Origin of the sequence: Lautropia dentalis (genome assembly GCF_003892345.1) — a bacterium.
Taxonomy (GTDB): Bacteria; Pseudomonadota; Gammaproteobacteria; order Burkholderiales; family Burkholderiaceae_E; genus Lautropia; species Lautropia dentalis.
In genome coordinates this window covers 1666647-1720554 of record NZ_RRUE01000002.1, presented here as the reverse complement: position 1 = coordinate 1720554, position 53908 = coordinate 1666647, and the positions used below count along the sequence as shown (strand labels likewise).

The following is a 53908-nucleotide window of genomic DNA, read 5'->3' as shown; positions in this document are numbered from 1 at the left end:
GAATGCCTTTCCGTATCTGGCCACGTTCCTTGTCCTGTTTCGCCCTCGGGTTGGAGATTACTATCGATCGGACAACTATTGTGAACTATAGGGCACCCGAGAATGGCTTGCTCGGCCCCTTGGCCTTGACCACCCAGTTGGCCAGTGATCCCTTCGGAACCCCCAGCCTGGCGGCGACCTCGGCTTGCGAAAGCCCTTGTTCAAGGACCATCCTGACGACCTCCGTCCTGAACTCGGCCGTGTAACTCTGATTCTGTTTCATCCGTTGACCCTCCATGGCCATTCTCCCTCATGTGGGTGTCTACAGAAGTCAGGCTACCTCAGGCGCGCAATCTCCAGCAATCGGGCATCCACCGGATACGCAATGGCCTTGGGCTGCACCGTGCTGTCGACGATCACCCGCTCGAATTCAGCCGGCCGGATGGCCTTCATCGCCACCGCTGCTTCGATGGTCGTCTTCAGCAGCTCTTCCACACCCGCTTCCCCCAGCGCCTTGCGAAAGCGCCCGATCTGCGTGGCATCGCACGGCCGCCGGTGCTCGTAGTACTCGCGCCCGCTGAAGTATTGCCACAGCACATTCTCGCTCCAGCGTTCCACCAGCGCCTCGTCACTGAGGTTGAACGCATGCTTGAGATACAGCAGCGACACCATCAACCGGATCGGCAACCGCGGCCGGCCCGCATTGCTCACGCCTGCGCCTGCCACTTCCAGGCTTGGGCCGAACAGCCCGGGCTGCTGTGTGACCCGGCCCTGGCGATCACGATGCGCAAAGACCGGCGCCAGCGTCTTCTCCAGTTCGCCCCACGGCATGCGCTGCGCGAGCACCGCCAGCGGGTGCGACAGGTCGATCATCTGCTCGATCCGAGCCCTGAAGAAGTCGTCCGTGGCCATCGGCTGCGCCTCCGTTTCTCCCAGTTTCTGATGACCCCCATTTTAGTTTCCGGGGGTTCCCGGGCACCGCCATGCCCCTTCGATCAAGCGTTCATGCGGGTTGGCGGGGTTTTGCAGAGCCGACTCATGAGGACAACTCAGCCACCAGCCCTTCTATCGAGATCACGCATACCAGAAAACAAAAACCCCGAAACCATAACGAGAAAAGCGCACAAACTCAAACCAACAAAAAGATTCTGAACACCCACCACATGACCAAGTGGCGTTGCCACAGCAAGCCCCACCGGCGCTGCGATACCCGTCATGGTCGTCATGAGCGATATGGCCCTGCCTTGAAAATCATTCGAAACCACAATCTGCAGCAACGCGATGAATGCTCCATTACCGATAGTGTTGGCCGATGCACTCAAGAACCATAGCCCAACAGAAACAAGGTACAGTTCTGCTGGCATGATCGAAGCAACTGCCAATCCCAGACAGCAGACCGCCAGCCCACCAAGAACCCATGGAACCCTTCTCTTTGGAGCAATTGCTGCATAAACTCCACCACCAACGATTGACCCAAAACCGAACATACTCTCAAACAACGCCAACCTGCTTGCATCACCGTGGTAATACACCTTCACCAGCAGAGGAATCATGGTTACCAATGGCATGATAAAAAATGCCGCACTAACGATCAATATATAAAGCCCACGAAGCCCCTTGTTCGACCATACCCGGAGAACCCCATCCCTCATCTGAGTCAAAATCTTCGCCTTTCTCCCCTCCTTGATGCCAAACTGGGGGACTGTCACAAACAGCAACGGAACAATACCAAATACCACTGTAAAAACGTCTATTCCCAACGCATACTTGAGTGGAAGGACACTGATAACCAGTGCGCCCAGAGGTGCCGCGCCAATCATCGTCAAGCCTTGGATGATCTGGTTTATTCCTGTGACCCGCGGAATGAATCCGGGAGGGACGAGCATGGCAACGCTGGCCATGGATGCTGGCATCTGAAACGCCTGCATCGCGCTACGTATCGCCATAATGGCGTAGACATGCGACAGCTGGACCTCGCCGTATTCAAACTGGATGATCAGCATCAGCACGCATGCAGCACTGATGAGATCCGACAGCATCATGATGAGCTGCCGGTTATGTCGATCAGCAAACACACCTCCGAATGGTCCCAACAGCGCCTGAGGCAACATGGCCGCCAGACCAGCCGTACCCAAGGCTGACGCGCTCTGGGTCGTATCGGTGATCCACCAAAGCAGCACGAATTGAGTGATGGAGGATCCAACCAGAGAGGCCCCCTGACCAACAAATATCGACCAGAAACGCAAACGCCAAGGTCCTTCAGTACCCACGTTTCTCTCACTGGAGCATTCAGTAGCGCTGCCATCAGGCGCAACGGCTTTCATGTGATCGTTCAACGTAACCCCTTCGGGATAAGCCAACTCCGCTTGTCAGCAGCCACATGCGTTGCCAGTCTCAGCGGATCCAAAGTCTGCGTCAGTATTGTTACATTCATTCAAAAAACCCGGTAGTCAGTATTTTCAGTACCAACACAAACTCTAATGCCAGAACTGCACGATGCCAGATTCATCAGGAATGCCACAACCATTGACCACCTCCCGTCAACTGACACACGTTCGCCATCCCATACGGTGCATCTTCCATGACCGGGTCGTTACAGTATGCCAGTCCGCAGAACCTCCTACCTAGGTTTTCTGATGCCACCCCGATTTTTCATAGCTCCATCAGCGTGTGAAACGCGAAATCATAATGCACAATATGAAAAACCAGTTCTATCTTTCAAGTAGGTGATTCTTGGACTCTGCCGCTTATCCATATCCCGCATTTGCCACATGTCGGGCTTATCTCTTCTTCCAGACGCCACTTTCGCGGACGGTTCCACGTGCTCTCGTCGAGACCGCCCGCCCTCACCAAGCCAGCACGCGTATCGCTTCTTCTCCCACTACCCACATCTATCAACGGGTATCAGCTTCCCTCTGCGCCCCACCTTGCCAACCTATACCACATAACGGAATGCGCGGTCGTGCTGCATTGCTGCATGAAAGGCAGCGCCATCTTCACGTTCAGGGCTCAATGGGACAACACGCCTTACTCCCAGTTATTTTTATTAGTTTCACGAACTGGAAGTCACGTACAAGAGTCTTTCATGACAATGAATGACTGTGAATTTTGGGTACAACTTTTTACTGTTCAACAATGTTCGCGAATCATTGAATTCCATCATTTGGACGATATACTGTCGAAGTGCGTTCAGACTTTTGGGAAGGCCCTTGGTCTGGTCGTCCCACAAGCGCCTGAACAGGCGAACATGGAACAAGAAATTTTCAGTCCCAGACCTGTGGCGAGGCTTGCTCTGATCACCCTCCACCGGTTGGGCCGGCATTGACGGCCAATTTTCTGGCCAAAGGACGTAAACACAAGCGGGGATCCAACTGTGCAGGATAAATCATCCTTTCTGAACGGGCTCCTGAGCCCCACCAATGAGCGTCATCTTCATCCTGCAGCCGCATCTGCTTCCGTGATAGAACCTGCTTATGCGGGTGCAGAGTCGGGGGACGCGTATTGTTTCTCGTCCGGCAAACGCGGTTCGCACGCGGCGTCCGATCCTTACCCTTCCACGTTCGGAAGCGGCCACAATACTACTGTTTTCCGCCCCGATGCGGTGACGAGTACCTTTTCCGGCAACGTGCAGGGGGCATCACGCACCCGCCGAGCAGTCCAGCCCGGAGCCAGCATCAGCTACACAGCAAACCAGCGCCACGAAGTCAACCCCGGAACCAGAACAGGCCACCCACATCACACCCCGCCCCTGCCCCCCCACTGGCGCCCCGACCCTGCCATGGATCGCTGGCAGGATGACCTGATCGGTGCGGTATCCGAACCCAGCGAGCAGGAGGTATTCGGCTACATCCAGTCTGCCTCCCGGGCGCTGGGCTTTGATCATGTCTCCTATGGCTTTCAGGCACCGCTTCCCCTGAGCCGCCCCCGACTGATCTGGCACAACGATTACCCACCCGCCTGGCAGAAGCATTACATGGACATGGGCTATCCTGCGGTGGACCCCCGCATCATCCGGGCACGACAGTCTCCGGAACCGTTTCTGTGGAGTGCGGAGCTGTTCAGGGACGTTCCTGAACTCTGGGCTGACATGCAGACCGCGGGTCTGGCCTATGGCTGGACCCAGTCCGTACTGAATGAACCGGGCGGCATCAGCATGCTGTCGCTCACCAGGCGGGAGCCCTTCACCCCCGATGAGCTGGATGCCCGCCTGCCCCGCATGCAGTGGCTGGCGCTGGTGACCCACAAGGCCTTCTCCCGCGTGATCCGGGCCCGGCTGGCCAGTGATTCCCCCGCGCTGACCGCCCGCGAACTGGAAGTGCTGCGCTGGACGGCCGATGGCAAGTCGGCGCAGGACATCGCCGAGATCCTGCTGCTGTCGAAGAACACGGTCGACTTCCACATCCGCAACTCGATCATGAAACTTGACGCGCCGAACAAGACGGCGGCCGTGGTACGGGCCGTCCTGCTGGGGCTATTCCAGTAACGCGTTCAATTCTCATTTGCAATCAATTAAAACCGGGTGTAAAGTGTGGGCTTTCCGTACCACATGGGGCGCTTCTGCCCCACACCAACAATGAAACGAGACACAGTTTTCGCGGGCATGGTCCCTGCACAACAACGCCGCCAGGTTCTTGCGGCTGCGCTGTCGCTGGGAGCCAGTCTGGCGCTGGCCACGCTGCCCGGGCAAACGGCCCGCGGGGCAGAGGCTGCGGGTTCCACTGCCGCTGGCAGCCCGGCGGCAACCAGCGGCGCCATGACAGCCGGGAATGCGACGGGTTCCGCACCCAAACTGAAGGTGGTGACCACCTTCACGATCATCGCCGACATGGCGCGCAATGTGGCTGGCGACGCAGCGGTGGTGGAGTCGATCACCAAGCCGGGCGCCGAGATTCACGACTACCAGCCTACCCCAGGGGATCTGGTGCGTGCCCAGGGCGCCCAGCTGGTGCTCTGGAACGGGCTGAATCTCGAGCGCTGGTTCGAGAAGTTCTTCCACCGGCTGCGCAAGGTGCCGGGCGTGGTAGTGACGGAGGGCGTGGTGCCCATGTCGATCTCGGAGGGCCCGTACAGCGGCAAGCCCAATCCGCATGCGTGGATGTCGCCGGAGAACGGCATCATCTACGTGAACAACATCCGTGATGCGCTGGTGAAGTATGATCCGGCGCACGCCGATACCTACCGGGCCAATGCCGAGGCCTACAAGAAGAAGATCGCCGACACGGTCGGGCCGATCCGCGCCACGCTGGACCGCCTGCCCGAACAGCAGCGCTGGCTGGTGACCAGCGAGGGGGCCTTCAGCTATCTGGCACGCGACTTCGGGCTGAAGGAGCTGTACCTGTGGCCGATCAACGCCGACCAGCAGGGGACGCCGCAACAGGTGCGCCGCGTGATCGATGCGGTGAAGAAGCATCACATTCCGGCCGTTTTCAGCGAAAGTACGGTGCCGGATGCACCCGCCAAGCAGGTGGCGCGCGAAACGGGTGCACACTATGGGGGTGTACTCTATGTGGATTCGCTCAGCGAGCCGGACGGGCCGGTGCCGACCTATCTGGATCTGCTGCGCGTGACCTCCGAAACGATTGCGAAGGGCCTCTCCCATTGAACCAGGACGTTTCTGCCCGTTTCTCCTGCAGGCGCACCGCGGACAGGGCGGTTGACTGTCCGCTGGCCGCAGGCATGCGCGCCCAGTCTGTTCCCATGTTCTGCCCAGCCGGACGGGAGGTGTGATGGCTGCGTCAGCAACACCTGCCACACCTGCAACACCATCAGGCACACCGTCAGCGTTCCCCTTGGCCGAGCCTTCCCGCACGGCCGACGCGGACGACCCGAACTGCCGTGGCGGGCTGGATGTGCAGGGGGTGACCATCACCTACAACAACGGGCACACGGCGCTGCGCGACGCTACCTTCTGCACACCGCCGGGCAGCATCACGGCGCTGGTGGGGGTGAACGGCAGCGGCAAGTCCACGCTCTTCAAGGCGATCATGGGCTTTCTGAAGCCGGCGGCCGGGCACATCGAGGTGCTGGGGCGCTCGGTGGCCGAGGCCATCCGTCGCAACCAGGTGGCCTATGTGCCGCAGAACGAGGAGGTGGACTGGGATTTCCCGGTGCTGGTGAAGGACGTGGTGATGATGGGCCGCTACGGGCACATGGGCTTTTTCCGGCGTCCGAAGGCGGCCGATCATGCCGCGGTGGACGATGCGCTGCAGCGGGTGGAGATGCAGGACTACCGGCTGCGACAGATCGGTGAGCTGTCAGGTGGCCAGAAGAAACGCGTGTTTCTGGCACGGGCGCTGGCCCAGCAGGCGCAGGTGATCCTGCTGGATGAGCCGTTCACGGGGGTGGATGTGACCACCGAGGACGCCATCATTGCATTGCTCCGGACGCTGCGTGACGAGGGGCGGGTGATGCTGGTGTCAACCCACAATCTGGGCAGTGTGCCGGAATTCTGCGACCGGACGGTGCTGGTGAAGAACACGGTGCTGGCCCATGGCGAAACGGAGCAGGTGTTCACCCGGGCCAATCTGGAAGCGGCCTTCGGCGGGGTGCTGCGGCACTTCGATCTGCCGCAGGCGCCGGGCAGTTCGCACACGCTGTCGGTGGGCATCATGACCGACGACGAACGTCCGCTGGTGATGGTGGGTGGACGCTCTGCCCGGCGCAGTGGGCCGGACAGTGTGACGATGATGCCTGATGGAGGAGATCCCGGTACGCCTGGCCCTGTTTCCGGTGCACCCACCGGCGCAGACAGCCGTGAGGATGCCGGCTGGCATGTTCAGGCAGGTCGTCATGGCGCCAGTGCATCAGGTGTATCAGGTGCATGGGATGCGCCAGGCAGACCGGGCAAGTCTGTCGGGCAGCCCGCTGGCAGTCGCAGCCCGGACGGCCAGGATGGCACGCGATGAGCTGGGAACTGCTGCTGGAACCCTTCGGCTACGAGTACATGACCAACGCGATGTGGGTGGGCGCGCTGGTGGGTGGGGTATGTGCGTTCCTGTCGTGCTTTCTGATGCTCAAGGGCTGGTCGCTGATCGGGGATGCTTTGTCGCACTCGATCGTGCCCGGGGTGGCGGGGGCCTACATGCTGGGGCTGCCGTTCTCGGCGGGGGCCTTCTTTGCAGGGCTGCTGGCCGCGGGGGCCATCAGCTTCCTGAACCGGCGCACGCGGCTCAAGCCCGATGTGATCATCGGGCTGATATTCAGTACCTTCTTCGGGCTGGGGCTGTTCATGGTGTCGGTATCCCCCACCAGTGTGAACATCCAGACCATCGTGCTGGGCAATGTACTGGCCGTTTCGCCCGGGGACATGGCGCAGCTGGTGATCATCAGTGCGGTGACGCTGGGGGTGCTGCTGCTGAAGTGGAAGGATTTTCTGGCGATCTTCTTCGACGAAACGCATGCGCGCGGCGTGGGCCTGCATCCGGGGCCGATGAAGGTGCTGTTCTTCGGGCTGCTGGCGGCCTGTACGGTGGCAGCCATGCAGACGGTGGGCGCGTTTCTGGTGATTGCGCTGATCGTGACGCCGGGGGCGACGGCCTATCTGCTGTCGGACCGCTTCGGGCGGGTGATCGGCATGGCCACGGCCATTGGGGCAGTGAGCAGTTTCATCGGGGTGTATGCCAGCTACTTTCTGGATGGGGCGACTGGTGCGGTGGTGGTGCTGGTGCAGGCGCTGCTGTTTGCGCTGGCCTTCGTGTTTGCGCCGGTGCATGGGGTGCTGGCGGCGCGGCGGCGGCGGATGGCGGTGCTGCGTGACCGCAGCCAGATTCATCATCATGATTCCGGGCCACGGGGAGGAGACTGATGATGAACCTCGAAGCCCTGCTGTTGCCGCTGCAGTTCGATTTCATGCAGGACGCGCTGCTGATGGCGGCCATCGTGGCGGTGCCGTGTGCGCTGCTGTCGTGCTTTCTGGTGCTCAAGGGCTGGGCGCTGCTGGGCGATGCCATTTCCCATGCCGTGTTTCCGGGGGTGGTGATTGCGTATCTGGTGGGCGCACCGCTGGCACTGGGTGCTTTCGTGGCGGGGATGGCCTGTGCGCTGCTGACGGGCTATGTGCACGAGCACAGCCGCATCAAGCAGGATACGGTGATGGGGGTGGTGTTTTCCAGCATGTTTGCGCTGGGGCTGCTGCTCTATGTGTGGGCACGCAGCGAGGTCCATCTGGAGCATATCCTGTTCGGGGACGTGCTGGGCACGACGCCGGCCGATCTGCTGCAGAGCGGGCTGATTGCGCTGGTGGTGTCGGGCTGGATCGGCATGAAGTGGCGCGATCTGCTGCTGCAGAGTTTCGATCCGGTGCAGGCCCGCACCGCCGGGCTGGCCGTGAGCCTGCTGCACTACGGGCTGCTGGCGGCGGTGTCGCTGGCGGTGGTGGGGGCGCTGCAGTCGGTGGGCATCGTGCTGACCATTTCGCTGCTGATTGCGCCGGGAGCCATTGCCCGGCTGCTGACGCGCACCTTCGGGCGGATGCTGTGGACGGCGGTGGGGCTGACCGTGACCACCTCGGTGCTGGGCGTCTATGTGGCGTTCTTTCTGGACAGTGCGCCGGCGCCTACCGTCGTGCTGCTGCTGGCCATCGAATTCATCGTAGCGCTGGCAATGAGCACGCGGCAGGAGCGACGGGCGCAGATGAAGGAAGCGCAGGCGGGTTGAGCAGCTGCCCGGTCTGGGCGCTGATGGCCCGCATGCGGAGCCTGTCCGCCATCCCGCCCGCCGGGGGCTTCCACGCGGGGCGCAGCCCGCTCGGCCTCGTTGCGTTCGTGATAGGCTTGCAGTACGGCCACGATGGCACCATCGGCCGGAAAACCTGCCGCCATGGCAGCATCCATCAGTACAGCATTGGTCATTTTCGTATTCGTATGTTCGTCGTTTCGCTCAGCTATACCCAGCCCATGGCCGAGGTGGAAAAGCATCTGGAGGCCCATCGCACCTGGCTCGACCATGCCTATGCAGCCGGTCACCTGCTGATGTCGGGTCGCAAGGAACCCCGTACCGGTGGCATCATCGTGATGCGGGCCAGCAATCTGGCTGCCGCACAGGCCATCCTCGCGGAAGACCCTTTCCACAAGGCCGGGGTGGCAGACTACCAGATCACCGAGTTCCAGCTCTCCAAGGCAGCGCCCGCATTGCAGGATTGGCTGGAAGCATGAGTGCTGCCAGACCTGCAGGGTTGGCCCGTGGCGCGCATGGCGTCAGGTCTACGGGGCTGACCGGAAGTGCCCGCATCGTCAGGTCTGAAGGAATGTCCGCAGCACGGGCAGCAACCAGCCGGGACGCTCCTCGTGGGCGCTGTGACCGGTCAGTGGCAGGCACAGCAGACTGGCACCATCGATGCGGCCCAGCATGGCCTGAGTGTGGGTCAGCGGGATGAATTCGTCCTGCTCGCCATGGACCAGCAGCGTTCGGGCGCGGATGGCCCGGATGCTTTCGTTCGGATAGGCATCGGGGCCGTTACTGAGCCACAGGTTCAGCACGGCACGGGCGAAGCGCTCGAAGTCGGGCTCGGGGTTGAGGGCCTCGTAGGCAGCCACACCATGTGGTACGTCGTTGCCGGGAAAGTGCTCACGCCAGAATGCCGGAGTGATCCGGCCCAGTTCGGCACGTGCCGGGTCGCCAGCAGGCAGTTCCCACTGGGCGCCGATGGGGACGATGTGATCCACCGGGTTGGCCGGATCGGCTGCAAGTCGCAGGGCAACGATGCCGCCGTCACTGTGGCCCATGATGCTGTAGCGGGACAGGCCCAGATGCATCACGACAGCCTTCACGTCGTCTTCCAGCCGGCGGTAGGTGAGCGGCAGGCTGCCGAGCGTGGAGCGGCCATGACCGCGGCTGTCGATGCCGATCAGGCGGTAAGTGGAGGCAAGACCCGGGGCAAGCGCGTTCCAGGTCTCGATCTGGCCAAAACCACCAGGCAGGCACAGCAGGGCTGGCCCCTGTGGATTGCCGGTTTCCTCGACATAGATGCTGGCCCCCTCGATGTCGAGGTGCCGGCCACGCCAGTGGTTGAAGGTGTTCATGCAGGTTCTCCTGAAACGGCTCCGTCAGGCTGGTCAGGTGTCTGCAACAGGCGTAACAGGCGGCAGGCGTATCATGCGGGCAGATGCTGACCACCGATGACAGGAGGAATACCCATCATGACGGCAAACACGACATCTGCCAGTGTATCGCCCTCTTCCTCCGGCCCGCAGGTCGATACGGTAGTGTTCGACCTGGGAGGCGTGGTGGTGGACTGGAACCCCCGTTACCTGTACCGGAAGATATTCTCCACCGAGGCCGAAGTGGAAGATTTTCTGGACAAGGTCTGCACGATGGCCTGGAATGTGGAGCAGGACCGCGGGCGCCCATGGGCCGAGGCCATCCGGCAGCTGCAGGGACAGTTTCCACAATTTTCGCAGGAAATCGATGCCTACCGTTCGCGCTGGCCGGAGATGCTGGCTGGTGACCTGCCGGAATCCGTGGCCATCCTGTCCAGGCTGCGCACCGAGCCGGTCCGGCTGCTGGCGCTGACCAACTGGTCGGCAGAGACCTTTCCCATGGCACGCGAGCGCTTTCCGTTTCTGCAGTGGTTCGAGGGTATCGTGGTGTCGGGCGAGGAAGGGCTGATCAAGCCGGACCCAGCCATTTTCCGGCGGCTGTGCGAACGTTATGGGGTCACGCCTGCCCGTGCGGTGTTCATCGATGATTCGGCACGCAACGTGGAAGCCGCGCAGGCACTGGGCTTTCACGGCATTCACTTCACCGGAACGGCCTCGCTGCGCGACGGACTGCGGGCGCTGGGGCTATAAAAGCCGGCGCCCCGGCCGTGGATACGGTGGGGAAACCGGCTTTCAGCGTACTGACGTCGGCAGACTGACTGTGCGTTGGGGGGATCTGATGATCCATCAGCGCCCTGCACCCCCTTTTCCGTACCTTGCGTACAGAAAAGAAAAGGATCAGTCTGGCAGAAAATCAGGCCATGGCCTTGATGGCGGCCGACAGGCGGCTCTTGTGGCGGGCTGCGGCGTTCTTGTGAATGATTTTCTTGTCGGCGATGGAGTCGATGACGCTGGTCGAGGCACGGAACTGTGCCTCGGCGGCGGCCTTGTCACCAGCGGCAACGGCCTTGCGCACTTTCTTGATGGCGGTACGCAGGCGCGAGCGCAGGCTGCTGTTGTGTGCGTTCAGTTGGACTGCCTGGCGAGCACGTTTGCGCGCCGACGCGATGTTTGCCATGGAGCGGTTTCCTCAAAGAGCCCGGGGCTCTGGTAGACAACGGAACGACTGCGGGGCCGCCCGGTTGATGTGTTCACTGATCGGACAATTGCCCGAAAACTAAGCTTATCATTATAGCGTCCTGTGGTGACAGCCTTCAAGTAGGGCATGCAGACACCTCCCGTGAGGCTGTAGCCCCCTTCGAAACATCGGCACCTTCCCTGCCACGCGGCAGCCGGGTCTTCCCGACAGCCGGACGAAGGTGCTCCATTGCCAATCTCCTGCCCCCCCTTTCTGCCGTGAATCTGCTCCGTGCTGCGGCCACCATCAGTGGCCTGACCCTGGTTTCCCGTGTTCTTGGCCTGGTGCGGGAGACGCTGGTGGCCTCCGTGTATGGTGCGGGGCCGCTGACGGATGCCTTCTTCGTGGCGTTCCGGCTGCCCAACATGCTGCGGCGCCTGTTTGCGGAAGGGGCGTTCACCCAGGCGTTCATCCCGGTGCTGGCACAGAGCCAGCAGGAGTCCCCCCAGGAGACACGCCGGGTACTGGACGCGGTGGCCACGATGCTCTTCTGGGTGCTGACCGTGGTGGTGGCGGTGGGCGTGGTGGCCGCGCCGGGGCTGGTGTGGCTGGTGGCCAGCGGGCTGCGGCAGGATGCAGAGACCTTCGGCATTGCGGTGCTGATGACGCGCTGGATGTTTCCGTACATCCTGCTGATTTCGCTGGTGGCGCTGGCGGCCGCCATCCTGAACCTGTCGAAACGCTTTGCGGCACCGGCCTTTGCGCCGGTGCTGCTGAATGTGTCGATCATTCTGGCGGCGCTCTTTCTGGGCCGCTTCTTCGATCCGCCCGTGCTGGCGCTGTGCGCGGGGGTGATGATCGGCGGGGTGCTGCAGCTGCTGTGGCAGGTGCCGTCGCTGGTGAAGATCGGCCTGTTGCCCCGCATCCGTTTCACCCCCTGGAAGTCCCTGAAGGATCCGGCCGTGCAGCGGGTGCTGAAGAACATGGCGCCGACGCTGCTGGCGGTGTCGGTGTCGCAGTTCAGCCTGATCATCAACACGCAGATCGCCTCGTGGCTGGCGCCGGGCAGTGTGTCGTGGGTGAGCTATGGCGACCGGCTGATGGAGTTTCCAACCTCACTGCTGGGCATTGCCATGGGCACGCTGCTGCTGCCCAGCCTGTCGCAGGCCAATGCCGCAGGCAACACACAGCGCTACAGTGACCTGCTGGACTGGGGGCTGCGGCTGGCATTGCTGCTGGCCACGCCGGCCATGGTGGGGCTGGCGCTGATGGCCAAGCCGCTGACGGCGCTGCTCTTTCATTACGGGGCCTTCAGCACGCACGACCTGCTGATGACCTCGCATACGGTACGGGCCTACGGCGCCGGGCTGGTAGCGCTGACGGCAGTGCGGATTCTGGCGCCGGGCTTCTTTGCCAAACAGGATGTGCGCACGCCGGTGAAGATTGCCGTGACGGTGCTGGTGTGCACGCAGCTGATGAACCTGGTGCTGGTACCCTGGCTGGCCCATGCGGGGCTGGCGCTGTCGATTTCGCTGGGGGCATGGCTGAATGCCGGCTGGCTGCTGCGCGGGCTGAAAAAACGTGGCAGCTACATCCCGCGTGCGGGCTGGCGGCCGTTCATGCTGAAGGTGGCGGTGGCGCTGGCGGCCATGGGTGTGCTGCTGGGCTTTGTCAGTGAGTATTTCGACTGGGGCGCGATGCAGTCGCAGCCATGGCTGCGCATCGGGCTGGTGCTGGGCATGGTGGTGGGTGGTGCCCTGCTCTACTTCGGGCTGCTGATGGCCATGGGGCTGAACATCCGGCAGGTGATGCGGCCGCCGGCCGAAAAGACAGGCGGCGCCACGACGACGGCAAGTGACGCGACGAAGGCAAATCACACCTCATCGGCGAACCAGCCGGATTGACGATGACTCAGAAAGGCGCCGCGAACTCACAAAACGGAACACGATGTCACGCATGAGAAAACAAACCACCAAGTAATTAACTTGCATTCTCATTGCTGGTAGCATTCTTGCTGGCTGTATCCTGTACACCACAGATAACCTTCCTGCGATGAAGAATCATATCCCAACAGATTCACGATCTGCACACATTGTCTCCTCCCCCTTCTCCCTGAAACGCCTGCCGCAGGCGCTGCTGGCCACCGGCCTGCTGACGGTGCTGGTCCTGCCCGTGCAGGCACAGCAGGGGGCCCCCACAGTCTCCCGGTGCGTATTCCGATGATCGTGACCGACGATTCCGGCATCGTGACCGCGCAGTCCGGTCATCGTGACCGATGTCGAGTGGTCAGAGACATTGCCTGCCAGGCAAATTGTACGATTGCCTGATCCGGGGGGCCTTCCAGCCCCCCCCAGTACCTCCGGGAGAGCGTCAGCTCTGGTTGGCGGATGAAGGCGTTTTCTTCGTTCGTGCAGCGCGCAGTGACTCCCCCTTGAGCACGATCCGCTGCGCCTGTGGCAGCAGACGATCCAGCATCGCGTCGGCCACCGCCGGCTCATCGATCCAGGCATGCCAGTGATCGACGGGCAACTGGCTGGTGATCAGCGTGGCCCTGTTGCCGGCCCGGTCATCGATGATCTCCATCAGCGCTTCCCGGCAGGGGGCGTCCAGCGCCACCAGTCCCCAATCGTCCAGTATCAGGACCTGCGTCTTTGCCAGCTTGCCAAGCCACCTGGTGTAGGTGCCTGTGGCCCGTACAAGGCCCAGCTCCTCGCCCAGCCTGGGCAGACGCAGATACCGCGTACTGTGTCCCTGGCGGCAGGCATACTGTCCGAGAGCGCAGGCAAGCCATGTTTTGCCGCACCCCGTGGCCCCGCTCAGGATGATGGTGGCGCCGGACGTTGCCCAGTCACTCAGGGCAAGTGCCATCCAGCGGGCACGTTCCAGCCCCCGGCTGGCTCGTGCGTCGAAGTCTTCGATGTGGGCCTGGGCATACTTCAGGCTGGCCTGCTTCAACAGGCGGGCGCTGCGCCGGTCGTGGCGGCTGTCGATCTCGTGCTGAACCAGCAGGGCCAGACGCTGCTCGAACCCCAACTCTGTGCTTGCGGGCTGTTCGAGCTGTCGCTGCAGCGCCTGTGCCATGCCCTGAAGTCGGAGTTCCTGCAGCTGGGCAATGGTTTGATTGTGGGTCATGATTCACCTCCCTGGCGTCAGTGATAGGCCCGTGCACCGCGCAGGTGCTCATGGTCCGGGCTTTGCCATGTCCTGCCCGGTTGGGCCGGCAATGCTTTTTCCTTGCCGTTGAGCAGGATGTCGCGTACCGCGCGATAGGTGTGGATCTGCAGCGACAGGGCGCGCTCGCAGGCCGCTTCCAGACGGGCATGGCCGTGGCGTCTGGCCAGCGACAGCAGACCCAGCGCACTGCGGTAGCCATGCTCGGGGTGCCTGTATCGGGCCAGCATGCGCTCGATCAGCAGCGCCGTGCTTTCGCCGACACCACGACCCCACGCGACCAGACGTTCCGGTGTCCATTGCCGATGTGCACGGTGGCTGGCCGGCATGTGCTCCTCGATGGTGCTAAAGCCGCCTGCCTGATGACTTCTCAGGTGTGCGGCCACCCGTTTGCCCTCGTGCAGCAGCTCGATGCCATGCTGGGTGATGCGGGCATCGAGCCGCTGTCCAACCAGCACATGGGGCACGCTGTAGCGGTGCCGGTCGATCTCGACGTGGTAGTCCACGTGTACCCGCACGGTCTTGTAGCGAGCGTATTCGTAGCGAACCGATGGCAAAGGGCGCAAGGCCGGTGCATCGAGGCTGGCAAAGACACTGGCCCGGCTGCCCGGCAGTTTCTGGAAGGGGCGGTGGTTGAGCTGTTCCAGCAGCGGTTCGATGGCCCGGTTGGCGCTGCCCAGATCATTGGGCAGTACGTGGCGCAGCCTGGCCAGAATCCAGCGCTCAACCACCTGAACGGCCGACTCCACCACGGCCTTGTCCTGCGGACTGTGAGGCCGGGCCGGCAAGACGGCACAATCGTAGTGGCGGGCAAAGTCCTGAATGCTGTCGGTTGCCCTGGGTTCGTAGCGATCGGCACGGGCAATGACCGCCCGGGGATTGTCGGGCACGATCAGGGCGGGGACACCACCCATGTAGTGCAGTGCTCCCACCATGCCATTGATCCAGTCAGCAGTCTTCTGGCCGGGCGTGGCCTGTGCGTAGGTGTAATGGGAGGCGCCCAGCGCCGCGACGAACAGGTGTGCCCTGCTGCCGTCACGCAGCGCCAGCGTCGGTCCGGCAAAGTCCACGAACAGCTTCTCGCCGGCGACATGGATCTGGCGCATCGAGCGCTTGAGCGTCCTGACGTATTGCCGGTAGCGTTCGCAGAACTGACTGTACTGCAGCGTACGCTGGCCCACGTATTCGGCCTGGTACTCCTGCCACAGCAGCATCAGGGTCATGCCCTTGCGGCTGAGTTCCCGGTGCATCAGGGCAAAGTCCGGCAGCACGCAGGGGCAGCGTTCGTCCTGTCCGGCAAGCAGGCGGGAATGCAGCTCTGCGTCGCTCATCGAATCGATGAGCGACCAGTCCTCCAGTCCCTGCGCACGGGCCAGGGTCACGTACTTGGATACGACGCCCTTGGAAACGCCAAGGGCCTGGGCACAACGCGCCAGCGATTCACCTCTGACGAGGCGGTGTTCGAGAATGGCTTTGATCATCTGTGTGTCGAGTGATGGCGCTGGCATTGGCGGCTTCCAAAGCCGCCAACGGTAGCGCAGGTTGAGAACAGCAGGGCTGTCTCGACACACTCGAACACCATCGGTCACGATCACCGGAATCGGCGGTCACGATGCCGGAATCGCTGGTCACGATACCGGAATCATCAAATCCACGGCTCCGGAACCGCCCGGTCACGATCGCCGGAATCAGCGGTCACGATCATCGGAATACCCACCCGGGACACGGACAGCACCTCCGCCGTAACCACCTCTTCCACGGGAGTCTCTGCAGCATCGGCCGACCCGGCCGCTGCGACGGAAAACGCCGGGTCCTCGCGAGGCACTACCGGCGACACGAACCTGGACGCCCATCCGGGCGCCACCTCGCTGTCCACCATTCGCGTCACGGCCGACTTCGATCCTGACGACGTGCGGCCGGAAGGCGTGACCACCGCCACCAAAACCTACCTGCCGCCAAAGGACATCCCGCAGGCCATCGATACGGTGGAAGTAAGCAAGTCCAAGAGCTATGGCATCAATGACCTGTCGATCATGCTCGACGGGGTACCGGGGGTGAGCACGGCCTACGACATGCGGGGTGAAGGCATCACCATCCGGGGTTTCGAGGCCGACAACAACGACATCTTCCGCGACGGCATCCGCGAGAGCGGTCAGGTGCGCCGCAGCACGGCCAACGTGGAGCGCATCGAAATCCTGAAGGGGCCGGCCTCCGTGCTCTATGGTCGCGGCTCGGGCGGCGGCATCATCAACATGATCAGCAAGCAGGCGCGCTTCGATGCCGGCAGCAGCGTGTCGCTGCGGGGCGGCTCGTGGCAGAACGTGGGCGGCACGGTGGACGTGAACCACGTGCTGAACCGCCATGTGGCCATGCGCCTGACGGCCGACCGCGAGCAGGCACACAGCTTCCGCCATGGCATTCGCAACCGGAACACCATGGTGTCGCCCAGCATTCTGGTGGATACACGAACCGGGCTTCGCTGGCTGGGCCAGTACACCTGGGACAAGGTGTGGCGGGTGCCGGACCGTGGGCCGGCGTATTCGGACCTGCCGGCCGGGGTGTCCATCCGCACGGGTTTTGCCCGGCCGGGAGACTTCGTGGAAGACGAGCTGAAGGTGCTGCGCTCGGACCTGAGCTACGACTTCGACAAAAACTGGAAAATTCGCTGGGTGGCCAGCCGCCGTACGGCTAACCAGGACTTCGACCATGTGTACCTGGGTACCTACTGCAACGCAGCCGGTCAGACATCGACGGGCAGCACCTGCACCTGGGCCGGCAAGCTGAACCAGAACTACTCCTGGCAGACCACCCGTAACCGGACCACCGCCAACACCATCGACCTGACCGGCATGGTGGAAACCGGCCCCGTGAAGCATGACCTGCTGGTGGGCTTCGAATACAGTAACGAGGAGCGCAGTCCAACGCTGTTCTCGCGGCGCAACTACGTCCAGATCGATCCGTTCAACCCCAGCTGGCCAGCAGACCGGGGCGCACGTCCAGCTGCCACGATCAACAGAAAGCATGATGCGAAGTCACAGGGTCTGTATATACAGGACCTGATGAGCCTCACCGAACAGTGGAAGGTACTGCTGGGGCTGCGGCAGGACCACTACCGTTTCCGCAGCACCGACTACATCCTCAACCAGTCGCGCGACTACAAGGGCCATTCACTGAGCCAGCGGGCTGGCGTGATCTGGCAGCCGGTCAAGGAGCACAGCCTGTATTCGTCATGGAGCAAGAGCTTTGCCCCCTACGGAGGGCGTAGTCAGCTGGGCATACTGACTGCATCCAGCAGCGTGTACGATGCCGATCCACAGTATTCACGCCAGATCGAAGTCGGCATCAAGAGCGACTGGATGGACAACGCCTTCTCGACCCAGTTTGCGGTGTACCAGCTCGAACACTACAACATCCGCTACCAGCCCGACCCCAACGATCCGTACATCTGGGCAGTGGCCGGAAAGAAACGTTCGCGCGGTATGGAATTCACCATCACCGGCCGGTTGATCGACGACTGGTATGTGCGTGGCGGCATAGGACTGACCCAGGCAAAGGTGGTGAGCAACAAATCCGACCCAAGCCTTGAAGGCAAGCGCCTGCCCAACGTCGCCCGTCGCAACGGCAACCTGTTCGTGCGCTACGCACCGGCAGGACGCTGGTACGCCGAGGTGGGGGTGACGCACGCCAGTCCCCGCTGGGAGGACGAAGACAATACCTCGGAACTGCCGGGCTACACCCGCTGGGATGCCATGCTGGGCTGGCGCAGTGCCCCCTGGACGGTCACACTGGGCATCACCAACCTGACCGACCGCGAATACTGGCGTTCCACCGCAATGCCGGGGGCACCCCGCACGGTACTGCTGTCGGCAACCTATCAGTTCTGATGCCGACTGGGTACCGGCCGGAGCTGGTTCTGCGCTGGCACTGGCCGGGCCAAAAGGATGGCTGTTCTGTCTGCGGGACGGCTGTTCTGCCTGCGGGATAGCTGTTCTGCCTGCGCAGTCAGGGCTGCCTGAGGGATGCCCCCTCTCACGCAGTCCTCGGACATGAAGAGCCAGCCGCGGCAAGACAGGGACAGCCGGTCCGCCACCCGTGACGAATGCACTTGAGCGGCAGCGGCTGCCCATCTATGCTGGGCGAATGACGCATGGAAGCCGCCCGCCATCTGCTGATCGCACAGCGCCCGCGCCCTTGTCTGGCGCGGCCAGGCCGGTGTTGTCTGCATCTGCGGCACGACAGGCCGCAGGTCTCCATGTACAGCCGGCCCGTTCGCAGGCCGCAGCCGGCCTGCTCTGCCCCTCCTGCCGCCAGCCCATGCAGACGCTGACGCTGGAAGGGCTGTATGGCGAACCCATCGGCATCGACCTGTGCTTCGACTGCCATGGCATCTGGTTCGATGCGCGGGAGAACGTGAAGCTTTCCCCCGATGGTGTGCTGACGCTGTTCCATGCGCTGCATGCCCACCGGCATCACCCACTGCATCCGCTGCGGGAACACATGCCCTGCCCCCGCTGCGAAAAGCGGCTGGTACGGGGCCACAATCGCACCATCAACGGGCTGTACGCGGTGCACCGCTGTCCGGTGGGGCACGGGCATTTCAGCACCTTCCCGTCGTTCATGGTGGAAAAGGGCTTCGTGCGGCACCTGACGCCGGCCGAGATTCATGAGCTGACGCGCAAGCTGCGGGTGATTCACTGCAGCAGTTGCGGGGCCCCCGTGGATCTGCGCAGACACCATGCCTGTCCCTATTGCAGCTCCGCCTTTTCGCTGCTGGATCCGGAGGCGATGACAAAGACGCTGCAACGCTTCGAAGGCGAACGCATGAAGCGGCAGATTGCCGGCGATGCCGCGACGCTGGCGCTGGTGAGTGGTGTACCGGCCGATGGCGAGCCGGGCGGCAATGCCCGCCAGCCGGACGCGGCAACAGCCCGCAGCTCTGCACGGGACGATGCGGCGCCGGGCACCGCATCTGGGGCCAGCCAAACTGGGACGGGTGGCGTTCTGCCAGGGATGCCCCAGCGGCGCGGGGCCGATGGTTCGGCGCTGGACGCATCGACCGAAGCGGTGAAGCTGTCGGGCGAACTCAGGGCCTCCCTCATCCTCGCCAGACGCAATGCCGAATACCTGGGCGAGAAACGCCACCAGATGGACCGGATCCAGCGCCTCGGCGGCAGCGGTCCTTTTGGCGGGTCGGGTCGGATCACCGGCAATACGCCGGTGGGCTGGGTGCTGGAGATGGCCTGGGCGGCGATCAAGCACTGGTGGCGAACGCCCTAGGAAGCCGGCGATTTCAAGAGTCAAGTGCAACAGGAGACCATGGGGCGTGGGGATCGCAAAACCAGATGTCGATGTTCAGGCGCCCGCCGATACGTGCCTGCATGGCGGTGCACCCACTGCCGTGCTCACTTGAGCAGCACGCCCAGCAGAACCCCCAGAAAAATGCTGGCGCCGAACCAGTTGTTGTGATTGAACGCGCGGAAGCACCCTTCCCGCGTACGGGTGCGGATGAGGGTGTAGTGATAGGCGGCAACACCGGCCGCCAGCACGATGCCGATCCAGTAGGCGGGATGGAGCTCCTCGCGGGCAAAAACCCAGGCCAGCAGCGCCAGCGATGCGCCGTAGCAGCCCATCACCGCCAGCACATCGTGGCGGCCAAAGGTGATGGCCGAGGTACGGATGCCGATCTTGAGGTCGTCATCGCGGTCGACCATGGCGTATTCGGTGTCGTAGGCGATGGTCCAGAGGATGTTGGCCACCAGCATGATCCAGGCCGACAGCGGCACGGAACCGGTGAGCGCGGCATAGCCCATCGGGATGCCAAAGCCAAAGGCAATGCCCAGATACGCCTGCGGAATGGCAAAGAAGCGCTTGAAGAACGGATAGCTGCCGGCCAGGATGGCGGCCACGACGGCCAGCCCCCACACCAGCGGCCCGTAGGGAAATACCAGAGGCAGCGCCAGCAGGCTGAGCACCACGAAAACGGCCACGGCCTCCCATGGAGCGATCTGGCGCCGGGCCAGCGGCCGGTTGACGGTGCGCGCCACGGAGCCGTCGAAATCGCGGTCGGCGAAGTCGTTGATGGCACAGCCGGCCGAGCGCATCAGCACGGTGCCCAGGCAGAAGGCAAAGAGCGCGTAGAGCGGCGGCCAGCCATCGGCCGCCACGAAGAGTGCCCACAGGGTGGGCCAGATCAGCAGCAGGATGCCGATGGGCTTGTCGAGGCGCACCAGCCGGATATAGAGCGCCAGCCGCTGCCGGCAGGGGTGGTGTCCCCCGCCGGACGGAGAGGATGCCGCCGTGTTCACTCCGGGTCGATCCCCAGCAGGCGGGCAGCGTGCCGGGCCACTACCCACTCCTCATTGGTGGGCTGCACGACCACCTTGACGGCGCTGTCGGGGGTGGAAATGACTGGACCGTTCCGGGTGTTGGCCTCCTGGTCCAGCCGGATGCCGAAATAGCTCATGCCTTCGAGGATGCGCCTGCGGATCTCGGCACTGTTCTCGCCCACGCCGGCGGTGAAGACCAGCATGTCCAGGCCATTCATCATGGCCACGAGTGAACCGATCTGGCGGATGACGCGCCGCACGTACAGGCTCATGGCGTCGCGAATACGCTCGCCCACCGGGCCTTCCTCGTTTTCGCGTGCCAGCAGCACCCTTGGCTCGGGCGTCAGGCCCGACACCCCCAGCAGCCCCGACTTGCGGTACAGCATGTTGGTGACCTCGCTGACGCTGAGCTTCTCGATTTCCATGAGGTAGAGCACGGCGCCGGGATCGAGCGCACCGGGGCGGGTGCCCATCATCAGACCATCCAGCGCAGAAAAGCCCATGGAGGTGGACTGGCTCTGCAGGTTTTCCATGGCGCAGAGGCTCGCCCCGCTGCCCAGGTGGGCGACCACGACCTTGCCACGGGCGATGTCGCCATACTGTTCGGGCAGCGACAGCGCCATGTATTCGTACGACAGGCCATGGAAACCGTAGCGGCGCACGCCACGCTCGTAGAGTTCCCACGGCAGTGACAGCTGCTTCTCCACCTTGGGCATGGTGTGGTGGAAGGCGGTGTCGAAACAGGCGATCTGCGGCAGGTCCGGCAGATCGTGCAGCAGCGCGGCGATGGCCTCGAGCGCATAGGGCTGATGCAGGGGCGCCAGCGGGATGTAGCTTTCCAGATCATGCAGCACCTGTTCGTCGATGCGCACGGGCGCACTGTACTTGGGACCACCGTGCACCACGCGGTGGACCACACCCAGCAGGGTGCGACCATGCAGCTGCTTGCGAACCTGGGCACGGATGTAGTCGAGCGCAGCCACGTAGGGCGTACGGTCGCCCTCCTCCGGGGTGACCAGCGGCCCTTCCGGGGTTTCGCTGTCGGCGTAGGTGGTGTTGGGGCCTCCGATGTCCACCGCACGGCCGCTCCACATCGGCTGGCGGGGCAGCGGGTGCACGCCTGCGTCATAGAGGGCAAACTTGATGCTGGAGGAGCCGCAGTTCAGAACGAGGATGAAACCTTCACTGGGGCCCGAAGCCTGGGAGACGGAATCTGGTTGTTTGCTCATAGCGTGACGTTCAGGACGCTGCACATGGGGACCGGTGCAGACAGATCGGAAGAGGAACTATTTGCGAAGTATATAGTGCTCCGTGCCTTCATTCGCTGCCATGTCGCCAGAATGTTCCGGATACCGCCACGACAGCAAGGGGATGTGCCATTGCCCCTGGTCCACCTGTTCAACGCCATCCTCCTTGCTGGTTGGAAAGCTTCATCTTTCCCGAAATTGGCCATGTGACCAATCGGGTTTTTCCCGAAGCGGTTTTACCCTGAGAGCGTGTGTCCTGAAGCAGTCTGGCGTACCTTTGAATCAGTCTGAGCGTATCCTGGAGCGGTCTGGAACGTATTGTGAATCTGTCTGGCGCCGCTCTGCCGCAACGGGGCGTCCATGGGCTCTGGCTGGGCCTTCAGCCGCATGGCTGCAGAGGTACCACTGACAGGGAACAGGCGCAGGCATGAAGGAAGGATCACGAACGCGGCGCAAGGCGGGAACGTTCGTCGAACAGCGACTGGCAGTCAAACAGGGGCCGGGCGTCGAACATGGAAGGCGAGCGGCTGCGAACCTGCCCGCTGGCACGGCCCCCATGGCCTGATCCCCTGCCCGTCCGGGTCTGGCGCCAGGAACGGGAGGCACCCTGGCAACCTGCAGCCATCGAGGTGCGCTGGGCACTTGTGTGACCGGATGGGTGTGAACGATGGGTTCGGGCAGTGGACATCCGGCGCAAGGGCCGGCTGTCGGGATGCGTGGCTTCACCATCGGAGCTGGCCAATTCGGTGTCGGAGCGAACGGAATGGGCACGGGTTGGGTGATGATCGGCGCGGGTTGGGTGATCCGTGCTGTGTGAGGCACGGGCGCTGCCATGCGTGCTGCGCGAAGCGCTCGTGGCGCCGCCCGTCCTGCGCAGGGCGCGGGTGCCGGAATCCGGGGACACGACTGCCGGATGACCCACGATGGTTTCAGCCGGGACGACCAATGGCAGTGTGGCGGAGGGTTTGCCCGCTGGTGCAGCCGATACCTGCCGCCGGAGCGGTGGGATGGCACGCAAGCCTCTCTCCGGCGCCTTCTGGCCGGAGGTCACTGCCCGGGCTGGTACCTGGGCACCCCGTATATGTGTTGGCGCGTGGACCTTCCCGGTCTGAAGATGCATCGCATCCTGGATGGATGAGGAGGCAGACCGCAAGGTCAGTCCGGCTGCCCGCCATTGTTGCAGGCGCTTCGGGCCAGCACCTCGCACGCGGCTGGCGAAGTCCTCGAAGCTGTCGAAGGGGCGTTCGGTGCGGGCGGCGATGATCCGTTCGGCCATGGCAGGGCCCACGCCTCGGAGCGTCTGCAGCTCCCCGACCGTGGCGTGATTGGCATCCACGGGCCGGACGGAGGGCTGCGCAGAATCGTCCGGAAACGGATCGGCCCCGGACTTTGCATGACGGGCATCGGGTGGCCGGATGGACGCCCGGACGTAATCATCCGGAAACGGGTCGGGCTGCGCGTGGTCTGCATCCGGAGTCAAGGTCCGGGGTGACGCCTGGGCGGCGGACGGCCAGATGCCGGTCCACAGACAGGCCAGCATCATCAGCAGGGCCAGGGACCGGGGCAAAAACAGACGCAAAGACTGGGGCAGAAGAAGATGACGGTGGGAGGTGGCAGGCATGGCGTTGTCCGGCAGGGGAAACACCATGCTAGGAAGGATTCGGCCGGCTGCCTATCGGCCAGATGGACAAGTGTGCGCGAGGTCACACGCAAAGGAGGGAGGCCCTGCCCGGGAAATATACCCTGGAAGCCTGCAAAGGTTTCCCGAGCGCTGCAAAGGTCTCCGGGCGCTTTTGAGGGCATGATCGGGATGAAGCCAGAAGGCTGCCATGGCGGCAGTGGCGCAGCGCTGTCGGCGGCAAACGGCAACGCACTGGGCCATCCGGGCATGGGCATCAAGGGACCGCAGGGCTTCTGCAGCGGTTGCCTTGCCAGAAAATGCACCTTGAAGGAAGTCCTTCAGGACACAAGACCTTCAGGACACGCTTTCCTCGCTGGAGCGCGACTGGTAGCTGTCCCAGCTGCCACAGCCCGGGCACTGCCAGTAATACTGCTGGCCCCGAAAACCGCAGATGCGGCAGCCATAGTGGCTCATGCGCTGGGTGAGCTTGCGCAGCGAAGCGGCCAGGGCGTCTTCGTCGAGGTCTTCGACGGTGGTGGCACCCGTGCGGTTGCCGCTGCGCGAGAGCGACAGCAGCACCTCCAGCCCGTTGAGCGTCGGGTGCTCGGTGACCAGCTGGCGCACCCACTGGGCCGCGGCCGGCTTGCCATCGAGGCGGGCCACTGCCTCGGACATGGCCCGCAGCATGGCGGGTGACTGCGCAACATCGAGCCGCTGCATGCGGGCGATGGCCAAGCGAACCCCGTCGGCACCACCAACGGCATCGGCCGCCTTGAGCCAGTGATCGACCACACGCTCGACCTGCTCGGGGTGCTCATCGGCCAGTCTGGACCAGACCTCGATGGCCGCGGCAGGCTGCCCTTCCGCCAGGGCGATCTCGCCTTCGACGATCAGCGGACGCGGATGATTGGGCCGTGCCTCGCGGGCCTGCTGCACGAAGCGGTGCGCCTGCTCGAACTTCTTGCTGCGCAGCGCCGCCATGGCCAGCTCGCAGGAGGCCTGGGCGATGATCAGCGCCGGGTCGAACCCGGGCTCGGGCGGCGTGGCGCGGGCCAGTTCGATGACGCGTTCCCAGTCGTGGCTGCGCTGGGCGATTTCCAGCCGCTGTCGCGAGGCGGCCTCGGCATATTCGGTGCCCTGCAGGCGGTTGAAGCTGTCTTCGGCGCGGTCGACCAAGCCGGCCTTCAGGAAGTCCAGCCCCAGCTCATACAGCGCATGGGCACGGGTCTGGCCGTCGAGATCGGCACGGTCGACGAGGTTCTGGTGCACGCGAATGGCCCGGTCGGTCTCGCCCCGACGCCGGAACAGCGAACCCAGCGCAAAATGCAGTTCGCTGGCCTCGGGCTCGATGCGAACCACGTCGACGAAGGCATCGATGGCCTTGTCGGACTGCTCGTTGAGCAGCAGGTTCACGCCGCGAAAGTAGGCATTGCCCAGCGGTGCAGGCTGGTCGTCCAGACGTTTCTCGCCGCGCGAGGCCAGCCAGCCCAGTCCGAAGGCGAGCGGAATGGCCAGCAGCCACCAGTATTCGAACTCCATGGGCTCAGCGTACCGTCAGACGGTCGGCGGAGGAAACACCCAGCAGGGTGGCATCGTCGGAGACATGGCCGGATTGCTCCTGCAGGCGGGCCAGGTCACGACGCAGACGCTTGAGCTGCCGCCCCTGGCGGATGCTGCGCGGCACCACCGACAGAAAGCCCACCAGCAGCCCGAACAGGAAGAACAGCAGCAGGAACACCACCAGCGGGCCGTCAAGGCCCAGCTCCTGGTTGCCGAACACGCCGAGGTGCACGGACTCGGTGTTGCCCAGTGCAAACCCCAGCAGGGCAATGAAGATGACGATTTTGAGCAGCCAGGCGATCACGTGCATGGGCAAAGGACCGAAGGAATCAGGAAGCGGTCGCGTGCAGCGCCCCGTCGACGCTTTCGCGCAACTGCTTGCCGGGTTTGAAATGGGGAACCAGCTTTTCCGGTACGGGAACGGGTTCGCCGGATTTGGGGTTGCGGCCCATCCGCGAATGGCGGTGAGACAGCGCAAAGGTGCCAAAGCCACGGATTTCGATGCGGTGGCGGTCTGCCAGCGCCCTGGCCATGGCGTCGAGGATGGTACGGACGGCGTATTCGGCGTCCTTGGCGACCAGCTGCGGGAAGCGCTCTGCCAGCTTGGCAATCAGCTCCGACTTGGTCATCGTGCCGGGTGCCGACTGGTCGTCTGCGTCGAGTGAATCGGTCACTGCCATCTTGAATATTCAGCAAGGAGTCCCGTGAAAGCACCCAGGATGCTGCGGCATGACCGCCTTGTCCTGCACGCCCGGAAGCGCTTCTGCGGGGACGAACGAGTCCATAACACGCCCTATGATAAAGGAAGCACAGAAAAACTGCCCGGCCCCCTGCCCTTCGTCTGGAAGGCAGGATGACCGGGCAGCCGTGCCGGCCCAGGGAAGGCCACTGGCCTCCCCTTCGGACGGTGGGCCATCCGGGGATGACCCGATGGACGATCAGGAACGATCCTGGTTGTCCAGCTTGGCACGCAGCAGGGCACCCAGGTTGGTGGTGCCGCTGACCGCCGAGCTTTCGGCCATGCGCTGCATGGCGTCGGCCGTATCGGCGTTTTCGCGTGCCTTGATCGACAGGGCGATCGAACGGTTCTTGCGGTCGATGTTGATGATCATCGACTCGACCGTGGCGCCTTCGGTCAGGTGGTTGCGGGCGTCTTCCACACGATCGCGCGAGATTTCGGAGGCACGCAGGTAGCCTTCGACTTCCGGCTCGATCTGGATGGTGGCGCCACGGGCATCCACGCTGGTGACGGTGCCGGTGACCACCGCACCCTTGTCATGGGTGGAGGCAAAGTTGGTGAACGGGTCGCCCTCGAGCTGCTTGATGCCCAGCGAGATGCGCTCGCGCTCGACATCGATGCCCAGCACCACGGCTTCCACTTCGTCGCCTTTCTTGAAGTCGCGCACGGCTTCTTCACCCGACTTGTTCCAGGACAGGTCGGACAGGTGCACCAGACCGTCGATGCCACCGGGCAGGCCGATGAACACGCCGAAGTCGGTGATCGACTTGATGGAACCCTTGACACGGTCGTTGCGGCGGTGGTTTTCGGAGAATTCCTGCCACGGGTTGGCGTGGGTCTGCTTCATGCCCAGCGAGATGCGGCGACGGTCCTCGTCGATCTCCAGAACCATGACCTCGACCTCGTCGCCCAGGCTGACCACCTTGCTCGGGTTGACGTTCTTGTTGGTCCAGTCCATTTCGGACACGTGCACCAGACCCTCGATGCCCGGCTCGATCTCGACGAACGCACCGTAGTCGGTGATGTTGGTGACCTTGCCGAACATGCGGGTGTTCTGCGGGTAGCGACGGCTGATGCCGACCCACGGATCCTCGCCCAGCTGCTTGATGCCCAGCGAGACGCGGTTTTTCTCCTGGTCGAACTTGAGCACCTTGGCAGTGATTTCCTGGCCGACCTGCAGCACTTCCGTCGGATGACGGACGCGGCGCCAGGCCATGTCGGTGATGTGCAGCAGACCATCGATGCCACCCAGGTCGACGAACGCACCGTAGTCGGTGATGTTCTTGACCACGCCCTGGACGATGGCGCCTTCGCTGAGCGTCTCGAGCAGCTTGGCGCGCTCTTCGCCCTGCGACAGCTCGATGACGGCACGACGCGACAGCACGACGTTGTTGCGGCGGCGATCCAGCTTGATGACCTTGAATTCGAGGGTCTTGCCTTCGTACGGGGTGGTGTCCTTGACCGGACGGGTGTCGATGAGCGAACCCGGCAGGAAAGCACGGATACCGTTGGTCATGACGGTCAGGCCGCCCTTGACCTTGCCGGTGACCGTACCGGTGACCAGATCGCCGGACTCCAGGGCGAGTTCCAGCTGCACCCAGGCAGCCAGGCGCTTGGCGCGGTCACGCGACAGGCGGGTTTCGCCAAAGCCGTCTTCGAGCGAGTCGATGGCAACCGATACAAAATCACCTTCCTGAACCTCCAGCTCGCCGCGATCGTTGTAGAACTCCTCGACCGGGACGTAGCTTTCCGATTTCAGGCCGGCGTTGACGACCACGTAGTTATGGTCGACCCGGATGACTTCGGCGGTGATCACCTCCCCCTGCCGCATTTCCTGGCGCTTGAGGGACTCCTCGAACAGGGCGGCAAAACTGTCTTCCGATGCCGGATTCTGGGTAACTTCAGTGCTCATTGATATCCAAAAGATTCTCGCCGGCGGCGTGGCTGTCCATGCATGCCACGACCGGCCAGCGGTGTTGCGGAAAATCCCGGCCCGCCGGAGCGTGACGGCGAACCGGGCACAGAGGCTGCCGTCATGGACACGGCAGCCTGAAAACCTTGATCTGCACACTGCAGCGCCGGGCCAGGCCACAGCCAACCGGTTGGGTGGCCATGATGCATGGCTGGCAGGATGGCCAGGTCACCGTGAGTAGGGCCACACGGAAGGCCGCGGCCCGATGCTGCCGAGGCGCTCACTGCCGCTGCTGCCAGGCAGCCAGCACCTTCTCCACCGTTTCGCCGATGGTCAGGCCAGCCGAATCGAGCCAGAAGGCATCGGCCGCGGGCTTGAGCGGGGCAATGGCCCGGCCGGCATCGCGGTGATCGCGCTCCTGCAGATCGTGCAAAATCTTTTCAAGTTTAACAGAGAAACCCTTTTCCAGCAGCTGTTTGTACCGGCGCTCGGCGCGCGCCTGCACGCTGGCCGTGAGAAACACCTTCAGCGGCGCGTCGGGAAAGACGACGGTACCCATGTCACGGCCATCGGCCACCAGCCCGGGCGCGCGACGGGCACGGTGCTGGATGACATTGAGCGCCTGGCGCACGGCCGGGTGCACGGCCAGCCGCGAGGCCTGCAGGCCGATACCGTCGGCGCGAATGTCGGCCGATACGTCCACACCCTCCAGCAGCACCTGACCCTCGGGGCCGAACTGCGGATCGAGCGATTCGGCGGCACGCACGGCTGCGGCCTCGTTGGCCCCGTCCTCACCGGCCTGCACCAGCTTCATGGCCACCAGACGGTACAGCACGCCACTGTCCAGGTAGTGAAAGCCCAGCTTCTTCGCCACCAGAACGGCCACGGTCCCCTTGCCCGACGCCGTGGGACCATCGATGGTGATGACCGGTACCGCATGATTTTCATGGTGTTTGCGGGATTCGTGCGGGGCGTGTGCAGACATGTCGGGTCTCCTTCGGGATGTCCGGGACGGGCCCGCGCCCTGCCCCGGCCGGAAGGCCGGCTGCAGGGACCGGCCAGCCCCTGGGTCGATGGTTGAAAATCAATACCCTGATTGTCTCACCATCGCCCGTTTGCCGCACCGGGGATTCGCGCCGGCTACCCCAGCACCTGCACGCCCAGCCCCACCTGCCGCGCCAGATCGACGAAACCGGGGAACGAGGTGCCGACGTTGGCCGTGTCCTCGACGCGAATGGCGCCACGACTGCGCAGCGCCGCCACGGTGAAGGACATGGCGATGCGGTGATCGCCATGCGACTGGATGGTGCCGCCGGCAAACGGCGTGGCCTCGCCACCCCGCCCTTCGATGCGCATGCCATCGGGCAGCACCGTGACCGGAAAGCCGATGGCAGCCAGACCGTCGGCCATCACCTGAATGCGGTCGGACTCCTTGACGCGCAGTTCCTCGGCCCCGCGCAGTTCGGTCGTGCCCTCCGCGCAGGCGGCCGCGATGAACAGCGCCGGGAACTCGTCGATGGCCAGTGGCACCCAGGCCGGGTCGATGGCGATGCCGCGCAGGTGCCCACCCCGCACGTGCAGGTCGGCCACGGGCTCGCCCCCCACCGTCCGGGGGTTCAGTTCGGTAATGTCGGCGCCCATGGCCCGCAGCACGTGCAGCACGCCGATCCGCGTGGGGTTCATGCCCACATGACGGAGGATGAGATCGGATCCCGGGCAGATGGCGGCTGCCACCAGGAAGAACGCGGCGGATGAAATGTCGGCCGGCACATCCACCTGCGTGGCGCGCAGTGCCTGCCCGCCCTTGACCGAGGCCGTCGCGCCGTCGCGCCCGACCTGCACGCCGAAGGCCGTCAGCATCCGCTCGGTGTGATCACGCGTGGGGGCTGGCTCGGTCACGCGGGTCTCGCCGTCGGCGTAGAGGCCGGCCAGCAGCAGGGCCGACTTCACCTGGGCACTGGCCACCGGCATGGTGAAATCCACCGCCTTCAGGCCGGCCACCGGATGCACCTGCAGGGGTGGCTTGCCCTCGTGACTGTCGATGCGCGCCCCCATGGTGGCCAGCGGATCGATCACCCGGCGCATGGGACGGCGCGACAGGCTGGCATCGCCCACCATGCGGCTGCCGAAGCGCTGGCCCGCCAGAATGCCGCACAGCAGCCGCATGGACGTACCGGAGTTGCCACAGTCCAGATCGCCGGCCGGCGCCTTCAGGCCATGCAGGCCCACACCGTGCACCACCACCCGGCCATCCACCGGCCCGTCGATCTGCACGCCCATGGCCCGGAAGATCTGGGCAGTTGCCAGCGCATCGGCCCCTTCCAGAAAACCGTTGACCACCGTGTCGCCTTCGGCCAGTGCACCGAACATGATGGCCCGGTGCGAGATCGACTTGTCACCCGGAACCCGGATGTCACCGGAAACCTGCCCCCCCGGGGCCACTTCGTATGCCTGAAACATGAACAAATTCCTCCCGATGAACACCGGTTTTTCCTAGACTGGCGGTCGATCCAGCAAGAAGGACGGCTGGAAGGATTCCGCAACGCCCCGGGCCGGAACGCACACCCAGTTCCTCCGGCCGCAGGCATCAACCTGGTCAAACGGTTATGTTCAACTGGTTTCGTCAATCGAGCAAATCGGCCCCCCGTATCGTGCCGCGGGCAGTTGCCATCGAACCGCCCCCGGCCCCCGGCCAGCGCCCCCTCGCCCAGGGCGACATCGACGAGGTGATCCCCGGCGCCCACCAGCTCAGCTCGCAGGCCCAGCGCGTGCTGCTGCGCATGCCGGCCAATGCCCGCCCGCTGCGCTGCACGCAGGAACATCCGTGGATGCTCGACCGCCTGCTGGCCACCTGGGAGACGCCGGCCGCCTTCCGCCGCCAGCTCAACGACCTGCTGATCGACAGCCGCGGCAACCGTCAGGGATTCAGCTTCGACACACTGACCGAATTGTCCGCGCTGGGGGATTACTACAACACCCACGTGAATCCGCTGGTCGACAGCTGGGCCACGGTGGATCCGCGCTGAACGTCGGGTCGCCGAACGGGCCGTCGGCGCACGTTGCGAACCTGTTCGTCCCGCCACCGTGCGGTTCCTGCCCCCTGGCCCGGCCTGTGCCGGGCCCAGCTGCACCCGTACGGCCGCCGGATGCGCCAGGAGGCCTTCCTGCCCGGCACGGACAGCCCCTTGTTACGCCCCCAGCGACCCCCCGCCGTGCTATCTTTGTCAGCTTTGTTTGACCACCCGGCGAGGGGCACAGCATGAGTTTCGAATTCAGGGAAAACGGCCTGGGCATCCAGGACATCGAAGTGGGTACCGGCGACGAGGCCAAACCGGGCCAGGTCGTGAAGGTGCACTACACCGGCTGGCTGTGGGAGGCCGATCCGACCAGCCCCGAGGGTGGACGCGCCGGCCGCAAGTTCGACTCCAGCCGTGACCGCAACCAGCCCTTCAGCTTCGGCCTGGCCCGTCACGAGGTGATCCGTGGCTGGGACGAGGGCGTGGCCGGCATGAAGGTGGGCGGCAAGCGGCGCCTGCTGATCCCGGCCGACCTGGGCTACGGCGCCCGCGGTGCCGGCGGCGTGATTCCGCCCAACGCCACGCTGCTGTTCGATGTCGAACTGCTGGGCGTCTGAGGTTGCCGGCATTCACGCACATGAAGACGCCCGAAACCTCTTCCGCGGCCACAGCCCCTGACGCAACCGCGGTCAGCAACTTCATCCGTCAGGCGGTGGATGCCGACCTGGCCAGCCGGAAGCTCGACGGGCGCCGCTGGGCCGGCCGCCCCGGAGTGGCCGCCGTGCAGCGCGAGGGCCAGGCCGACCCGGCCCGCATCCGCACGCGCTTTCCGCCCGAGCCCAACGGCTTTCTGCACATCGGTCACGCCAAATCGATCTGCCTGAACTTCGAGCTGGCAGCCGACTATGCGGGGCGCTGCCACCTGCGTTTCGACGACACCAATCCCGAAAAGGAAAACCAGGAATACGTCGACGCGATCATCGATTCGGTGCGCTGGCTGGGCTTCGACTGGCAGTTCGACGATGGCGAGTGCAACCTGTACTACGCCAGCGACTACTTCGAGACCTTCTACCAGATCGCGCTGAAGCTGATCGAGGCCGGTCACGCCTATGTGGACAGCCAGACCGGCGACCAGATCCGCGAGAACCGCGGCACGCTGACCGAGCCGGGGCGCAACTCGCCGTTCCGTGACCGTCCGGTGGCCGAGAGCCTGCAGCTGTTCCGGGAGATGCGGGAGGGCAAACACCCGGAAGGCGCGATGGTGCTGCGCGCGAAGATCGACATGGCTTCGCCCAACATCAACCTGCGCGACCCGATCCTGTACCGGATCCGTCTGGCACACCACCATCGCACGGGCGATGCCTGGCCGATCTACCCGATGTACGACTATGCGCATCCGCTGGAAGATGCGCTGGAGCGGATCACCCATTCGCTGTGCACGCTGGAGTTCGAGGATCACCGGCCACTGTACGACTGGCTGCTGGCCCGCGTGGCCGAAACCGGCCTGCTGGATGCCCCGTTGCCGCGGCAGATCGAGTTTGCCCGGATGAACCTCACCTACACCATCACCAGCAAGCGCAAGCTGAAGGCCCTGGTGGACGAAGGCATCGTGACGGGCTGGGACGATCCGCGCATGACGACCATTGCGGGCCTGCGTCGGCGTGGTTATTCGCCGGCTTCCATCCGGCTGTTCTGCGAGCGGGCCGGCGTGTCGAAGGCCAACCAGCTGATCGACATGGCGGTACTGGAGCAGACGGTGCGCGAGGTACTGGATCCGACGGTCAACCGGCTGCACGTCATCACCGACCCGATCCGGCTGGTGATCGACAACATGGACCCGGCCGAACGGATCGCCTGCAGCGCGCCACGTCATCCGCACCACCCCGAGTGGGGCCAGCGCAGCTTCGAGCTGAGCCGCGAACTGTGGATCGAGCGCGAGGACTTTGCCGAAACCACGCCCAAGGGCTTCTTCCGGCTGACGCCGGGGCAGCTCGTGCGGCTGCGGCACGGCTTCGTCGTGCGCTGCACCGGCGTGGACCGCGATGAGAACGGCGAGATCCTGCAGGTGCACTGCGAGTATCTGCCCGACACCCGCTCGGGTACGCCGGGCGCGGACAGCGTCAAGGTCAAGGGGAACATCCACTGGGTATCGGCCAGCGACGCCGTGCCGGTGGAGCTGCGCATCTTTGCGCCGCTGTTCCTCGACGCCCAGCCGGATGCCGGCGGACAGGATCCACTGGCCAACATCAACCCGGACTCGAAGGTCGTGCGTACCGGCTACGCCGAGCCGGAGATTCGTGAGGCCCGGCCCGAGCAGCAGTTCCAGTTCGAGCGCCAGGGCTATTACGTGGCCGACCGCTACGACCACACGGCCGACAGGCCGGTGTTCAACCGGGTCACGACGCTGAAGGACTCGTTCGGCAAGAAAAAGTGAGGCCCTCCGGGGGCGCTGCGGGCAAGCCCTCTGCGCCCTGCCGCAGACGGTACCGTGATCGTGATGCGCGCCGTCAACACAGGGGCTGCAGGCAAGTCCTCTGGCTGTCGTGCCGCCCCTCCTCTCCTGCCGGCCTTCCCTGCGGGCATCTGCCCGACCCACGCGGGACGGCCGGCTGCTGCGCACGCTGACCGGCGCGCCCACGCGGGAAGGCCGGTTTTTTGCGGATGTCATGTGCATGGCAGGATGGCACCCTGCCCCATACCCCTGACACGCTCCCGCACTCCGTGCCTTGAGCCCGCATTCTGCGCAATAAAGCCCCCCGTTCTGCAGTCAGGTCGCTTGCACCAGGTCGTACTGCGCCACTTCCCCGACCCCGTGCAATCTGTCCTCCTGTATTGAACTGAAGGCTTCCGGGACTGCTGTCAGTAGAAGCACCGGACCCGACGGCGTCGCCAGGCACCTGCGAATCCGCTGCCATCCAGCATCATCCACCAACCATCTGACGTTTTCTCACGAAAACATTCGGCACCACCGTGCATCGAAACGGGCGACTACGTTTGCTAATGATAATGAGTAGTAATAGACTATAGGACCGTTTCATTCGCGCAGTCAGCGAGACGTCCCCATGCAAGACCGTGAACTCTACCTTGGCGAGCGGCCAACCCTGGCCATTCTGAAGAATCCGGCGGAAAGCGCCCTCGACATCAGCAATTTCGAGCCGACCATGCGTCAGCCCTCGCGGCTGCCGGCCTCGGACAATGGTTCTCGCCGTCGCAAGCTGTGGGATCTGGCCGCACACTGTCACTGTCCGATCGTGGGGCTGTGCCTGTCGATGGGTACGCTCCGCAAGCTGGCCGCCCGGACGATGGACGCCCCCCTGCCCCAGGACGACTACGAACTGCATGTCAACGCCGTCAACGAATGTCGCCGGCGTGGCAGCCTGTCCGAGCTGCTGCAGAAGGAGCTGGACCAGCGCTATGCCATGGCCGTGCGCAAGCTGGGAGCAGTCAAGACGGCCGACGCCCTGTACGCGCAGTGGCAGCAGTTCATTGCCCGCAACGAGACCACGGCGGGTCTGTGGGCCTGCATGACCCACCCGCGCTGCGATGCCGCCACGGCCGAGCGCATCTATCGCGAAGTGCACATGCTGCAGCACCAGGCCAGCGCCAGCACGCGTGACCGCGACGAGCGCTATCACGCCCTGGCCGAAGAGCACGCCCGCTGCCAGCAGGACATCGAAAAGGCCCAGCAGCGCTACCAGCAGCTGCAGGTGGACAAGGCCGCCGAAACCGAGGCGCTGAACGCCGAGGTGCAGCGTCTGCGCGCCGACAATGCCGGCAAGGAAAACACCATCCGCCAGCTGCAGGAAGAGCTGGAGGCCCTGCGCCGCCAGGCCGAGGATCTGGACAGCCGCATCGAGCTGTCGCAACAGGTCCGCTGGCTGAGCGAACGCAACCAGGAACTGATGCAGCGCATCGTCGACATGCGCCGCAACATCACGGCCCCCGGCAGTGCACCGGAGCAGCCCGCCACCACCCCGCTGGATGCCACCACGGCCCGCGAGGACGTGCCCGAGGCACATGCCACCGAGAACGGCTGCCCGGCCTGCAGCCCGTCGGCCGACCAGCTCGATTCGCGCGCCGTGCTGTGCGTGGGCGGACGCCATGCAGCCATCTCGATCTACCGGCGCATCGTCGAGAAGAAAGGCGGACGGTTCATTCACCACGACGGCGGCCGTGAGGACAGCGTGCACCGCCTCGATGCCAGCCTGGCAGCCGCCGATCTGGTCATCTGCCAGGCGGGCTGCATCAGCCACAGCGCCTACTGGCTGGTGAAGGACCACTGCAAGCGCACCGGCAAGCGCTGTGTGTACGTGGACAAGCCCAGCGCCAGCGCCTTTGAACGCGGCCTGGTACAGGGCGTCCAGGATGCCCGGACCATCCCCATTACCGTCGACACGGAGGCATGATGATGACGCAGTTCTCACCCCGCACCCGCGCCCGGATCGAAGTGATCGGCTTTGCCCTGCTGGTGGCCGCCATCTGGCTGCTAGTACCGATTACCAACACCACACACTGACGAGCCACACGCACTGGCGGACTACGCGCACGCTCGGGATGCGCATACTCGCAGGTTACACCCCCTGCGGCCTGTTCCGCAGCACCTGGTCGATGATCTTGCCGCCGCCTCCGTGGTCGAACACCCGGATACGGACCGGCAGCATCTTCAGCGACGGCGACAGCCAGATGTCGAAACGTGGTGCATCACTGTCACCCGGCCGGCTGACGGCCACATGCACGGCATCGAAAACGCCGGCATTGGTTCGGATCTTCTCCTGCCGCGACACCTGAAAGAATGGCTCGTCGATACGGCGGGACCCTGCCAGAGGCAGAACGAAGGTCTCGCCAGCCCGGAAACGCGACGCGTCGGCCCGTGCCAGCAGGCCCAGCTGGAAGAAGATCGACAGCCGGTCCTGCGTGCCCTCCGGGAAGGAGTAATCGATGGCCGGATCACCCAGCTGGCGGACGCGCCGGGTTTTGGGGTCGAAGGTGTACTGCCGCTCGGGCCGGCGGCCACGTTTTTCGGAATAGCGGTCGGGCACGAAACCCTGCCCCCCCAGCAGTCCTTCACTCACCTGCTCGATCGTGCCCGAGTAGAACACCGCCAGCACGCCATTGGCCCGCGCCTCGGTACTGAGGCGATAGCGCCCCCCCTGCTGCTTCAGCCGGTAGACCGCACCTGCCACCTGGATGCCCCGGTCGGTGTAGTCGCCGTAATAGACATCGAAGTCCAGCGACAGGCTGGCCGGCAGCGAAGGCAGGGTACGCCCCTGTCCGGGTGATGCAGCGGCTGTCGCCCCGGTGGGCGCGGCAGCAGCACCGGAAGTACCAGCGTCGGATGTACCACCACCGGAGGCATCGGTACCAGCCGCACCAGTTCCGGCGGAAGGCTTGCTGGCAGCAACAGACGCGTCTCCTGCCGCGCGGGCCCCGGAAGCCCCAGCAGCACGGGAAGCCGCTGGCTGCGCAGAAGCGGCTGCGACGACGGCAACGGGTGTGGCCCCAGCAGAACCACTACCAGCGGCCCGGGCAACGGCGCGGCTGGCCGGTACCTCGCGGGCCAGGGTGCTGCGCCCGACGACACTGGTACCCGCTGCGGCCAGGAGCGCTGCAGAAAACTGTCGGCGACGTTCGGAATGACTCATGAAACTCCGGGACGGTGGGCCGCCTGCACGCCGCCTCAGAGGCGGATGGGCCGATTGTCCAGTTCGTTGGGATTGACACCGTCCGGCCGGGCCGGCAGCGCCTCGATGAGCGCCTGCGTCAGCAGGTCGATGGCAGCCAGGACGCCCTCGACCGGCTGCCCCCCTGGCACGGCTGCCCGGGTGATGCACTGGCAGGCCTGCTGCCAGATGCTGGCTGGCAGGCGCTGGTTGACCAGGCGATCTGCGATGATCTCGACCGCATGGTCGGCCGTCAACAGGTAGATGAGAATACCGGTGTTCTCTTCGGTGTCCCAGATACGGTGCTCACCAAAAATCTGCAGGGCACGGCTGCGGGCGCCCAGTCCGCGACGCAGCGCCTGCCAGCCCAGCCGTGGCTCGAGCGCGAAGCGGATTTCACCCCGATGACGGGCTTCACCGGCACCAATGGCCGCTTCGATGCGGTCGAAAGCTGCATCGTCGAACGCCCGCAGGACAGGATCGGGCGCCAGGCCACTGTGACGCCACCAGGCCATCAGGCCACGGTGTGACGCCGGCAGCGCACGGCCCGCAGAAGCGGTATCAGCCCCGGGAGAGGCATCAGCCCCGGGAGAGGCATCAGCCTGCCCGGGTCGGGAATGCAGATCACCAGCCACCGGATGCACCTCCGCCACCAAAGCCACCACCGCCCCCGCCGAAGCCGCCGCCTCCACCGAAGCCGCCACTTCCGCCACCGAAACCACCGCCAAAGCCGCCACCCCAACCCCCGCCACGGCCACCGCGGCCATGGCGATAGGTATGGCGACCCACCTGCTGCATACTGCTGCCCGCCGTGCCCAGCGTGACCAGCAGCACGAAGCCCAGCACGAGCAGCCCCAGCACCACCGCCAGGACCGGTGAGCCGAGGATACCCAGTGCACTGAAACCCATGATGCCGCCGGCCCCGATGGACGCCAGCCAGCGCCCGAAAAAACCCGAGGCGATGATGCCGCCCACCCCCAGGAAGAACATCAGGGGCAGCACATCCTCGGCCCAGACATCGAAGGGATCGGCTGCCTTGCCGGCAGACGGTTCGGGCAGCTGTTCACCGTTGATACGGGCAATCAGGGCATCCACGGCCGCCTTCACGCCACCGTCCCAGTCCTGCTGGCGAAAGCGTGGCAGCAGCTGCTGGTCGATGATGCGTTTGGCCATGCTGTCGGGAATGGCCCCCTCAAGCCCGTAGCCCACCTCGATGCGGGCCCGGCGGTCGTCGCGTGCCACCAGCAGCAGCACGCCGTCATCGATGGCCGTGCCATTGCCGTTGGCCGCCTGTTTGCCCCGCCCCAGCTTCCAGGTTTCGGCCACGCGCAGGCTGTATTCCTCGATGGTCTCGGGCTGGGTGGTGGCCACGATCAGCACGGCCACCTGGCTACCCTTGTCGCGGCTCAGCGCCATGAGCTGCTGGGCCAGGGCATCACGTTTGCTGGCATCGAGCAGGCCGACCGTGTCGGTGACCGGCCCCTTCAGCGGCGGCACGGCCTGCAGCTGCTGGGCCTGCACGGGAGAAAGGAGCAGACAGGCCAGCAGCCACGCCAGCACCACGTGCAACAGCGCCATCACCCCCCGGGACATCCGGCCCAGCCCGCACGCCCCGCCCGACCGGTGTCCGCCAGCCGGCGTGGCATCGTTCGTCGCAGAACGGTTCGGCATCGCACCTGCCCGCAGCAGGCTGAAGGGCAGCAAGGCACGAACCGGCAGGACGCGGACCAGCAGGATGCGGCCCAGCCGGGGATTGCCTTCACGCGGCACCGTTGCTTCCTGTTGTGTCAACGCCATCAAACCGTCCCGTCTCCTGCCCGTGACGCCCACTGCCCGCGCAGCCTGTTGCCCACGCGGCCGGTTATTTGGCGGGCGCCGTTTGGCCGCCACCGAAGTCGACGGTGGGCGGCTTGCTGATGGCGGCTTCGTTCTCGACCGAGAATTGCGGCTTGGGCGCGTAGCCCATGACCTTCGCGGTGAGATTGACGGGGAACTCGCGCACCAGTACGTTGTAGGTGTTGATGGAATCGATGTAGCGCTTGCGGGCCACGGTGATGCGGTTTTCGGTGCCCGCCAGCTCGGCCTGCAGGTCGCGGAAGTTCTGGTCGGACTTCAGCTCCGGATAACGCTCGGCCACCACCAGCAGGCGCGACAGTGCGCCGCCCATCTCGGCCTGGGCATTTTCGAACTGCTTGAGCGAACCGGCATCACCCGGGTTGACGTTGACCTGCCCCACCCGCGAGCGGGCCTCGGTGACCTGGGTCAGCACCTCCTTCTCCTGGGCGGCGTAGCCCTTGACGGTATTGACCAGGTTGGGAATGAGATCGGCACGTCGCTGGTACTGGCTCAGCACCTCGGCCCAGGCACTGTTGGTGGCCTCGTCGGTGCGCTGGATGTCGTTGTAGCCGCAGCCAGTCAGGCCACCAGCCAGAAAACCGGCCACTGCTGCACCGAAAAACCAGCGAAGAACCCGCTGTCCGGTGGAACGCTGCACCATCGTCGTCGGTTGTGCCATGTACCTTGTGTCCTTGCCACGATGAAAGAAGGGGTCCGGTGATGTTACCTGCTTGCCCCGATGGCGATGTTTCGGCCTGTATCGGCCTGCCTTGCGCCGCGTGACGGGCTTCGCATCCTGCCAGTAAAACACAGCGACAGCCCGATATGCAACGACAGCCCTTCAGCCTGCAGCGCCTCCTCGGCCTGCGACGGCACTGCAGGCAGTGACGGACCGGTCAGGCGCAGCGCCGGCAGGCTGCACAACACCGGCAGGCAGCACAGCCACGCCCGGCAGGAAGCCATCCCCAGGCTGGCTGGAACGTGTCACGAACGCATTCGTCCCCGCCAACCCCCGTTGGGGTGTACAGGACAGGGCTGCAGATCGCACGGACCTCATACCTCAAGGTCTGGGCTCAATGGCCTGGGGTACTGCCAGCGCAACCATGCGCGCCCAAAGTGTGCCGTGGGAACGAATGGCCCGGATCCCCCTCAAAGCCACTGCACCAGCGACACGCCCAGCCCGATGCGGGTCTGGCGGTGGTTGTAGTCGATCAGGCTGGCCCCATAGCCATGGAAGAGCTGCAGGTGCGCCTTCAGGTAGCTGCTGATCGGGAAGGAATAGTCCAGCCCCACCGCGCCGTGGCCATGGCCGATGCGCATGGAATTGCGCAGCGTGAGCGCCCATTCGTGCCCGCCGCGGCGATACACCCCCACCACCTCGGCCCGGCCGTAGTAGTCGGTGATGTCGGGGTTGTCATCGTCGGCCGCACTTTCGGGGATGCGCCACCACGGCCGCAGCATCAGCGTCCAGCGTTCGCGCTCCAGCCCCACCTGGAAGATCACCCGGTTCCAGCTGCGCGACAGCGGCAGCGAACGGCCATTGGACTGGTGGTTCAACGACACGGACGCCAGCCGGCCGTGCCACCCGCCAATGCGGTAGTCCGTGCGGAACACCGCCATCACTTCCGGCTCGTAGTTGGTTTCGCGGAAGGGCCGCGACAGGTGCTGGCTGTAGATCTGCCAGAGCGACTTCTGCGTGTAGCCCACCCAGATGTCACCATTGTCGCCAAAGGCGTTCTCGGCCACCTTGGTCTTGAAGCTGATCTGGAACTCCACCTCGGTGCGCCGGGCCTGGTTGGCATTGACGCTGCGATCGCCTCCTGCCAGGCTGCTGGCCCGGTTGGACGGGTTGGGCGAATACGGCGAGCGGTTCAGGCTGCTGGTCCAGTCGACGAACGAGATGTACATCGGCTTGTAGGGCCGCAACAGGAAGCGCCCGCGGTTGACATCGTCGTCCAGCTCCCAGCGGTCGGTCAGGTCGCTGCCCAGGCTGCGGCGCACATCCTGCACGGCCCGAGATGCCTGGCTGCCATCGAGCAGCAGCTTGCCGCGGGGGCTGTCGTTGTCGTCGTCATCATCCAGGCCATCGCCGAGCGCCGGCGCCGGTGTGGCCCGCAGGCCCATCGACGGCGGGGGCGCCGCACGGCTGCCGCCCGTGTCCGCCTCCGAAGCCGGTGCGGGACGGCTGCTCAGCCCCACCCTGCCCTGCCGGGCAGAGGGAAGGTCGCGGTCGGGCGACGGCAGGCGCCGGGCCATCACTTCGTCGTAACAGGCAAGGCGGTCCAGGTCGCTCTGGATGGACACGCAGCGCGAGACCTCGCGAGCGGCGCGGTCCACGTCACGGACCTCGCTGGCGGGCACCAGCACCATGCCACCGGGAAGCTGCGTGGCGGCCTGCGCATGCGCGGCGAAAAGCACGGCCAGCGCGCTCCAGACGGGCGTCTTCAACCTGAAAATGTTCATCCTCTGATTCTACTCAGCCTGTCACCCGGGATTTCCCGCAAAAAAGATGATACGCTGCCGACTTTTCAACCGATCGAAGCCCGGCATCCCCGGGCTTCGGACCATTCCCAGGTCGGTATGGCCCGGGACACCAGGCTGCAGCACACGGAAGAGGTATCGGGGCATGGAGACATCCCGGCACGGCCGCTGGCGCGTGAGGCATCCTGGTGCCCCGTCACCGCTCATTCGGAGACCATCGTGAGCAACCTCCCACTTGACATCAAGGTTGACGAGGCCCTGCAGAATCGCCTCAGCAACATCGCGCAACGCAACAACCGCAGCCTGCAGTGGCTGACACGACAGGCGCTGATGAGCTATGTGGAAGCGCTGGAGCGTGGCGAAGAGCCACCCGACCAGCTCGCCCTGCCGAAGGACTGTGCGCCCGGCGAGCGGGAGAGTACCGGCCAGACCCAGGCCGGCCCGTTCGTCGAGTTTGCCCAGCAGGTTTCGCCGCAGACCCCGCGCCGTGCCGCCATCACCGCGGCCTGGCGCCGTCCCGAGGCCGAGTGCGTGCCCTGGCTGCTCAGCCAGGCCCAGACCTCGGTGCTGGTCGATCCGGCCTTCCAGCAGTCCGTCTACAAGCTGGCCCGCCGCCTGAGCGAGGGCCTGCGCAACCGGCCGCGCTCCGGCACGGTGGAAGCCCTGATCCAGGAATTCGCCCTGTCCAGCCAGGAAGGCGTGGCCCTGATGTGCCTGGCCGAGGCCCTGCTGCGCATTCCCGACCGCGAGACCCGCGACATCCTGATCCGCGACAAGATCGGCGATGGTGACTGGAAATCGCACCTCGGCCAGTCGCCGTCGATGTTCGTCAACGCCGCCACCTGGGGTCTGGTGATCACCGGCAAGCTGGTGGGTACCAGCAGCGAGAGCAGCCTGTCGTCGGCCCTGACCCGTGTGCTCAAGCGCGGCGGCGAGCCCGTGGTGCGCAAGAGCGTGGACCTGGCCATGCGGATGATGGGCGAGCAGTTCGTCACCGGCGAGACCATCGGCGAGGCGCTGGCCAACGCCCGCAAGTACGAAGCCAAGGGCTTCCGCTACTCGTACGACATGCTGGGCGAAGCCGCCATGACCGAGGCCGACGCCCAGGCCTACATGGCCTCGTACGAAATGGCCATCCACGCCATCGGCAAGGCCTCGGCCGGCCGTGGCATCTACGAAGGCCCGGGTATTTCCATCAAGCTGTCGGCCCTGCACCCGCGCTACAGCCGTGCCCAGGCCGACCGCGTGCGCAACGAGCTGATCCCGCGCGTACGCCAGCTGACGCTGCTGTGCCGCCAGTACGACATCGGCCTGAACATCGACGCCGAAGAGGCCGACCGGCTGGAAATCTCGCTGGATCTGCTGGAAGCACTGTGCTTCGACCCGGCCCTGGCCGGCTGGAACGGCATCGGCTTCGTGGTGCAGGCCTACCAGAAGCGCTGCCCGTTCGTGCTCGACTACATCATCGACCTGGCCCGCCGCAGCCACCACCGGATCATGGTCCGCCTGGTCAAGGGCGCCTACTGGGACAGCGAGATCAAGCGTGCCCAGCTCGACGGCATGGACGGCTACCCGGTCTACACCCGCAAGGTGCACACCGACCTGTCCTATCAGGTCTGCGCCCGCAAGCTGCTGGAAGTGCCCGACGCCATCTATCCGATGTTCGCCACGCACAACGCGCAGACACTGGCCACCATCTACGAACTGGCCGGCAGGAACTACTACCCCGGCCAGTACGAATTCCAGTGCCTGCACGGCATGGGTGAACCGCTGTACGAACAGGTCACCAAACCCGTGGCCGAAGGCGGCCTGGGCCGTCCATGCCGCGTGTATGCCCCGGTGGGCACGCACGAGACGCTGCTGGCCTATCTGGTCCGCCGCCTGTTGGAGAATGGCGCCAACACGTCGTTCGTCAACCGTGTCAGCGACCCCAACCTGCCGATCGACCAGCTGATCACCAACCCCATCGAGGAAGCCGCCGGCATCACGCCGCTGGGCGCGCCGCACGACAACATCCCGCTGCCGGTGGACCTGTACACCACCGAGGTATTCGGCAAGCGCACCAACTCCTCCGGCATCGACCTGGCCAACGAGCAGAAACTGGCGGCCCTGTCGGGCGGCCTGCTGGCCAGCACCACCGAAACCTGGCTGGCCCAGCCGGGCAATCGCACACCGGTCAGCCTGCCGAAGGCGGACACACCCGCAGCCACCGGCAAGGATGCCGGCGCCAGCAGCAAAACGGCCGAGGGTACCGGGCAGAAGGCCGGCAGCCCGGACAAGGTCAGCAAGGATGCCAGCGCAGCGGGCAAGGCCGATGCAAAGGCAGAAGGCCAGAGCGCCGCTGCACCCACCCAGCCTGCCGCTGCCAGCCTGCCGGCCGAGGCCAAACCGGTGCTGAACCCGTCCAACCATCACGACGTGGTGGGCCACGTGATCGAAGCCACGCCGGCCGACATCGACGCCGCCCTGAAAGCGGCCACGGCAGCCGCCACGGTCTGGCAGGCCACCCAGCCGGCCGACCGTGCTGCCTGCCTGCTGCGCGCCGCCCAGCTGATGGAAGACCGCATGCCGGTGCTGATGGGTCTGATCGTACGCGAGGCCGGCAAATCGCTGCCCAACGCCATCGCCGAGGTCCGCGAGGCCGTCGACTTCCTGCGCTACTACGGCAACCAGGTATCCGCCGAGTTCAGCAACGATTCGCACCGGCCGCTGGGTCCCGTGCTGTGCATCAGCCCGTGGAACTTCCCGCTGGCCATCTTCACCGGCCAGGTCTCGGCCGCACTGGGTGCCGGCAACCCGGTCATCGCCAAACCGGCCGAACAGACGCCGCTGATCGCCGCAGAAGCCGTCCGGATCCTGCACGAAGCCGGCATTCCGGCCGATGTGCTGCAGCTGCTGCCGGGTGATGGCGTGCAGGTGGGTGCCCCGCTGGTGGCCGATCCGCGCATTGCCGCCGTCATGTTCACCGGTTCGACCGAGGTGGCCCGCATCATCGCCGCCACGCTGGCCCAGCGTCTGGACCGGGACGGCCACACCATTCCGCTGATCGCCGAAACTGGCGGCCAGAACGCGATGATCGTCGACTCCTCCGCCCTGACCGAACAGGTGGTGGCCGACGTGCTGACCTCGGCCTTCGACTCGGCCGGCCAGCGCTGCTCCGCCCTGCGCGTACTGTGCGTGCAGGATGACTGCGCCGACCGCCTGCTGACCATGCTGGAAGGCGCCACCCGCGAGCTGCGCGTGGGCAACCCCGAACTGCTCTCGACCGACGTGGGCCCGGTGATCGACGACGAAGCCCGCAGCACCATCGTCAAGCACATCGACACGATGCGTGCCAAGGGCCACAAGGTCGCCCAGCCTGCCCTGGCCCATGCCGACCAGCACGCCCTGGGCGCCGGTACCTTCGTGCCGCCGACGATGATCGACATCAAGAGCATCAAGGAACTGGGCCGCGAGGTGTTCGGTCCGGTGCTGCACGTGCTGCGCTACAAACGGGAAGACCTCGAATCGCTGGTACGCGACATCAACGGTACCGGCTACGGCCTGACCTTTGGCGTGCATACCCGCATCGACGAAACCATCGAACGGGTGCTCGGCTCTATCCACGCCGGCAACCTGTACGTCAACCGCAACACCGTTGGTGCCGTGGTGGGTGTGCAGCCCTTCGGCGGCGAGGGCCTGTCGGGGACCGGTCCGAAGGCCGGCGGCCCGCTGTACCTGAAGCGCCTGCTGTCCAAACGCCCGGTCACGGTGCTGCCGCGCACGCAGGAGACCGAACAGGCTCTGGCCCAGCTGCTCGAGTGGCTGCCGCGCGCCGGCCTGGTCGAAGCCGACGCCTCCAGCGCCCGCGCCCTGGTCGAGGGGCTGCGCGCGGCCCAGACCGGCATGGAAGAGCAGGTCATGCCCGGCCCCACCGGCGAGCGCAACACCTATCGCCAGGAAGGCCGTGGCCGTGTGCTGTGCGTGGCCTCCACGCCGCTGGGTGCCCTGGCACAGCTGGCCACCTGCCTGGCCACCGGCAACCAGACACTGTTCGTGGGCAGCGGTGCCACCTCGGACGTGATCAACAAGCTGCCCGGCACGCTGCGCGCGAAGGTCAAGCAGCTGAACGAGTCCGAGATCGACAGCGCCGTGTTCGAGGGCGCCCTGTTCGAAGGTGATGCCGACAAACTGAAGGCACTGAACCAGCGTCTGGCCAAGCGTACCGGCGCCATCGTCAACCTGCAGGGTCTGACGCATGACCAGCTGACCGGCGGCGCCTTCTACGGCACCGAGATCCTGCTGGCCGAGCGCGCCATCAGCGTGAACACCGCCGCTGCGGGCGGCAACGCCAGCCTGATGACGATGGTGTAAGCCGTCGCCACCCAGGGCAGCAGGCCACCTGCGGGTGGCCTGCGTGGGGCACCTTGTCAGTAGACAGCCTGGGCCAGCGCAGGGACGCATGAGTCCATGACACGCTCCGGGTGCCGCCGGGCAGGAGCACCATACGGCAAAGGCCGGACCCGTGCTTACGGTCCGGCCTTTGCCGTTTCATTCACCTGCTTCGGGATCTGTCAAAGGCGCTGATCCGGATTCAGGTAAACATCGATTGACAGACCATCCTGAATTACTACAATTGTAGTAACTCAGGGATATCGTGGGATGATCACACCATGACGACTTCCATCGCCATCCGAATCAATCGCGAGCTGTACGACCACGCCCGTACCGAAGCCCGAGCCGAGCACAGAACCATTGCAGGCCAGATCGAGTTCTGGGCCAGTGTGGGCCGTGCAGCCATTGACAACCCTGACCTTCCCGTCAGTTTCATCACGGAATCACTTGCCTCACTGGCAGAGCCCCGCGAAGAGGCGACCCCCTTCATCCCTCGTAGCCAGAATCAGCCAGCATGAGCGACTATCTGCTCAAGCAAACGCGTCGCTTTGCTCGCGCCTACAAAAAGCTGCACGACAATGTTGCGCGAGACGTCGACATGGCTGCAGACACAATCGCCCACAGCCCACAAATCGGGGAGCGCAAGAAGGGCGATCTGGCAGGGCTGCTCGTCTACAAGTTCCGTAGCCAGAACCAGCTCTACCTGCTTGGCTACACCATCGATGAAGGCATACGGTTCGTCTACCTCGAAGCCGTTGGCCCCCATGAAAACTTCTACCGCGACCTGAAACGCGGTTGACACACCTCACCGCCGCTTCGTCCCCGGCGGCTGGGCCCGGTCGAATTCGGCGATGATCGCCTCGATGTCGGCACGGTGGGCGTGCAGCAGGTCCACCAGCGACTTCTTCCTGCGCGGGGCCTTTGCCGGTTTGGCCGATGCCATCATGGCCTGATCGGCGGCCAGCAGGGCAGCCAGCCCTTCCGGATACAGCGGCGTTTCGGGCTTCGTGTCCTCGGGGCGCACCCAGATGGCCGAATAGTCGGTACCGTCGCTTTCCTTGCCCCGCAGCACCTCACGGCCGTAGAGCGAGGCATCGGTGAAGCGTGCATCGTAGACCAGCACGATCTCGTGACGGGGTTCGTCCCCCACCCGGAAACGGTTTTCCAGCGTGCCGATGAAGCGCACATCGGCAATGTCGGCCCCCAGTTCTTCCTTCACCTCGCGGACCAGTGTCTGCGCGCCGGACTCCCCGAATTCGATGCCGCCCCCGACTGGCCGCAGGTAGGCGCCCTGACGGTGCGGATCATGGCCACGCACGGCCAGAATGCGGCCTTCATGCCTGAACACACAGATGGCCACCGGCCGGATGACTTGCGCTGTCATGATGTCTCCTGAAAAACCTGCCGGGCAGGCGAAGGGATGAAAAGGCACTGTTGCGGATACGGCCTGCCGGATGACCCGAAGATGGCCGAACACGACAAGGCATTCATTGCCAAGGATTATCCCTGATTTCCCGGCCTGCCGACAGCCAGCCGCGACCGGCAGTCCGGTGCCCCGGGCGGACACGGCAAAACAGTCGGCAGACTTGCAAAACCACCCGGAGTGATGCAGAATCGCATCATCTCTGACGCGAGGCAAACATGCGTACCACCGTCACCATCGACGACGCACTCTACGAACAGGCACTGGAAGTGGCCGACCCCGACATGGACAGGTCCGACCTGTTCCGCGAGGCGGTCAGGGTATTCGTGCGCGTGCAGTCTGCCCGGCGTCTTGCCGCGCTGGGTGGCAGCGCCCCCGACATGACGCTGCCCACCCGTCAGCGTACAGACGCGTCCCATGCCGGGTACAGCCACACCGTGCACGAAAACACGCCCCCTTACGGGGCGCCAGCGGGCAGCGACACATGACGCCCTTCGTGCTCGTGGACAGCAGTGTCTGGATGCGCCATTTCAAATATGGCGACGTGCGGCTGGCCACCCTGCTCGCGCAGGATCAGGTGGCCATTCATCCCTTCATCATCGGCGAGATCGCCTGCGGCACCCCGCCGCGCCGCGTCCAGCTGCTGGGTGACCTGCGCAGACTGCGCAGTGTCCAGCAGTGCAGCCTGAACGAGCTGCTGGCCTTCATCGACCGTCACCAGCTACAGGGACTGGGCTGCGGCCTGGTCGATCTCTTCCTGCTGGCCTCCACCCTCATGACGCCCGTCACACAGCTGTGGACCGCAGATCGCCGGCTCGATGCACTCGCCCGGCGCTTCGGGGTAGCCTATCCCCCCGTCGACGATCCTGCCTGACGCACCACCCGGCAGCCCGCTTTTCCAGATCAGTGCCATGCAGCCGCCCGCCATTCTGATCATCGATCTGGAAGTTCGTCCGCCACCGGACGGGGCGGCAGCCACCGATACCCCCAACCCGTCGGCAGGTGCGGTGAACAGCAGCGCCCATGAAGCCCTCCCGCACGGCAACGCCGGAAATGCACAGGCAGCCAGCAGTGGCCGCACCGGTGCCCCTGCACACCCCGAAGAACGCACCAGCACGGCCAGCCGCCTCACCTCCCTGCTGGGCGCAGGCCGGGAACGGCTGGCCGCCCTGCTGGGAAGCAGCCCTGGCACCCCCGGGGGCAGCCATACCCACGCAGGCAGAAAGCCTCTTTCCCTCGACACCGACCGGGGCCGCCTGCGGCAGATCGGTGCCTTTCGACCCGATACCGGCGAGCGTTTCGAGAGCCCCCGCTTTCGCAAGGCGGCCGACCTGCAGGCTGCGCTGGCCGAACTGGAAAGGCTGACCCTGGGCGCCACCCATGTGATGGGTCACAACCTCGTCGCCCATGATCTGCCCATCCTGCAGCAGGCCGCGCCCTGGCTGGGCCTGCACCGCCTGCCGGTCATCGACACGCTGCGCCTCTCGCCCATCGCCTTTCCGCAGAATCCCTACCACCGGCTGATCAAGAACCACAAGCTCATCTCGTCTGCGCAGAATTCGCCCCTGGCCGACTGCCTGGCCTGCTGGACCCTCTTCCAGGACCAGTGCGTGGCCCTGCAGACGCTGAAGGACCAGGCACCGCAGGAGGCAGCCGTTTGCGAACACCTGTTCGGCCCGCTGCCGGGGCTGATACAGCCAGTGACGCCCCAGGGCACCGACGGGGGCAGAAAGCTGGCCCCCGCCGTGCTGCACCAGGCCATTCGGCAGATGCTGCACGAGGACGCAGGCGATACCGCCCTGAAAGTCTGCCGCACACGCCTGCAGCAGCTGCTCGACCACGATCTGGCCGACCCTGCCCTGCAGCTTCCCATCGTCTATGTGCTGTCGTGGCTGAGGGTTGCGGGCGGCAATTCGGTCCTGGCGCCCTGGGTGCGACAGCAGTTCCCGGATACGGCACGGTTGATCCGCGAACTGCGTGACGTGCCCTGCACCGATCCTCTCTGCACCTATTGCCGCAACACGCTGGACGCCACCGTGCAGCTGCAGCGGTACTTTCACCCCATCACATCCTTTCGCGCTGTCGCGGGTGTGCCCGGCGGTCAGCAGGCCATCGTCGAGGCCGGCATGCGTGGCGAGAGCCTGCTGGCCGTGCTGCCCACCGGGGGTGGCAAATCGCTGTGCTTCCAGCTGCCGGCGCTCAACCGGTATTACCGCAATGGCGGGCTGACCGTGGTGGTCTCACCGCTACAGTCGCTGATGATGGACCAGGTGCGCAATCTGGAAAAACGCGGCATCAGCGGCGTGGCCACACTCAACGGCATGCTGGACGTGGTGGCACGCGCCGACATTCTGGACAGGGTGGCGCTGGGCGACATCGGCATCCTGTTCGTGGCGCCCGAGCAGTTTCGCAACACCAGCTTCATCCGCGCCATCGAAAACCGCCAGGTCAATGGCTGGGTATTCGACGAGGCCCACTGCCTGTCCAAATGGGGGCACGATTTCCGGCCCGATTACCTGTATGCCGCGCAGTTCATCAAAACGCACCGTGCGGCCGAACATGCCCCGGTCAGCTGCTTTACCGCCACCGGCAAGCCGGATGTACTGGATGAGATCCGCCAGCATTTCCGCGAGGAACTGGGTGTTGAACTCACCACTTTCATCGGCACGAACACCCGCGACAACCTGGCCTACGAGGTACTGGAAACCCCGCGGGAACAGAAGAACCTGCGCATCAGCGAACTGCTGCATCATGCGCTGGACCATGACCCGGGCGGCGCCGTGGTGTTCGTGGCCAGCCGGCGCGGCGCCGAAAAAACCGCCGAATTCCTGAAACAGCAGGGCTGGGCCTGCGAGCATTTTCATGCGGGGCTGCCTGCCAACGAAAAGGCCGAGGTGCAGGAGCGTTTCATCACGGGGGGCGAAAACGGCCTGCGCGTGATCGTGGCCACCAACGCCTTCGGCATGGGTGTGGACAAACCGGATGTACGGCTGGTGGTGCATGCCGAAATTCCCGGGTCGCTGGAAAACTACCTGCAGGAAGCCGGTCGTGCCGGCCGTGACCAGCAGAACGCCCGCTGCGTGCTGCTCTACGACGGGCAGGACATCGACACGCAGTTCGGCCTGGGCAAAAGCTCGCAGCTGGAATGGCGCGATCTGAAGATGGTCTGGAAGCGGCTCGTGCAGCTGCAGCCATCCAGAAAGACCGGCCATGCCAGCCGGGGAACCCCCACCGGTTCCACAACTGGAAACCCGGCAGGGGCAGGCGCGCAGACGGGAAGAACCACCCGCACACGGACCGGCACCAGCACCAGTACCGGCACGGAAGCGGGTTCGGGTTCGGGTTCGGGTTCGGGTTCGGGTTCGGGTTCGGGTTCGGGTTCGGGTTCGGGTTCGGGTTCGGGAGGCACACCGTACAGCGAAGACACCATGCTGGTGGTCACAGGCGGAGAAATCCTGCGCGACACCGAAGCATCGATGAGCTTCGACAGTGACGATGCCGGCGCCGACACAAAAGTCAAGACCGCCCTGGCCTGGCTGGCCCGCGACGGGTTTCTGGTACGAACCGAAAACCAGACGCGCATCTTTCCGGCCCGGTCGGGCAGCCTGACCGATGAACAGGCCCTGAAAAGACTCGAACAGGCCAACCTGCCACCACGCAAGCGGCAGATGTTCCAGACACTCATCGAGATCATCTTCAACGCATCGGACGACCGTCCGGTCAGCACCGATGATCTGGAGCGCGCCACTGCCTGCAGCTTCACCGAGCTGCGCGGCATGCTGAAGGAACTGGAAGAACTGGGCATTCTGGTCAACGACACGCGCATGACGGTGAACCTGCGCACCGACCATGTTCGTCCCGCCGAGAAAACGCTGCGCACCGTGCTGGCCATCGAGGAACGGCTCTGGCAGATCCTGCACGACGAAATTCCCGACGCCGACCAGCGCGTGTGGCAGAACGTGTCACTGACGGCACTGTGCAGCACGCTGCGCAGCCGGCTGGCGTCGGCGCACGCGCAACCGGACGGCCATGCGTCGGCCCGCCACGACGCCAGCGAACCAGCATCGGCCGCGTCCCGTACGCCGGGCAACCCGCTCCCGTCGGCACCTCTGCCTGTCACCACGGCCGGGGACAGCGGCGGTGGCGCCATGCTGTCTTCGCTGCTCCCGGCCAGCCTGAAAGCGCTGCTCTTTTCGCTGTCGCATGACCGTGCCGCCGAAAAATCGCACAGCAGCGGCAGCTTCGAAATTCAGGACATGGGCAACGACCTGCTGCGCATGCGTTTCAAAAACAGCGCCGACAACTGGGACGATCTGCAGAACCGCGCCGCCCTGCGACGGCAACTGTGCGGCGTCATCCTGCCTTTTCTGGTGGGCAAAACAGGGGGCGTGCGCAGCAAGGACGCCGTAGCCGAAACCAGTTTTGGCGAACTGAAGGATCTGCTCGAAGAACACGATGCCCTGACCGGCCAGATTCCGGAGAACAACCGGGAGCCCCTGCTGAAGCAGGCGCTGCTGTTCATGCACAAACAGGAGGTGATCCGGCTCAACCACGGCATGACCATTCTGCGCCATGCCATGACCATCCGGCTCGATCCCGATGTCCTGGCCAGCAAACGGCAATACCGGAAGGCCGACTACAGGCCCCTGCAGATTTTCTACAACGAAAAATGCTTTCAGGTGCACGTGATGCAGGAATACGCCATCAAGGCCCTGAAGGAGAACATCCAGACCGCCCAGGCCCTGGTGAACGATTATTTTCACGAACCGGCAGGCACCTTCAAACAGCGGTGGTTCCGCGGCCGCTTTGCCGAGCTGGAAGAGGCCGTCTCTCCCGACACCTACCGGCGCATCACCGGCGGTCTGAACGACGCCCAGCGGGCCATCGTGACCGACAAGAGCGGCACCAACCGGCTGGTGCTGGCCGGCCCGGGCTCGGGCAAGACGCGCGTGATCGTGCACCGGGTGGGTTTTCTGCTGCGGGTCATGCACGAAGATCCGGCCTCGATCATCGTGCTGACCTTCAACCGGCATGCGGCCGTGGAGGTGAAACACCGCCTGCACCAGCTGGTCGGCGACATTGCGCGCCGGGTGACCGTCCTGACCTACGACAGCATGGCCATGCGGCTGCTGGGGGTACGCTTCGACAGCCTGCCCGACGGAACGGAACCCGGCAACGGCGCACCAGAGCCGCCGCTTCCGGCACGGGTTCAGTCATACCCCGCGCAGGACCATTCCCGCCCGATGCAGGGCAGGCTGCTGAGCGCAACGCAGGAAGACGGCGCGGGCGCAAACCGGGGACGACGAGCCGAAGCACTTCAGCCCAGCCCGTTCGAGATCTGGTGCCAGCAGGCCGCCGACATGCTGTCGGCCGGCGAGGCCACCCAGGGCGAGGAAGACGATACGCGCGACCGGCTGCTGGCCGGTTTCCGGTGGATTCTGGTGGACGAATACCAGGACATCTCCGGGCCACACTATGCCCTGGTTTCGGCCCTGGCCGGCCGGCAGCTGGCCGATGACGACAGCAAACTGACCCTGCTGGCCGTGGGAGACGATGACCAGAACATCTACGCCTTCCGCCAGACCAGCAACGAGTACATCCAGCGCTTCCAGCAGGACTACGGGGTGAAAAAGCCCGATTACCTGACCTGGAACTACCGCAGTACCGGCGCCATCATCGCCGCGGCCAACGCGGTCATCGAGGGCCAGCCAGGCCGGATGAAGGCTGATCAGCCCATCACCATCGATCCGGAGCGGGCCGATGAACCCATGGGTGGTGCCTGGACGCAGATCGATCCCGAAAGGCAGGGACGCGTGCGGGTGCTGCAGGCCACCACCCTGAAAGATGACTCGCCCCGGCAGCGGACCGTCGCCGACAACCTGCAGGCGCAGGCCGTGATAGCCGAGATGAAACGGCTGAAGGCGCTGCGGCCCGAGGCCGGCTGGCGGGATTTTGCCGTCCTCGCCCACCACAACCGCAGCCTGCAGCCACTGCAGGCATGGTGCGAACAGCACGGAGTTCCGTACGCCCTGTCGCGCGAGAAGCACGCACGCATCCGCATCACTCACCTGCGGCCCTTCGTGCGGCTGGTGGATGCGCTGGAGAAGCTGCAGCAGGCATCAGTGACTCCGGAACACTTCACCAGCGGCCCCCTGCTGACAGCGGAGGATTTCGCCCGTCTGGTGGAACGGCAGGATGTGGACGAACGCTGGCAACGCTATTTCCGCGTGATGCTGCGCGACTTTCTGATGGAACACGGAGATTCCCGGGAAGCGGCAGACGACCCGTCACAGACCCTACGCTACACCCCGCATCACCTGCGCCAGTGGCTGTACGCACATGCCGGTGAACTGGAAGAGCTGCGGGCCGACGGGCTGTTTCTGGGTACCGTCCATGCCGCCAAGGGGCTGGAGTTCCGGCACGTGTTCGTGCTCGATGGTGGCTGGGAAGCGCCGGAACCCGACAGACAGCGCCTGTACTACGTGGCGATGACCCGGGCCATCGAAACGCTGACACTGTGCCATGATTCGCCGCAGCACGCGTGGATCGGGCGGCTCGACGGCCTGCAGAGCGACCGGCCCGACACCCGGCAGCAGGGCAGAGACCGGCGTGAGAAACGGAATACTGCGCATCCAGACCAGCCGCAGACCGCAGATGTGCCCCTGGTCGAACGGGTCATGCAGCAACATGCGGTACAGCCCGCCCTGGATACGCAGTACCGGATGCTGGGGCTGAAGGAACTGGACATCGGGTTTGCCGGCCGGGATGCACCGTCGGGGCAACTATCCGGTACGGCATACCCGGCAGCTTCGGAACCACCTCCTGGCGCAGGCGCTTCACGTTCCCCCGGCAGGCTCAGCGACCGCGCCCTGCGCCGGCTGAAGGTGCTGGCACAGCTGCGCCCCGGAGATCCGCTTCAGATGCGACCGTCACGGGACGGAAAACGGTACGAGTTCCTGCATGAAAACGTGGTGGTCAGCCGCTCTGTAACGCTCGACCGGCTGGACCTGCCCTGCCCGCTGCCTGCCGGCGCCCGGGCCGTGGTGGCCGAGCTGTATGTACGCTACCGCGCGCAGGTCGATCCGCAGTGGCTGCACCTGCATCCGGAGAAGCTGGACAAATGGACGGTGGTGGTGCCGCGGATCACGATTCCGGCCGGCCCCGAGACGATCGATGACAGACGCGCCGAGACAGGGATGTGACCATGTGGCATAGGCCAGACGGCCTATGCCGCATGGCCAGCCTGACCACTCCCCCACCGACAACCCCTTGACGGCCTGCTGAAATGCCCGGGTGTTCCGCAACGCCCCCCACCCCGGGGATTTCCCATGAGCCCCCATGCCGATCC

Annotated in this window: 40 protein-coding genes and 3 pseudogenes (1 of these 43 running past the window's edge); 21 read left to right on the top strand and 22 right to left on the bottom strand. The window is 64.8% G+C overall.

All coding sequences use genetic code 11. The features are described 5' to 3' along the window. Positions 1-115: 115 nt before the first annotated feature. From EHV23_RS15015 to EHV23_RS15005, 3 genes and pseudogenes are all read right to left on the bottom strand, one after another. Positions 116-262, bottom strand: a pseudogene (locus EHV23_RS15015) (transposase); the annotation flags it as partial. A gap of 56 nt (positions 263-318) precedes the next feature. Continuing rightward, positions 319-891, bottom strand: a pseudogene (locus EHV23_RS15010) (transposase); the annotation flags it as partial. Positions 892-1028: 137 nt separating this feature from the next. Further along, positions 1029-2303, bottom strand: a complete 1275-nt coding sequence (locus EHV23_RS15005; RefSeq protein WP_125096764.1) for an MFS transporter — start codon at positions 2301-2303, stop codon at positions 1029-1031. A 1454-nt stretch (positions 2304-3757) separates the two neighbouring features. Between EHV23_RS15005 and EHV23_RS15000 the strand changes: the two genes are divergently transcribed. The 6 genes from EHV23_RS15000 (at position 3758) to EHV23_RS16295 (ending at position 9131) form a co-directional block, all read left to right on the top strand. Beyond that, positions 3758-4462, top strand: coding sequence for an autoinducer binding domain-containing protein (locus tag EHV23_RS15000; protein WP_125096763.1), 705 nt, complete (start codon positions 3758-3760; stop codon positions 4460-4462). A gap of 117 nt (positions 4463-4579) precedes the next feature. After that, complete coding sequence (locus tag EHV23_RS14995) at positions 4580-5581, top strand: metal ABC transporter substrate-binding protein (RefSeq protein ID WP_275265135.1); 1002 nt, start codon at positions 4580-4582, stop codon at positions 5579-5581. A gap of 187 nt (positions 5582-5768) precedes the next feature. Then, entirely contained in the window at positions 5769-6884 is a 1116-nt protein-coding gene (locus EHV23_RS14990) for a manganese/iron ABC transporter ATP-binding protein (RefSeq protein WP_275265134.1), read from the top strand. Beyond that, complete coding sequence (locus tag EHV23_RS14985) at positions 6881-7783, top strand: metal ABC transporter permease (protein WP_238990485.1); 903 nt, start codon at positions 6881-6883, stop codon at positions 7781-7783. The genes EHV23_RS14990 and EHV23_RS14985 overlap by 4 nt, the downstream gene beginning before the upstream one ends. Beyond that, entirely contained in the window at positions 7783-8634 is an 852-nt protein-coding gene (locus tag EHV23_RS14980; protein ID WP_275265133.1) for a metal ABC transporter permease, read from the top strand. Before EHV23_RS14985 ends, EHV23_RS14980 begins: the two co-directional genes overlap by 1 nt. A 32-nt stretch (positions 8635-8666) precedes the next feature. Then, positions 8667-9131 carry a YciI family protein gene (locus EHV23_RS16295; protein ID WP_238990484.1) on the top strand — a complete coding sequence of 155 codons (465 nt, stop codon included), beginning with the start codon at positions 8667-8669 and terminating at the stop codon, positions 9129-9131. A gap of 78 nt (positions 9132-9209) precedes the next feature. Here EHV23_RS16295 and EHV23_RS14970 read toward each other — a convergent pair whose 3' ends face one another. Further along, positions 9210-9998: an alpha/beta fold hydrolase gene (locus EHV23_RS14970; protein WP_125096762.1), complete on the bottom strand. Its 789-nt coding sequence runs from the start codon at positions 9996-9998 to the stop codon at positions 9210-9212. A gap of 117 nt (positions 9999-10115) precedes the next feature. Here EHV23_RS14970 and EHV23_RS14965 point away from each other — a divergent pair, with 117 nt between their 5' ends. Continuing rightward, positions 10116-10766 carry an HAD family hydrolase gene (locus EHV23_RS14965; protein ID WP_125096761.1) on the top strand — a complete coding sequence of 217 codons (651 nt, stop codon included), beginning with the start codon at positions 10116-10118 and terminating at the stop codon, positions 10764-10766. Between the two features lie 163 nt (positions 10767-10929). Here the strand turns inward: EHV23_RS14965 and rpsT are convergent, their stop codons facing one another. Then, on the bottom strand, positions 10930-11193 hold the full coding sequence (gene rpsT / locus EHV23_RS14960; RefSeq protein ID WP_125096760.1) for a 30S ribosomal protein S20: 264 nt from the start codon (positions 11191-11193) through the stop codon (positions 10930-10932). Between the two features lie 278 nt (positions 11194-11471). Between rpsT and murJ the strand changes: the two genes are divergently transcribed. After that, entirely contained in the window at positions 11472-13097 is a 1626-nt protein-coding gene (murJ, locus tag EHV23_RS14955) for a murein biosynthesis integral membrane protein MurJ (protein WP_238990483.1), read from the top strand. Positions 13098-13563: 466 nt separating this feature from the next. Here the strand turns inward: murJ and istB are convergent, their stop codons facing one another. Both istB and istA read right to left on the bottom strand, forming a co-directional pair. Further along, the gene (istB, locus tag EHV23_RS14950; RefSeq protein WP_125094144.1) at positions 13564-14325 is read right to left on the bottom strand and encodes an IS21-like element helper ATPase IstB; all 762 of its coding nucleotides are present in this window, start codon (positions 14323-14325) and stop codon (positions 13564-13566) included. A gap of 17 nt (positions 14326-14342) precedes the next feature. Beyond that, positions 14343-15872 (bottom strand): IS21 family transposase, encoded by a 1530-nt coding sequence (istA, locus tag EHV23_RS14945; RefSeq protein WP_125094145.1) that lies wholly within the window; start codon positions 15870-15872, stop codon positions 14343-14345. 417 nt (positions 15873-16289) lie between these two features. Here istA and EHV23_RS14940 point away from each other — a divergent pair, with 417 nt between their 5' ends. After that, entirely contained in the window at positions 16290-18248 is a 1959-nt protein-coding gene (locus EHV23_RS14940) for a TonB-dependent receptor (RefSeq protein ID WP_238990482.1), read from the top strand. A 256-nt stretch (positions 18249-18504) separates the two neighbouring features. Further along, positions 18505-19641: a TFIIB-type zinc ribbon-containing protein gene (locus EHV23_RS14935; protein WP_275265141.1), complete on the top strand. Its 1137-nt coding sequence runs from the start codon at positions 18505-18507 to the stop codon at positions 19639-19641. Between the two features lie 125 nt (positions 19642-19766). Here the strand turns inward: EHV23_RS14935 and ubiA are convergent, their stop codons facing one another. The 9 genes from ubiA to aroA all read right to left on the bottom strand — a co-directional run bounded on the left by ubiA (position 19767) and on the right by aroA (position 30229). Continuing rightward, on the bottom strand, positions 19767-20669 hold the full coding sequence (gene ubiA / locus EHV23_RS14930) for a 4-hydroxybenzoate octaprenyltransferase (protein WP_125096757.1): 903 nt from the start codon (positions 20667-20669) through the stop codon (positions 19767-19769). Beyond that, on the bottom strand, positions 20666-21919 hold the full coding sequence (locus EHV23_RS14925) for an acetate/propionate family kinase (RefSeq protein ID WP_125096756.1): 1254 nt from the start codon (positions 21917-21919) through the stop codon (positions 20666-20668). The genes ubiA and EHV23_RS14925 overlap by 4 nt, the downstream gene beginning before the upstream one ends. Positions 21920-22376: 457 nt before the next feature. Continuing rightward, positions 22377-23417 carry a ComEA family DNA-binding protein gene (locus tag EHV23_RS14920; protein ID WP_158616007.1) on the bottom strand — a complete coding sequence of 347 codons (1041 nt, stop codon included), beginning with the start codon at positions 23415-23417 and terminating at the stop codon, positions 22377-22379. A 495-nt stretch (positions 23418-23912) separates the two neighbouring features. Then, on the bottom strand, positions 23913-25097 hold the full coding sequence (locus EHV23_RS14915) for a lipopolysaccharide assembly protein LapB (RefSeq protein ID WP_125096754.1): 1185 nt from the start codon (positions 25095-25097) through the stop codon (positions 23913-23915). 4 nt (positions 25098-25101) lie between these two features. Further along, positions 25102-25428, bottom strand: a complete 327-nt coding sequence (locus EHV23_RS14910; RefSeq protein ID WP_125096753.1) for a lipopolysaccharide assembly protein LapA domain-containing protein — start codon at positions 25426-25428, stop codon at positions 25102-25104. A 19-nt stretch (positions 25429-25447) separates the two neighbouring features. Continuing rightward, on the bottom strand, positions 25448-25747 hold the full coding sequence (locus EHV23_RS14905) for an integration host factor subunit beta (RefSeq protein WP_125096912.1): 300 nt from the start codon (positions 25745-25747) through the stop codon (positions 25448-25450). A 309-nt stretch (positions 25748-26056) separates the two neighbouring features. Further along, positions 26057-27769, bottom strand: coding sequence for a 30S ribosomal protein S1 (gene rpsA / locus EHV23_RS14900; protein ID WP_125096752.1), 1713 nt, complete (start codon positions 27767-27769; stop codon positions 26057-26059). A 280-nt stretch (positions 27770-28049) separates the two neighbouring features. Next, the gene (gene cmk / locus EHV23_RS14895) at positions 28050-28754 is read right to left on the bottom strand and encodes a (d)CMP kinase (protein WP_125096751.1); all 705 of its coding nucleotides are present in this window, start codon (positions 28752-28754) and stop codon (positions 28050-28052) included. 155 nt (positions 28755-28909) lie between these two features. Next, positions 28910-30229 carry a 3-phosphoshikimate 1-carboxyvinyltransferase gene (aroA, locus tag EHV23_RS14890; protein ID WP_125096750.1) on the bottom strand — a complete coding sequence of 440 codons (1320 nt, stop codon included), beginning with the start codon at positions 30227-30229 and terminating at the stop codon, positions 28910-28912. A gap of 146 nt (positions 30230-30375) precedes the next feature. Here aroA and EHV23_RS14885 point away from each other — a divergent pair, with 146 nt between their 5' ends. The 4 genes from EHV23_RS14885 to EHV23_RS14870 all read left to right on the top strand — a co-directional run bounded on the left by EHV23_RS14885 (position 30376) and on the right by EHV23_RS14870 (position 35192). Continuing rightward, entirely contained in the window at positions 30376-30795 is a 420-nt protein-coding gene (locus EHV23_RS14885) for a hypothetical protein (RefSeq protein ID WP_125096749.1), read from the top strand. A 233-nt stretch (positions 30796-31028) separates the two neighbouring features. Continuing rightward, positions 31029-31403: an FKBP-type peptidyl-prolyl cis-trans isomerase gene (locus tag EHV23_RS14880; RefSeq protein ID WP_125096748.1), complete on the top strand. Its 375-nt coding sequence runs from the start codon at positions 31029-31031 to the stop codon at positions 31401-31403. A 20-nt stretch (positions 31404-31423) separates the two neighbouring features. Next, entirely contained in the window at positions 31424-33220 is a 1797-nt protein-coding gene (locus EHV23_RS14875) for a glutamine--tRNA ligase/YqeY domain fusion protein (protein ID WP_125096747.1), read from the top strand. A gap of 628 nt (positions 33221-33848) precedes the next feature. Next, on the top strand, positions 33849-35192 hold the full coding sequence (locus EHV23_RS14870; RefSeq protein ID WP_125096746.1) for a DUF2325 domain-containing protein: 1344 nt from the start codon (positions 33849-33851) through the stop codon (positions 35190-35192). Positions 35193-35357: 165 nt separating this feature from the next. Here the strand turns inward: EHV23_RS14870 and EHV23_RS14865 are convergent, their stop codons facing one another. The 5 genes from EHV23_RS14865 to EHV23_RS14845 all read right to left on the bottom strand — a co-directional run bounded on the left by EHV23_RS14865 (position 35358) and on the right by EHV23_RS14845 (position 40745). Continuing rightward, on the bottom strand, positions 35358-36428 hold the full coding sequence (locus EHV23_RS14865) for a DUF3108 domain-containing protein (RefSeq protein WP_125096745.1): 1071 nt from the start codon (positions 36426-36428) through the stop codon (positions 35358-35360). Between the two features lie 35 nt (positions 36429-36463). After that, positions 36464-36961: a TPM domain-containing protein gene (locus tag EHV23_RS14860; protein WP_158616006.1), complete on the bottom strand. Its 498-nt coding sequence runs from the start codon at positions 36959-36961 to the stop codon at positions 36464-36466. Between the two features lie 109 nt (positions 36962-37070). After that, complete coding sequence (locus tag EHV23_RS14855) at positions 37071-38243, bottom strand: TPM domain-containing protein (protein ID WP_238990481.1); 1173 nt, start codon at positions 38241-38243, stop codon at positions 37071-37073. 64 nt (positions 38244-38307) lie between these two features. After that, positions 38308-38943, bottom strand: coding sequence for a LemA family protein (locus tag EHV23_RS14850; RefSeq protein WP_238990511.1), 636 nt, complete (start codon positions 38941-38943; stop codon positions 38308-38310). A 488-nt stretch (positions 38944-39431) separates the two neighbouring features. Further along, a complete protein-coding gene (locus EHV23_RS14845; RefSeq protein ID WP_203229024.1) occupies positions 39432-40745 on the bottom strand; it encodes a phospholipase A in 1314 nt (437 codons plus the stop codon). Positions 40746-40982: 237 nt separating this feature from the next. On the opposite strand from EHV23_RS14845, the gene EHV23_RS16685 reads away from it, so the two are divergent. The 3 genes from EHV23_RS16685 to EHV23_RS14830 all read left to right on the top strand — a co-directional run bounded on the left by EHV23_RS16685 (position 40983) and on the right by EHV23_RS14830 (position 45936). Next, a complete protein-coding gene (locus tag EHV23_RS16685; protein WP_238990480.1) occupies positions 40983-45116 on the top strand; it encodes an L-glutamate gamma-semialdehyde dehydrogenase in 4134 nt (1377 codons plus the stop codon). A gap of 299 nt (positions 45117-45415) precedes the next feature. Beyond that, positions 45416-45655 (top strand): ParD-like family protein, encoded by a 240-nt coding sequence (locus tag EHV23_RS14835; protein WP_125096742.1) that lies wholly within the window; start codon positions 45416-45418, stop codon positions 45653-45655. Beyond that, positions 45652-45936 carry a type II toxin-antitoxin system RelE/ParE family toxin gene (locus tag EHV23_RS14830; RefSeq protein WP_125096741.1) on the top strand — a complete coding sequence of 95 codons (285 nt, stop codon included), beginning with the start codon at positions 45652-45654 and terminating at the stop codon, positions 45934-45936. Before EHV23_RS14835 ends, EHV23_RS14830 begins: the two co-directional genes overlap by 4 nt. A 6-nt stretch (positions 45937-45942) precedes the next feature. Here the strand turns inward: EHV23_RS14830 and EHV23_RS14825 are convergent, their stop codons facing one another. Further along, positions 45943-46521: an NUDIX hydrolase gene (locus EHV23_RS14825; RefSeq protein ID WP_125096740.1), complete on the bottom strand. Its 579-nt coding sequence runs from the start codon at positions 46519-46521 to the stop codon at positions 45943-45945. 257 nt (positions 46522-46778) lie between these two features. Here EHV23_RS14825 and EHV23_RS14820 point away from each other — a divergent pair. From EHV23_RS14820 to EHV23_RS14795, 4 genes and pseudogenes are all read left to right on the top strand, one after another. Continuing rightward, positions 46779-46964: pseudogene (locus EHV23_RS14820) on the top strand (type II toxin-antitoxin system VapB family antitoxin); the annotation flags it as partial. Positions 46965-47080: 116 nt separating this feature from the next. Further along, positions 47081-47434: a VapC toxin family PIN domain ribonuclease gene (locus EHV23_RS14815; protein ID WP_420813066.1), complete on the top strand. Its 354-nt coding sequence runs from the start codon at positions 47081-47083 to the stop codon at positions 47432-47434. 37 nt (positions 47435-47471) lie between these two features. Next, positions 47472-53762 carry a RecQ family ATP-dependent DNA helicase gene (locus EHV23_RS15685; protein ID WP_203229023.1) on the top strand — a complete coding sequence of 2097 codons (6291 nt, stop codon included), beginning with the start codon at positions 47472-47474 and terminating at the stop codon, positions 53760-53762. A gap of 126 nt (positions 53763-53888) precedes the next feature. After that, positions 53889-53908, top strand: the 5' portion of a protein-coding gene (locus tag EHV23_RS14795; RefSeq protein ID WP_125096738.1) for an RpnC/YadD family protein. 1129 nt of this gene lie beyond the right edge of the window; 20 of the gene's 1149 nt are visible here — the first part of the coding sequence; the start codon lies at positions 53889-53891; its stop codon lies off the right edge, out of view.

Coding starts and splice junctions, on each gene's coding strand:
- EHV23_RS15005 (WP_125096764.1), bottom strand. CDS start 2,303: ATGAAAGCCGTTGCGCCTGATGGCAGCGCTACTGAATGCTCCAGTGAG.
- EHV23_RS15000 (WP_125096763.1), top strand. CDS start 3,758: ATGGATCGCTGGCAGGATGACCTGATCGGTGCGGTATCCGAACCCAGC.
- EHV23_RS14995 (WP_275265135.1), top strand. CDS start 4,580: ATGGTCCCTGCACAACAACGCCGCCAGGTTCTTGCGGCTGCGCTGTCG.
- EHV23_RS14985 (WP_238990485.1), top strand. CDS start 6,881: ATGAGCTGGGAACTGCTGCTGGAACCCTTCGGCTACGAGTACATGACC.
- EHV23_RS14980 (WP_275265133.1), top strand. CDS start 7,783: ATGATGAACCTCGAAGCCCTGCTGTTGCCGCTGCAGTTCGATTTCATG.
- EHV23_RS16295 (WP_238990484.1), top strand. CDS start 8,667: ATGCGGAGCCTGTCCGCCATCCCGCCCGCCGGGGGCTTCCACGCGGGG.
- EHV23_RS14970 (WP_125096762.1), bottom strand. CDS start 9,998: ATGAACACCTTCAACCACTGGCGTGGCCGGCACCTCGACATCGAGGGG.
- EHV23_RS14965 (WP_125096761.1), top strand. CDS start 10,116: ATGACGGCAAACACGACATCTGCCAGTGTATCGCCCTCTTCCTCCGGC.
- rpsT (WP_125096760.1), bottom strand. CDS start 11,193: ATGGCAAACATCGCGTCGGCGCGCAAACGTGCTCGCCAGGCAGTCCAA.
- istB (WP_125094144.1), bottom strand. CDS start 14,325: ATGACCCACAATCAAACCATTGCCCAGCTGCAGGAACTCCGACTTCAG.
- istA (WP_125094145.1), bottom strand. CDS start 15,872: ATGCCAGCGCCATCACTCGACACACAGATGATCAAAGCCATTCTCGAA.
- EHV23_RS14935 (WP_275265141.1), top strand. CDS start 18,505: ATGACGCATGGAAGCCGCCCGCCATCTGCTGATCGCACAGCGCCCGCG.
- EHV23_RS14925 (WP_125096756.1), bottom strand. CDS start 21,919: ATGAGCAAACAACCAGATTCCGTCTCCCAGGCTTCGGGCCCCAGTGAA.
- EHV23_RS14915 (WP_125096754.1), bottom strand. CDS start 25,097: ATGGAGTTCGAATACTGGTGGCTGCTGGCCATTCCGCTCGCCTTCGGA.
- EHV23_RS14910 (WP_125096753.1), bottom strand. CDS start 25,428: ATGCACGTGATCGCCTGGCTGCTCAAAATCGTCATCTTCATTGCCCTG.
- EHV23_RS14905 (WP_125096912.1), bottom strand. CDS start 25,747: ATGACCAAGTCGGAGCTGATTGCCAAGCTGGCAGAGCGCTTCCCGCAG.
- rpsA (WP_125096752.1), bottom strand. CDS start 27,769: ATGAGCACTGAAGTTACCCAGAATCCGGCATCGGAAGACAGTTTTGCC.
- cmk (WP_125096751.1), bottom strand. CDS start 28,754: ATGTCTGCACACGCCCCGCACGAATCCCGCAAACACCATGAAAATCAT.
- aroA (WP_125096750.1), bottom strand. CDS start 30,229: ATGTTTCAGGCATACGAAGTGGCCCCGGGGGGGCAGGTTTCCGGTGAC.
- EHV23_RS14885 (WP_125096749.1), top strand. CDS start 30,376: ATGTTCAACTGGTTTCGTCAATCGAGCAAATCGGCCCCCCGTATCGTG.
- EHV23_RS14880 (WP_125096748.1), top strand. CDS start 31,029: ATGAGTTTCGAATTCAGGGAAAACGGCCTGGGCATCCAGGACATCGAA.
- EHV23_RS14875 (WP_125096747.1), top strand. CDS start 31,424: ATGAAGACGCCCGAAACCTCTTCCGCGGCCACAGCCCCTGACGCAACC.
- EHV23_RS14870 (WP_125096746.1), top strand. CDS start 33,849: ATGCAAGACCGTGAACTCTACCTTGGCGAGCGGCCAACCCTGGCCATT.
- EHV23_RS14865 (WP_125096745.1), bottom strand. CDS start 36,428: ATGAGTCATTCCGAACGTCGCCGACAGTTTTCTGCAGCGCTCCTGGCC.
- EHV23_RS14860 (WP_158616006.1), bottom strand. CDS start 36,961: ATGGCCTGGTGGCGTCACAGTGGCCTGGCGCCCGATCCTGTCCTGCGG.
- EHV23_RS14855 (WP_238990481.1), bottom strand. CDS start 38,243: ATGGCGTTGACACAACAGGAAGCAACGGTGCCGCGTGAAGGCAATCCC.
- EHV23_RS14850 (WP_238990511.1), bottom strand. CDS start 38,943: ATGGTGCAGCGTTCCACCGGACAGCGGGTTCTTCGCTGGTTTTTCGGT.
- EHV23_RS14845 (WP_203229024.1), bottom strand. CDS start 40,745: ATGAACATTTTCAGGTTGAAGACGCCCGTCTGGAGCGCGCTGGCCGTG.
- EHV23_RS14835 (WP_125096742.1), top strand. CDS start 45,416: ATGACGACTTCCATCGCCATCCGAATCAATCGCGAGCTGTACGACCAC.
- EHV23_RS14830 (WP_125096741.1), top strand. CDS start 45,652: ATGAGCGACTATCTGCTCAAGCAAACGCGTCGCTTTGCTCGCGCCTAC.
- EHV23_RS14825 (WP_125096740.1), bottom strand. CDS start 46,521: ATGACAGCGCAAGTCATCCGGCCGGTGGCCATCTGTGTGTTCAGGCAT.
- EHV23_RS14815 (WP_420813066.1), top strand. CDS start 47,081: ATGCGCCATTTCAAATATGGCGACGTGCGGCTGGCCACCCTGCTCGCG.
- EHV23_RS15685 (WP_203229023.1), top strand. CDS start 47,472: ATGCAGCCGCCCGCCATTCTGATCATCGATCTGGAAGTTCGTCCGCCA.